Origin of the sequence: Paenibacillus sp. D9, assembly GCF_001188365.1 — a bacterium.
In the GTDB taxonomy this organism is placed as follows: Bacteria; Bacillota; Bacilli; order Paenibacillales; family Paenibacillaceae; genus Paenibacillus_O; species Paenibacillus_O humicus.
This window is the reverse complement of the sequence record NZ_JZEJ01000001.1, coordinates 49,738-94,303: the sequence shown is the minus strand read 5'-3', so window position 1 is coordinate 94,303 and position 44,566 is coordinate 49,738. Positions and strand designations below refer to the sequence as shown.

The 44,566-nt window shown below is 58.4% G+C and carries 38 protein-coding genes, 1 tRNA gene and 2 pseudogenes; 21 read left to right on the top strand and 20 right to left on the bottom strand.

Annotated elements, in window-relative coordinates:
* From VE23_RS27190 to VE23_RS00375, 10 genes and pseudogenes are all read left to right on the top strand, one after another.
* The coding region (locus tag VE23_RS27190) for an MFS transporter (protein WP_232316742.1) at positions 1–792 on the top strand (792 nt) is incomplete at its 5' end.
* Between the two features lie 259 nt (positions 793–1,051).
* Positions 1,052–1,261: pseudogene (locus tag VE23_RS27795) on the top strand (TetR/AcrR family transcriptional regulator); the annotation flags it as partial.
* A gap of 6 nt (positions 1,262–1,267) precedes the next feature.
* Positions 1,268–1,681, top strand: a complete 414-nt coding sequence (locus VE23_RS00410) for a hypothetical protein (RefSeq protein ID WP_048748162.1) — start codon at positions 1,268–1,270, stop codon at positions 1,679–1,681.
* 38 nt (positions 1,682–1,719) lie between these two features.
* The gene (locus VE23_RS00405; RefSeq protein ID WP_232317041.1) at positions 1,720–2,709 is read left to right on the top strand and encodes an aldo/keto reductase; all 990 of its coding nucleotides are present in this window, start codon (positions 1,720–1,722) and stop codon (positions 2,707–2,709) included.
* 177 nt (positions 2,710–2,886) lie between these two features.
* Entirely contained in the window at positions 2,887–3,189 is a 303-nt protein-coding gene (locus VE23_RS00400) for an ArsR/SmtB family transcription factor (RefSeq protein WP_048748163.1), read from the top strand.
* A 29-nt stretch (positions 3,190–3,218) separates the two neighbouring features.
* Positions 3,219–4,610, top strand: a complete 1,392-nt coding sequence (locus VE23_RS00395; protein WP_049867050.1) for an aldehyde dehydrogenase — start codon at positions 3,219–3,221, stop codon at positions 4,608–4,610.
* Between the two features lie 255 nt (positions 4,611–4,865).
* Positions 4,866–5,564 (top strand): response regulator transcription factor, encoded by a 699-nt coding sequence (locus VE23_RS00390; RefSeq protein ID WP_049867049.1) that lies wholly within the window; start codon positions 4,866–4,868, stop codon positions 5,562–5,564.
* A 22-nt stretch (positions 5,565–5,586) separates the two neighbouring features.
* Positions 5,587–7,014: a sensor histidine kinase gene (locus VE23_RS00385; RefSeq protein ID WP_049867048.1), complete on the top strand. Its 1,428-nt coding sequence runs from the start codon at positions 5,587–5,589 to the stop codon at positions 7,012–7,014.
* A gap of 94 nt (positions 7,015–7,108) precedes the next feature.
* Entirely contained in the window at positions 7,109–7,867 is a 759-nt protein-coding gene (locus VE23_RS00380) for an ABC transporter ATP-binding protein (RefSeq protein WP_021879301.1), read from the top strand.
* 5 nt (positions 7,868–7,872) lie between these two features.
* Positions 7,873–10,281: an ABC transporter permease gene (locus tag VE23_RS00375; protein ID WP_049867047.1), complete on the top strand. Its 2,409-nt coding sequence runs from the start codon at positions 7,873–7,875 to the stop codon at positions 10,279–10,281.
* Positions 10,282–10,481: 200 nt separating this feature from the next.
* Here VE23_RS00375 and VE23_RS00370 read toward each other — a convergent pair whose 3' ends face one another.
* The 4 genes from VE23_RS00370 to VE23_RS00355 all read right to left on the bottom strand — a co-directional run bounded on the left by VE23_RS00370 (position 10,482) and on the right by VE23_RS00355 (position 14,633).
* Entirely contained in the window at positions 10,482–11,213 is a 732-nt protein-coding gene (locus tag VE23_RS00370) for an SDR family NAD(P)-dependent oxidoreductase (protein WP_048748166.1), read from the bottom strand.
* A gap of 223 nt (positions 11,214–11,436) precedes the next feature.
* Entirely contained in the window at positions 11,437–12,261 is an 825-nt protein-coding gene (locus tag VE23_RS00365) for a carbohydrate ABC transporter permease (RefSeq protein WP_373864518.1), read from the bottom strand.
* A 23-nt stretch (positions 12,262–12,284) separates the two neighbouring features.
* On the bottom strand, positions 12,285–13,175 hold the full coding sequence (locus VE23_RS00360; protein ID WP_021879304.1) for a carbohydrate ABC transporter permease: 891 nt from the start codon (positions 13,173–13,175) through the stop codon (positions 12,285–12,287).
* A 108-nt stretch (positions 13,176–13,283) separates the two neighbouring features.
* Entirely contained in the window at positions 13,284–14,633 is a 1,350-nt protein-coding gene (locus tag VE23_RS00355; protein ID WP_373864519.1) for an ABC transporter substrate-binding protein, read from the bottom strand.
* A gap of 281 nt (positions 14,634–14,914) precedes the next feature.
* Between VE23_RS00355 and VE23_RS00350 the strand changes: the two genes are divergently transcribed.
* The 4 genes from VE23_RS00350 to VE23_RS00335 are packed head-to-tail and all read left to right on the top strand — an operon-like array spanning position 14,915 to position 20,439.
* Positions 14,915–15,604 carry an ABC transporter ATP-binding protein gene (locus tag VE23_RS00350; protein WP_049867045.1) on the top strand — a complete coding sequence of 230 codons (690 nt, stop codon included), beginning with the start codon at positions 14,915–14,917 and terminating at the stop codon, positions 15,602–15,604.
* Entirely contained in the window at positions 15,588–16,607 is a 1,020-nt protein-coding gene (locus VE23_RS00345) for an efflux RND transporter periplasmic adaptor subunit (protein WP_048748169.1), read from the top strand. Before VE23_RS00350 ends, VE23_RS00345 begins: the two co-directional genes overlap by 17 nt.
* A 36-nt stretch (positions 16,608–16,643) precedes the next feature.
* Positions 16,644–19,538, top strand: a complete 2,895-nt coding sequence (locus tag VE23_RS00340; protein WP_049867044.1) for an ABC transporter permease — start codon at positions 16,644–16,646, stop codon at positions 19,536–19,538.
* Positions 19,539–19,542: 4 nt separating this feature from the next.
* Positions 19,543–20,439: an ABC transporter ATP-binding protein gene (locus VE23_RS00335; protein ID WP_049867043.1), complete on the top strand. Its 897-nt coding sequence runs from the start codon at positions 19,543–19,545 to the stop codon at positions 20,437–20,439.
* Positions 20,440–20,788: 349 nt separating this feature from the next.
* On the opposite strand, the gene VE23_RS00330 is transcribed toward VE23_RS00335, so the two are convergent.
* From VE23_RS00330 to VE23_RS00270, 13 genes and pseudogenes are all read right to left on the bottom strand, one after another.
* Entirely contained in the window at positions 20,789–22,027 is a 1,239-nt protein-coding gene (locus VE23_RS00330; protein WP_049867042.1) for an MFS transporter, read from the bottom strand.
* A gap of 218 nt (positions 22,028–22,245) precedes the next feature.
* On the bottom strand, positions 22,246–22,776 hold the full coding sequence (locus tag VE23_RS00325; RefSeq protein ID WP_049867041.1) for a PadR family transcriptional regulator: 531 nt from the start codon (positions 22,774–22,776) through the stop codon (positions 22,246–22,248).
* 81 nt (positions 22,777–22,857) lie between these two features.
* Complete coding sequence (locus tag VE23_RS00320) at positions 22,858–24,015, bottom strand: YhgE/Pip domain-containing protein (RefSeq protein WP_021881267.1); 1,158 nt, start codon at positions 24,013–24,015, stop codon at positions 22,858–22,860.
* A gap of 205 nt (positions 24,016–24,220) precedes the next feature.
* Positions 24,221–25,162: pseudogene (locus tag VE23_RS00315) on the bottom strand (ATP-binding cassette domain-containing protein); the annotation flags it as partial.
* The gene (locus VE23_RS27185) at positions 25,141–25,392 is read right to left on the bottom strand and encodes a hypothetical protein (protein ID WP_049867039.1); all 252 of its coding nucleotides are present in this window, start codon (positions 25,390–25,392) and stop codon (positions 25,141–25,143) included. The pseudogene VE23_RS00315 and the gene VE23_RS27185, both read right to left, overlap by 22 nt.
* Before the next feature lie 24 nt (positions 25,393–25,416).
* The gene (locus tag VE23_RS00305) at positions 25,417–26,316 is read right to left on the bottom strand and encodes a carbohydrate ABC transporter permease (protein ID WP_049867038.1); all 900 of its coding nucleotides are present in this window, start codon (positions 26,314–26,316) and stop codon (positions 25,417–25,419) included.
* On the bottom strand, positions 26,313–28,898 hold the full coding sequence (locus VE23_RS00300) for a DUF5696 domain-containing protein (protein WP_049867037.1): 2,586 nt from the start codon (positions 28,896–28,898) through the stop codon (positions 26,313–26,315). The genes VE23_RS00305 and VE23_RS00300 overlap by 4 nt, the downstream gene beginning before the upstream one ends.
* A 14-nt stretch (positions 28,899–28,912) precedes the next feature.
* Positions 28,913–29,533, bottom strand: coding sequence for a Yip1 family protein (locus tag VE23_RS00295; RefSeq protein ID WP_048745451.1), 621 nt, complete (start codon positions 29,531–29,533; stop codon positions 28,913–28,915).
* Complete coding sequence (locus tag VE23_RS00290; protein WP_049867036.1) at positions 29,514–30,971, bottom strand: gluconolactonase; 1,458 nt, start codon at positions 30,969–30,971, stop codon at positions 29,514–29,516. Before VE23_RS00290 ends, VE23_RS00295 begins: the two co-directional genes overlap by 20 nt.
* Positions 30,972–30,984: 13 nt before the next feature.
* The gene (locus VE23_RS00285) at positions 30,985–31,848 is read right to left on the bottom strand and encodes a carbohydrate ABC transporter permease (protein WP_021880281.1); all 864 of its coding nucleotides are present in this window, start codon (positions 31,846–31,848) and stop codon (positions 30,985–30,987) included.
* Position 31,849: 1 nt separating this feature from the next.
* The gene (locus tag VE23_RS00280) at positions 31,850–32,818 is read right to left on the bottom strand and encodes a carbohydrate ABC transporter permease (protein WP_049867035.1); all 969 of its coding nucleotides are present in this window, start codon (positions 32,816–32,818) and stop codon (positions 31,850–31,852) included.
* A 21-nt stretch (positions 32,819–32,839) separates the two neighbouring features.
* Entirely contained in the window at positions 32,840–35,764 is a 2,925-nt protein-coding gene (locus tag VE23_RS00275) for an extracellular solute-binding protein (protein ID WP_049867034.1), read from the bottom strand.
* Positions 35,765–35,859: 95 nt separating this feature from the next.
* Positions 35,860–37,230: an ABC transporter substrate-binding protein gene (locus VE23_RS00270; protein ID WP_049867033.1), complete on the bottom strand. Its 1,371-nt coding sequence runs from the start codon at positions 37,228–37,230 to the stop codon at positions 35,860–35,862.
* Between the two features lie 430 nt (positions 37,231–37,660).
* Between VE23_RS00270 and VE23_RS00265 the strand changes: the two genes are divergently transcribed.
* The 4 genes from VE23_RS00265 (at position 37,661) to VE23_RS00250 (ending at position 40,662) form a co-directional block, all read left to right on the top strand.
* Entirely contained in the window at positions 37,661–38,701 is a 1,041-nt protein-coding gene (locus tag VE23_RS00265; RefSeq protein ID WP_048745443.1) for a LacI family DNA-binding transcriptional regulator, read from the top strand.
* A gap of 405 nt (positions 38,702–39,106) precedes the next feature.
* Entirely contained in the window at positions 39,107–39,730 is a 624-nt protein-coding gene (locus tag VE23_RS00260; RefSeq protein WP_048745442.1) for a TetR/AcrR family transcriptional regulator, read from the top strand.
* The gene (locus tag VE23_RS00255; RefSeq protein WP_048745464.1) at positions 39,730–40,068 is read left to right on the top strand and encodes a DUF1801 domain-containing protein; all 339 of its coding nucleotides are present in this window, start codon (positions 39,730–39,732) and stop codon (positions 40,066–40,068) included. Before VE23_RS00260 ends, VE23_RS00255 begins: the two co-directional genes overlap by 1 nt.
* A gap of 75 nt (positions 40,069–40,143) precedes the next feature.
* A complete protein-coding gene (locus tag VE23_RS00250) occupies positions 40,144–40,662 on the top strand; it encodes an SRPBCC family protein (RefSeq protein WP_048745441.1) in 519 nt (172 codons plus the stop codon).
* Here VE23_RS00250 and VE23_RS00245 read toward each other — a convergent pair.
* Both VE23_RS00245 and VE23_RS00240 read right to left on the bottom strand, forming a co-directional pair.
* Positions 40,648–41,358 (bottom strand): hypothetical protein, encoded by a 711-nt coding sequence (locus VE23_RS00245; protein WP_021877746.1) that lies wholly within the window; start codon positions 41,356–41,358, stop codon positions 40,648–40,650. The genes VE23_RS00250 and VE23_RS00245 overlap by 15 nt on opposite strands.
* 537 nt (positions 41,359–41,895) lie before the next feature.
* Positions 41,896–41,968, bottom strand: a tRNA-Ala gene (locus tag VE23_RS00240).
* Between the two features lie 234 nt (positions 41,969–42,202).
* Between VE23_RS00240 and VE23_RS00235 the strand changes: the two genes are divergently transcribed.
* Together VE23_RS00235 and VE23_RS00230 are read left to right on the top strand one after the other, a co-directional pair.
* Positions 42,203–42,610: a MarR family winged helix-turn-helix transcriptional regulator gene (locus VE23_RS00235; RefSeq protein WP_049867032.1), complete on the top strand. Its 408-nt coding sequence runs from the start codon at positions 42,203–42,205 to the stop codon at positions 42,608–42,610.
* A gap of 26 nt (positions 42,611–42,636) precedes the next feature.
* Positions 42,637–43,389: an SDR family NAD(P)-dependent oxidoreductase gene (locus tag VE23_RS00230; RefSeq protein ID WP_049867031.1), complete on the top strand. Its 753-nt coding sequence runs from the start codon at positions 42,637–42,639 to the stop codon at positions 43,387–43,389.
* A 136-nt stretch (positions 43,390–43,525) separates the two neighbouring features.
* On the opposite strand, the gene nrdR is transcribed toward VE23_RS00230, so the two are convergent.
* Entirely contained in the window at positions 43,526–43,993 is a 468-nt protein-coding gene (gene nrdR / locus VE23_RS00225; RefSeq protein ID WP_048745439.1) for a transcriptional regulator NrdR, read from the bottom strand.
* Positions 43,994–44,157: 164 nt separating this feature from the next.
* On the opposite strand from nrdR, the gene VE23_RS00220 reads away from it, so the two are divergent.
* Positions 44,158–44,379, top strand: a complete 222-nt coding sequence (locus tag VE23_RS00220) for an alpha/beta-type small acid-soluble spore protein (RefSeq protein WP_021877750.1) — start codon at positions 44,158–44,160, stop codon at positions 44,377–44,379.
* Positions 44,380–44,566 lie beyond the last annotated feature (187 nt).

Sequence of the window (44,566 nt, the reverse complement as noted above, 5' to 3'; positions counted from 1 at the left end):
CCCTCCAGCGGCTTCGACGCGGCTGGAGCGGCTCTCACCGTCATCAACGCGCTGTCGCTGCTGCTCGCAATTACGAGGCTCTCGCCGTGGTGGCTTGCCGTCAGCCTGCTCTCGCTGATCGTCCATGTATGGCATATCCGCCGCAGCCGGTCCCCCTTCCTCAATTCCGGACTGCTGAAAAACCGGAGCTACCGCAAGCTGCTGGCCGTCGGCTGGTGCGTGCTCGTCATGAACCTCGGCAATCTGTTCCTGATGCCGCTCGCCCTGGCCGATCTGTACGGGCGCTCTCCGCTGGCGATCGGCCTCACGATCGCTCCGGGAGCGGTCCTGTCCGCGATTCTCACGCCGTTCGTCGGCCGCTGGATCGACCGCTTCGGCAACCGGCTGTTCCTGCTCATCGGGCATGGCGTGCTGGCCGGGGTGCTGCTTGCCCAGATGCTCGGCGTGTCCCGTTCCGCCGCCTTCATCCTGTGCGGCTATCTGCTGTTCTCGCCGGCCATATCGGCCTCGACCGCATCGCTGAACAACGAGACGTCGCAGCTGCTGCCGAGAGAATCCCTCGGCTCGGGGATGGGCTTCATGCAGCTGATGCAGTTTTTCGGAGGCTCGGTCTCCACCGCCGTATGCGGCCTGCTGCTGCATCATTATTCCGCTCTGCCCGCTGCCGACAGCTATTCCAAGGTTTATGCCGTCCTGCTGGGAGTCAGCCTGATTTCGTCGGCCGTGCTGGCCTGGTACTGCCTTGCGTCCAGGCAGACTCGCGGCGGCGAAGGCACAGCCGGAGCCGTATGACGAATTCGATGGACAAGAAACAAGCCCGGGAGCAATCCCGGGCTTGTTCAGCATGCCGATGAAGGCGCATCGGAAAACCGGGCTTCGAACTGGCGTGCTCCACGCTTGCGCGGCTGGGGTGTATTCCATTAACTTGACCAATAGTCATTTATCCGCATACAATGGAACCATTCGTTCCGCTCGATTGCAACGAATCGATTTTTTTAAAAAAAGATGCTGTATGTAGAGCGACATTTAAACCGTGTACTTTGGGTCATAAATCAATACAGTCCACTTTCGGCCGAATTTACGTTGTCTGGAGCTGGTTCCGATCAACCGAGAAGAGAAGAAAAAAGCGACCCGAGACGCCATCGTCCGCTGCGCGCTGGAGCTGTTCGCCCGGCATGGATACGCGGAGACGACAGTCAACCAGATTACCGATCATGCCGGCGTAGCCAAAGGAACCTTTTTCAATTATTTTGAAAGCAAGGAAGAGGTGCTCTGCGACATTCAGCTGACGTTCGCTGCCGAGGAGCTGTCGAAGCTGGCGGAGCATCCCGGTCCGATCATTCCGCTCGTCCGCGAGTTCCTGATGGATATGTGCCGCAAGCTTCCGCCGGACCGTCCGCTCATACTCGCATTGAACCAATCGACGCTGACCAACCGGAAGCTGCTGGAGCTGGAAAAAACCAAAAACGAGCCCTTCAAGGAGATGCTCGCCGGGATTATCGCCTCCGCCCAGCTCAGAGGAGAGATCAACGCTTCCATCCCTGCCCGGATGATCGCGGATCTGGCCGTACAGACGTATGACGGCGTTCTGCTTTACTGGGGCAAGGGACTGGGAGACGATCGGCTGTCCAACCAGATGGCGATCAGCTTCGAGCTGTTTTTCAAAGGCATCGCGCCTTGAACGTGAATTCAAAACGAGAGGAACGTGATGGGATGAATATGGAGACATCGGCTCCGCGCCGCAAGCTGGGGAACTCGGATTTGATGCTTTCGCCGCTCGGGCTTGGCTGCTGGCAGTTCAGCGGGGGCAAAGGCTTGATCGGCAAGTTTTGGCCCGCGCTGCCGAAGCCGGATATCGTCGAGATCGTCCAGACGAGCCTTGCGGGAGGCATCAACTGGTTCGATACCGCCGAGGTTTACGGTGGCGGGAAATCCGAGCAGATGCTGGCGGAGGCGCTCAAGGAAACGAACAGCCCTCTGGCGGAGGAAGCCCATATTGCGACAAAATGGTGGCCGGCGTTCCGAACGGCCCGCAGCATCGGCGCGACGATCGGGGTCCGGCTGCAAATGCTCGATCACCGCACGATTCATCTTCATCAGGTGCATCAGCCGTTCTCCTTCTCGTCGGCAAGAAGCGAAATGAACGAAATGGCGAAACTGGTGAAGCAGGGCAAAATCGAATATGTCGGCGTCAGCAACTTCTCCGCGGCCAAAATGCGCGAAGCGGACCGGGCGCTCAAGGAGCATGGACTTCGCCTCGTCTCCAACCAGGTCAAATACAGCCTGCTGGACCGCAGAATCGAGCAGAATGACAGCCTGGATACGGCCAAGGAGCTTGGCGTTGCGATTATCGCTTATTCGCCGCTGGAGCAAGGGCTGCTGAGCGGCAAATTCCATCGCAGCGAAGCGCTGGTTCGGGCCGTCAAGGGGCCGAGAAGGTGGAGCTCCGGCTTCCGGGCTGCCGGCCTGAAAAAATCGCTCCCGCTCATCGAGCTGCTGGAGCATACCGCCGCCAAGCATGACGCGACGCCGACCCAGGTCGCTTTGAGCTGGATGATTCATTTCCATGGCCAGACGGTGTTCGCCATTCCGGGAGCGACAAAGGTCAAGCATGCGGAGGAGAACGTCAGCGCGATGAAGCTCTCCTTGACACGGAGCGAGATCGAAGCCATCAGCGCCGCTTCGTGGGATGTGCTCAAGAAGAAATAGGCGGAAGCAAGCCCGGGAGCGATCTCGGCATGTTTGGATCGGACGCCGAAATCGCTGCCCGGACCGGCTTCTCGGCGCCAGCCGCAGGTTTGGAGAACCGGGGGCACTCATGATATGATTTCATCGACCGTTCAAGTTTTTAAACCTTTGGACTATAGATAGAAGGAGGAGATTCCCATGGGCAAGCTGGCGCTTCAGCATCTGCGGGAATGCCTTCCTGTCTTTCAGACGCTGGGAGATTCCAACCGTCAGGAAATTCTGATGCTGCTGCATGAGCATGGAACCTTGACCGTGAACGAGCTGACCGACAAGCTCCGCCTCTCGAGGCCCGCCGTCTCCCACCATCTGAAGCTGCTCCTGCAGGCCGGACTCGTCGCCTGCGAGCAGCAGGGCACGCAGCGCCATTACTCCATCACCCTGGGGGCTTCCGCCGCGTTGTTGAAGAAGCTTCTCGCCGCACTGGAAGAAGACTGCCTGTAAGCCATCCTTATTGTCGAGGAGGAAGCTGGATGAATACCGTTAGCCCCCCTGATGCCGAAGCCGTTCTTCAAGAGCATCGCCGCTTCTTCGCCACCGGCGCCACTCTTCCGATCGCCTTCCGCATCGGGCAGCTTAACCGGCTTGGCGAGGCGATACGCCGGTATGAGCAGCGCCTTAGCGAGGCTCTCTACCAGGATCTGCACAAAAGCGAAACCGAAGCCTATATGTCCGAGATCGGGTACACGCTCAGCAGCCTGCGCCTGATGACGCGCAAGCTCAAGCGCTGGGCGAAGCCCGAACGGACCGGCACCCCGATATTCCAAATGCCGGCCAGCAGCCGCATCCTTCGGGAGCCGTACGGCACCGTGCTCATCATCGGCCCGTTCAACTATCCGTTCCAGCTGCTGATCGAGCCGCTGCTCGGGGCGATCGCCGCCGGCAACTGCGCCGTGCTCAAGCCTTCCGAGAATACGCCCCATGTGTCGGCTGTCATCGCGGAGCTCATCCGGGACACGTTCGACCCTTCCTATATCCGCCTGATCGAAGGCGAGAAGGAAACGACCGCAGCTCTGACGGCGGCTCCGTTCGATTACATCTTCTTCACCGGCAGCGTGCCCGTCGGCCGCATCGTCATGGAGGCCGCGGCGAAAAATCTCGTTCCCGTCACGCTGGAGCTTGGCGGCAAAAGCCCCGTCATCGTCGAGCGTACGGCCGACCTGAAAACAGCCTCGCAGCGGATTGCCTGGGGCAAGCTGATGAACGCCGGCCAGACCTGCATCGCTCCGGACTACCTGCTCGTGGACAAATCGGTCAAGCAGGAGCTGACAGCCCGGCTGAAGGAAGCCTTCACCCGCTTTTATGGAGAAGATGCCTCCGTCAGCCCGGACTTCGGCCGGATCGTGAACGCCCGCCAGTTCGACCGGCTCGCGGACGTGCTGGAGCAGGACAAGGAAACCATTCTTCACGGAGGCAAAAGAGACCGGGACTCTCTCTATATCGAGCCGACGCTGCTGGAGGCCGACTTCCACCGCTCGGCTTCCATGCGGGAGGAGCTGTTCGGCCCCCTGCTTCCCATCCTCGAGTACGAAAGCCTGGATGAAGCGATCCGTCTCATCAACAGCCGTCCCAAGCCGCTGGCTCTCTATCTGTTCACCTCCAGCAAGGAGGTGGAAGAGGAGGTGCTGGCCCGCGTGCCGTTCGGCGGAGGCAGCGTCAATGACACGATCTCCCATATCGTCAATCCCGAGCTTCCGTTCGGAGGCGTCGGCAGTTCCGGCATCGGCGCTTACCACGGGCGCCACAGCTACGAGCTGTTCTCCCACAAGAAGAGCGTCATGAAGCGCAGCACGAAGTTCAACTCCAGCTTCCTGTACCCGCCATACGGAGACAAGCTGAAGTGGATCAGGAAGATTTTGAAGTAGCGCCGCTTCGCAGGAGCCTGTGTTCTTCCCGTAAAGACGCAGGCTGCCCGTTTTCCTCGAGCTTCTCCGCTCCGGCAGGAGAGCAGGCCCGGAAAAACAGCCGATGGAGAATTTTTTAAACCTGTCCATGTCCATGAGGCAGGTTTTTTTGCTGCGCGCAGATGGCTGTCCAACCGGGCGCCGCATCGGCTACAATAAGGATATCGAGGAAAAAATTATGATCGGAATCATGCGCATGCTGAAAAGGATGGTCACATGAATAGACTTAAAAAAATTGTTATCATCGAGGATGAAAAGGATATTTCCCGCATCCTGCGGGATTATTTGACCCGCAACAGCTATGAAGCCGCCGTGGCCGGAAACGGCCGGGACGGCTTGAAGATCATCGAGCTGCTTCAGCCGGATTATGTCATTCTCGATCTCATGCTTCCCGATATGGAGGGCATCGAGCTGTGCCGCGAGATCCGGGAACGGAGCGAGGTGCCTATTCTCATTCTGAGCGCCCGCACCAGCGATACGGACAAGGTGCTCGGGCTTGGCTTCGGCGCCGATGACTATATGACAAAGCCGTTCTCGCTAAGCGAGCTTCTGGCACGCATCAACGCTTACTTCCGCCGGCATGACCGCCTGGCCGCGCCGGCCCATGATCCGGATTGGCTGCGCTTCGGAGGACTGGAGCTGGACCGCAAAGCCTATAAAGCTATGGCAGACGGGCAAGAGATCGCCTTGTCCGCCAAGGAATTCGAGCTTCTGTTCCATATGGCCAGCCACAAAAACCAGGTGTTCTCAAGAGCCCAGCTGCTGGACGCGCTGTGGGGACATGCCGCCTATGGCGATGAGAATTCAGTCACCGTCTATATCCGAAGGCTGCGGGAAAAGCTTGAGGCCGACCCTTCCAATCCCGTCTATCTCAAAACGGTATGGGGCGTCGGCTATAAATTCAGCGTCGACTAACAAATGCGTCTGGGGATGAAAAATGTCATTTCGCAACGGGTTCAAACGATGGATGGCAGCTGTCCTGCTGCTGCTTCTCCTGCTTGCCGGAAGCACCGCCTATATGGCGGCGAAGGATTTCTCCGCAGAACGGGAGCCTTCTCCCGCCCATGTCATGAATCAGGTTCGGCTGGCGGTCAATCCGCTTATGCTCTATCTCGAGCAAAACCACGAAAGAAGCGGCACCGAAGAGGCGCAGGCCGAGCTGAAGAGGCTGGCGGCCGCGAGCAAGGTGGACCTGGCCTACGCCCGATTGGACGGGACGGTTTCCTTCCGCTCGTCCGACTCCCTTCTTCCAGGAGTGGACAACGCCAACCGCGAGCTTCACTACGACCTGTATTCGGCCAAGCGGGAGTTCAAGATCGCTTTTCCGGTCTTGGACGAAATTTCGCAAAAGCAGGTCGGAAACGCCATTTACTTCCTGGCGAAGGACAGGCTCGTCCAGCCGGAATCCGCCCTTCGCCCCGCCCTTCTGCTGCTTGTCCTTGCGGTTTCTTTCCTCTCCATCGCCAGCCTGCTCTTCTACATGAGATGGAGCATAGACCGCCGCCTCCTATCTCCTCTCGTCCGGCTCAAGCGCCATGCGGAAGAAATCCGGAAAGGAAACTACGGGGAGACGGCCGCCTATCCGGAAGCGGGCGAGATGGGAGATCTCTATGCGATGTTTGACGGGATGCGGATGGAGCTCCTGCATTCGAGCATCCGGAAGAACAAGCAGGATCAGGCGCAAAAGGAACTCATCGCCAACATTTCCCATGAGATCAAAACGCCGATTACGACGATAAAAGCCTATGCGGATGCCATTCTCGAAGATGTCTGCACGGATAAGGAGACGATGCTCGACTATGTCGGCGTCATGCGGTCCCATATCGATAAGATGGGCCGGCTGACGGAGGATCTCCTCCTTCATGCCCTGCGCGATCTGGGACGGATCGCTGTGGAGCCCAGGGAGCAATACAGCCGGGACGTATTCCGCCGGATGCTGACGCCTATCGGCCATTATGTGCGGACAAGCGGCCTGTCCTATGTAGAGCCGGAGAATATGCCCAATGTGCTGATCGGGATCGATGCCGTCCGCATCGAGCAGGTCATTTCCAATCTTGTCTTCAATTCCATCAAGAACTCCTCTCCCGGCGACACGATTCAAGTGGATGCAGGACTGGAGGCAGGCAAGCTGAAAATCACCGTGTCCGACACGGGCAGAGGCATTCTGCCCCAGGACATGCCCTTTATCCTGGAGCGTTATTACCGGGGTCAACCCCCTTCAGACAGCGGTATGATTCCCCAAACAGGGACCGGAATCGGCCTTTCCATCTGCAAGACGATTGTCGAGGCCCACGGCGGCTCCCTCTCCTTCGCCAGCAAGCAGGGCCAAGGAACGGCCTTTTCCTTCACTTTGCCCTTGTCGTGATCGGCTCTGTAATATTTCCGCAATAAGTTGATAAGCTTTCTAAAAGATCCGGGAGGTACACTCCTTATCATAGACAATCCGGGAGTGATGCTTCGTGGCCAAAAGAACGATCCTGCGCGCCAAAAACCTCAGCAAAACCTATCAAACCGGCAAGGAGCCCTATCATGCCATCCGCAATGTGGATCTGGACATCTATGAAGGGGATTTCACCGTCATCATGGGCAATTCGGGCTCAGGAAAGTCCACCTTGCTCTATCTGCTCAGCGGACTCGACCAGGTGTCGGCAGGCGAGGTGCATTTCCGCGACCGGCGCATCGACCATTACAGCGAGAAGGAGCTTTCCGAGTTCCGGGCGGCAACGATCGGTTATGTCTATCAGGGCATCAACCTGGTTCCCGATCTATCCATCCGGGACAATATCGCTCTGCCCGGCTATATCGCGGGCCGCAAGAAAAGCGCCGTAAAAGCAAAAGCGGCCGAGCTGATGCAGGCGATGGAAATCGACGGACAGAACAGCCGGCTTCCCTCGCAAACATCCGGCGGCCAGCAGCAGCGCGCAGCGATAGCGCGGGCATTGATCAATTCGCCGGACATCATCTTCGCGGATGAGCCGACCGGCAGCCTGAACATCGAGCAGGGCACCGCCGTGCTTGATATTCTGACCCGCATCAACCAGGCCGGACAATCGGTAGTCATGGTCACGCATGATATCAAGGCTGCCTGCAGGGCGGACCGCCTGATTTTGATCCGGGATGGAAAAGTCGGCGGCATTCTCGAATTCGACAAATATGACGGCAGCGACACCGGGGACAAGGAATCCATCCTCTTTGCCTTCGTTACCGGGAAGGAGTGATCTCCATGGCTGCAATCTGGCTGCTGTGCCGCTCCCGCCTCAAGAACAGCAAAACGCAAAACCTGTTCGTCGCCCTGCTCATCCTGCTGTCCACCCTGCTGGTCGCGACGGCGGCGATCGTCATGGCCAACACAGGCCGCTCGTTCACCGACATGCACGACAAGACCCATGGATCGCATCAGCTCCTATTGCTGGAGAAAGGACTGCATGATCCGCAGTTCGTCCATCAATGGTGGGAGGCGCAGCAAGGCGTCGAAACCTCCCGGCTGCTGCGCTTCCGGGCCCTATCCGGAATTACCTACAACGGCCATGACGCCCCCAATCTCTATCTGTACATGATGAATACGCCCGAACCGCCCCTGCTCGTGGACACTCTTGTTTTCGCGCAGGGCGTCCAAAGCGATGCTCCGGAGAGGGGAACGGTATGGATTCCAACCTCGATGGCCAATTCGTACGGAATTTCGGTCGGAGACAAGATTTCCTTCCACACCGGATCGGGGCAGCTGCAGCAGCGGGTTTCCGCCGTCGTGATCGACGTCCCTTTCGGAGCGCCGTTCACCAATACGGCCCGCATATGGATGAACAGCGACGATTACCGGGACTCGATGACGCCTCTCCCAGGCACAGACAGCAGCATGATCGGGCTTCGGTTCGATGATTACAGCAGCCAAGCCGGTTATTGGGACCGCTTTGCGCGGGAGCTTGGCGGACCTTTCCTCGAAACAAAAATGGAGTTCGAGGCCATCTCCTCCTTTTACCTGATCATCAATCAGATCATCGGCTTCATCATGATTGTCCTCGGGCTCGTCATGATGCTGATCGCGCTGATTACGATCGGCTTCACCCTATCCGACGCCATTCTCGCCCACTACCGAACGATAGGCGTGATCAAGTCGCTCGGCCTGACCTCCCGCGGCACGGTCCTCGCCTATGTATGCCAATACGGCCTGCTGGCCTGCCTGGGCATCCTTCCGGGGCTTGCCCTCAGCATCCTGCTGTCCAAAGCGATTCTGAACCTGTCCGTGTCCTCCTTGAAGACGAAAAACGAGGAGCTGGCTGTTCATGGAATCGGCACGGCCATGTTCGTCGGACTGTTTGTCTTCGTCCTGGTTGTCCTGTTCGCGGCCTGGCAGGCCGGCAGGACCCGCTCCATCCAGCCTGCCCAGGCGATTCGGTACGGCATGTCCGAAACGGAAAGCAGACGGGCCGCAGCGTTGAACGAGGCTGCCGCGAGCCGGCTTGAATTCGGGAGGCTGCCTGTGTTCGCGGTCATCGGCTTGAGAAACCTGATCAAGAACCGAAAAGTCTCCGCTCTCATGCTGGCGCTCACGATGGCGGCCTCCTCCGTGCTCGTGCTCGGTTATGTCCTGCTGAACAGCATCATCCACATTCAGCAGACGACAGCGAAATGGGGCTACGACTCCGCCAATGTCGCGGCGATTGTCGTCAATAAAACCACGTTCTCCCGCAGCGATTTCGAGCGCGCCTTATCTGCCGACCCCCGCATCAAAAATGCGAGCTGGCAGGGAAACCGGACCGCGGTCGTGAATCCGGAGCCCTCTGGCCGCGGCAAAGCGGCCGGCAGACAGCCTTTGAGCCTTTATTTGAGCGTCCTGGACGGCAGCTACGAGCAGATGGGCTTCGGAACCTTGAGCGGGCGCAATCCCCGCCAGAACAATGAAATCGCCTTGGGCGTCAACGTGGCCAAAACGTTGGACAAGGAGCCGGGCGACTTCGTGGACATCTACATCGAGGGCAAAAAGCAATCGCTGCTCATCACCGGCGTCTATCAGTCGATCGCCAACGCCTCGTATTCGGCGCGGGTGACGATCGAGGCCGTCCGGGCGGCAAGTCCGTCCTTCAACGATATGGACGTGTCTCTGATCAACGTCAAGGACATCGAGGCGGCTGAAGCCGTCGCGAGCGGCCTCGACGCCGCCTTCAAGGGCTCCGCCTCCGTCGTGACGCAGAAAACGCTGCTGGATTCCGTCTTCAAGGAAGCCGCCGACATCCTTGTCTATCCCATAAGCCTGCTCGGAGCGCTGTTCGTCCTCGTGGCCTTCATCATTATTTACAGCAGCTGCCGCATCAATATGCGAAGAGAGAGCAAAACCTACGGCATCTATAAATCCATCGGAATGACCTCAACACGGATCCGGATGTCCGTCGCGCTTGGCATAACGGCTCTTGCGCTTCTGGGATCCATGCTCGGCATCCTCGTCGGCGTTTATGCGCTGCCCCTCCTGCTGGAGAATGTTCTCGCCGGCTACGGCATCGTCGAGCTGCCGGTCATACTCCACTGGGCCGGAATTCCGGCCTTTGCATCCATTCCTGTCGCCGCCGCCTTCGCGGGCTCGTGGGCATCGTCCAAAGCCATACGGACGACCTCCCCGCGCATTCTGACGGCAGAATAGCGGCCTGCCCCTCCATATTTCCATAAAAACACCCCCCTCGGGAGTGGATCGGAACGTTCCGATTTCCATTCCAAGGGGGGTATTTCAGCAAAGCGCCTGTGCCAGCCCAATCCGGGCATTATCCCGGAGGCTTGAGCGAAGCTCGGCTTACTGGCCGTGGCGCCGCCTTCGATGACGAACTCGCCTCTCCTCTTCTTCCGTCAAACAGCCGTGTAGCCGCCGTCGACGAGCAGGCTTGCTCCCGTGACGAAGGAAGCGTCGTCGCTGGCGAGAAACAGGACGGCAGCGGCGACTTCCTCCGGCTTGCCGAGCCTTCCCATCGGGTGCAGGCCGACGAGATGATCGGTGACCGCCTCGCTGCGGCCTCCGATCAGCGGAGTGTCGATATATCCCGGGCAGACCGCGTTCACGCGGATGCCTTTGCCGGCGTAGTCGGCGGCCATCGACTGGGTTAGCAGCTTGACGCCGCCTTTGGCTGCGGCATAAGCGGTCACTCCCGCTTTGCCGACATGGCTGTGGATGGAGCCGCAGTTGACGATGGCGCCGCCTCCGCCCTGCTTCAGCATTTGCTGCAGAGCGTATTTGCCGCATAGAAAGACGCCCGACAGGTTGATGTCGATCGTTTTTTGCCAGGCGTCGGAAGCCAGCTTGTCCGCAGGCGCGTCATGGGCGATGCCGGCGTTGGCGAACAAGATGTCGAGGCGGCCGAACTTGGCGACCGTCTGCTCCACCATCGCCTGCACCTGATCTTCCCTGGTCACGTCGGTGCGGACGAACAGTCCCGCTTCGAGGCTGTCCGCCACGGCTTGTCCGTGTTCCGAGAAATCCGCGATGACCACCGAGGCACCTTCCGCGGCGAATCTGCGCGCGGTCGCTTCTCCGATTCCGCTCGCCCCGCCCGTTACGACAACGACCTTATCCTTGAATCTCATGCTGTCTTCCTCCTCGTATGCTGGTCTTTTCTGTCTTGCCTCTCCTGTCCTGTCATTACCCTTTGCCGCCCTTATTAATTCAGTACTAAAGGATATTTCCGAACCGGCTTCCTAGTTTGGTTTATCCTGCCAGATCTCATGCAAAAAAAGGACGGCATCCCGCAGGCTGCCGCCCCTTTTTCGTCTTTTCCGCTCTCCCTCCGCATCATCCGATTGCAACCTCCTACCCCTTCGTCCCGCCCTGCAGCCCGAACCCTTTGGACATGAAGCGCTGGGACAGCACGTACAGCACGATGGACGGCATGGCGTACATGACCGAGAAGGCGGCCAGCTTGCCGTAATCCGCCATTCCATACTGGCCGAAAAACTGGTACAGCTTGAGCGAGGCCGGGAAGTTGCCCGGCGACTGCAGCAGGATGTAAGGCACGAAGAAATTTCCCCAGCTGCCGGAGAAGGTGAAGATCGCGACGGTGCAAATGCCCGGCACCATGAGCGGAGCCACGACCTTGCGGATTCCGGCGAATACGGACGCGCCGTCTACCCAAGCCGCCTCTTCGAGATCGGCCGGAACGGCATCGAGGAAGTTCTTGAGCATCCAGATTCCGTAGGGCATCGAAGAGGCGACGTAGAACAGGACGACGCCGAATACGTTGTCGTAGAGCTTGAGGCTCAGGAACAACTGATACACGGGCACCATGACCGCCGTAATCGGCAGCGAGGTCATGAACAGCACCGTCAGCATGAACGGCTTCTTGTATTTGAGCTGATACCGGGAGAGCGGATACGCCGCCAGCAAAGCCAGCAGCACGACGAGCACGGCCTGGCCGAGCGACATCAGCAGTCCGATCGCGAACGCGCGCTGGTTGCCGCTGTCCGACAGCACGGACGCGTAATTCCCTCCGGTCAGGCGGCTTGGCATCTTCAGCGTCTGCATCGCATTGGGGTCCACGGACGCGACCAGCACCCACAAAAGGGGCAGAACAAAGCAAAGGCCGATGGCGGCCAGGATGGCATAGGGAACCATCCGGACCGCATGCTTGCGTTTCATCCTCTTCATAGGGCGGATTCTCCTTAAGACTTCATCGAACGGATGTAGAACAGGCTCAGCACGATTCCGATCAGCAGGAGCAGCAGCGAGATGGCGGTTCCGTATCCGAGCTGATAATTGACGAAGGCCTGATTGTACATGAAGATCGGCAGCGTCGTCGTCGCCGTGCCGGGCCCGCCTCCTGTCATCGCGTAGATGAGGCCGAACACTCCCAGCGTCTGCAGCGTCACGAGCATCATATTGGTCGTGATGGAATCCTTGATGTACGGAATCGTAATCCGGATCAGAATCTGCCATCTCGAAGCGCCGTCCACGACGGCAGCCTCCTCGATCTCGCTCGGCACATCGTCCAGCGCTGCCTGGAACACAAGCATGGAGAAGGCGGTGCCATGCCAGATGTTCGCCAGAATGACCGTGAACATGGGCATCGTGTACAGCCAGGCGATTCCTTTCGCTCCGACAAATCCGAGGATGGCGTTGAGCGTGCCTTCGTCTCCGAAAAAGCTGTACAGGCATAACGCGCATACGATCTCCGGCGTCACCCATCCCGCCAGCACGACCGTGCCGATGATGCGACGGAACGTCTTGTTCTTGCGCTTCATGAGCAGCGCGATCAGAAAGCCCAGCACCTGCTGGCCGATGACCGCCGATCCCAACAGGAAGACGATCGTGTTCCAGATGCCCGTCCGCACCGTCGGATCCTTGAACATATGCGTGTAATTGTCGATGCCGATGAACTTCAATTCCTTCGCGGATTCCCCGGTCAGCGCCAGATTCGTGAAGGAGTAGAAGAAGGTCAGCAGAATCGGATAGACGAAGAAGAGCAGCATGATGGCGACGGACGGAAGCAAAAAGTAGATCCACGTCCGGTTCTTGCGCGTCCTGCCCGGCACGGCGGCCGCTATGGAGCTCATGGTCGTTCCCTCCTATCGGATATTCCGCTGCGCGGACGTCCCGCCGCCGGCTTCGCCCGGATGCCGATGCCCCGGACCTTCTTGCGATCCGAGGCCGCGGCAGGCATGTTATTTCTCCATCGTATGGTCGGCTCCCACGATTCTCGATACGTCCTGCGCGTACTTGCTGGCCGCATCCGCCGGCGATGTGCCGGTCGCGACCGATTCCACCATCGCCTGGATCTGGGTGGACACCTCCGGATATTTATCCTGCGCAGGGCGGAACTCCGCATTTTTCAGGTAATCGGTAGCGATTTCGTTGAACGGCATCTTCGTGTAGGCCGGGTCCTTGGACACGTCGGCGCGAACCGTAATATTGCCGGAGGCGATGACCAGCTTGGCGGTGTTCTCCTTGTTCAGAGCGTACTGGATGAATGCCCATGCCGCGTCCTTATGCTTGGCGTTGCTCGGGATCGAGAGCGCCCAGCCGCCGGCCAGCGTGATGGAGCCCGGCGCCTGCCCCTTGCTCGTCGGCATCGGGGCGAAGCCGAGCACATCCTTGTATTCCGGCCACGGGGCGGCTCCGCCGTCGAGGTAATTGCCCGGTATCCACGAGCCGTCGAGCGAGATGGCGAGCTTGCCCTTCGGCAAGTACTCCCGCGACGCCGTATTGCCCGCTTGCCCATTCAGCACCTTGGAGAGCGGGGGACCCAGCTTTTCCTTGTTGACCGTTTCGATGAAGGACAGGGCATCGGTGATTCCCTGGCTCTTTGTGACCCATTTGCCGCTGGCGTCGTCGTAGAGCCTCTCCCCGGTTCCATAGAGCAGCATCTCGTACGTCTGCATTGAGGTCGCCTCGCCCGTCGCCTTGCCCATGTTCATCCAGATCGGCACGACATCCGGCACCTTGGCCTTGATCGCTCTGGCGGCGTCCAGCACCTCATCCCAGGTTTTCGGCTTCCAGTCCTCCGGCAATCCCGCTTTCTTGAACAGATCCTTGTTGTACCAGAGTCCCCTGGAATCCGTGTTGTAGGGAACTCCGTACACCTTGCCGTCGCTGGCCGTCACGCCCTTTTTCATCGCCTCGATGAAGGAGCCGTTGCTCCAGTCCTTCCAGCCCTTCAGCCTCTCGTCCAGCGGCTCCAGGTAACCCGCCGCGGCGTCGGAGTTGAGGATGAACGTATCCTCGGTCACGATGTCGGGAGCGGTGTCCTTGGACTTCAGAGCGAGCGCGATTTTGGCGAAATAATCGCCCTCCGACGCCTGGATCGGAGTCGGCTTGATCTCGATGCTTTTGTCCGGGAACGTGGAGGCGACCTCCTTGATCCACTTGTACAGAACGCCCTTCTCTCCGATTCCGTCATCCCTGTACGTAATGGTTACCGTCGTCTTGCCGGAGCTGGTCTTGCCGCCGTCTCCGGACTGGCTGCTGCAGCCTATCGCCATCACCGTGCACATGACGACTGCGCCCGCAGCCATCAGCCTCCGATTGCCTGGCCTCATGGAATCCCCTCCCGATATCCGCTTCACGATGCAAACGCTTACGAAATGCCAATACCAACATACGGCCGGACTTGGCCCTTTAGTACGTTCAGGCCCATGTTGTCGCGATTTCGCACCTCCGGCCGCCCGGGATGTCGCGAACCAGCAGCCCAAGATCATAAGATCCGACATAACCGGGATGGATTCTGACCTTGCAACCGTTCCCAGATGAAGTAAATTAAGGGTAAAGGAATGGAACCTTGGGAGGTGAACGATCCATGCCCGCAGATTCCCCGCTTATTCTCCAGGCTTCCGGCATCACGCGCACCTTCGGCCGGGGCAAGAGCTCCGTCACCGTGCTGAAGGGAATCGATCTCTCCCTTCCGGCAGGCAGGCTGATTGCCCTCAAGGGAAGATCGGGATCCGGCAAAACAACTCTGATCAACCTGCTCGGCGCTCTCGATACGCCGACCGAAGGCAGCATCGAGCTAGGCGGCCGCGATCTCACGAAGCTGACCGGGCGCCAGCGGGATGAGCTCCGGCGCACCGAAATCGGCCTCATCTTCCAGTCGTTCGCTCTCGTGCCGCTCATGACCGCCTACGAGAACGTCGAATTCATGCTTCGGGTGGCGGGAGTGCCCGCCAAGGAACGCCAGGCTGCCGCAATCGCAGCCCTACAGCAGGTCGGACTCGCGGAACGCATGCATCACCGGCCGTTCGAGCTGTCCGGAGGCGAGCAGCAGCGCACCGCCATCGCCAGGGCGATCGCCCGCAAGCCGAGGCTCGTCCTTGCCGACGAACCGACGGCCGAGCTCGACAGCCGGACCGGCCTGACGATCATGAAAGCCTTTCGCGAGCTTGTCCAGCAAGGCCTGACCGTCGTACTCGCCACCCACGACCCCGCCGTCATGGAGATTGTCGATCTCGTATTCGAATTGGAGGATGGCCACATTGCCGAAGTCCGTTAATAGATCCGCTGCAGCCGCGCTTCTCGTCCTGTCCCTGGCCGTATCCGGCTGTTCCCTTCTTCCGCGCGAGGAAGCGGAGCTGAAGCCGCCCCTCGTCAAGCCCGCGACGGAAAACTACCGGACGGCCGAAGTTGCCGAAGGAACGGTCCGGAAAGAAGTCGGCGGCACCGGAGCTTTTGAATCCCTGCGCACCGACCGCGCCCAATTATCGGGTCAGGCAGGCAGGCTGGAGAAGATCGAAGTCCAGGCCGGCGACAGCGTCCAGGCCGGAGACGTGCTGGCCCGGCTGCTTGTGGACGGGCTGGACCTGCAGGTGAAGGAACAGGAGCTGGCTGCGGAGCGCGCTGCTTATGCCTTGAAGCAGTTGCCCTCATCCGACAAGGAAGGGCGCCGGCTGGCGGGCCTGCAGCTGGATATCGAGCAGCTCAAATACGAGAGGCTGAAGGAGCAGCTGGACCATACCGTCATCCGCGCCAAGCTCAGCGGCGTCGTCACGTTCGCGGACTCGCTTCAGGAAGGAGATCTCGTCGCGCCCTACCAGACGCTCGCCGTCGTCTCGGATCCATCCAAGCTGCGGCTGGCGATGGGAATCGATTCCGGAGCGGATCTCGGCGGCGTCAAGCTCGGCTCGCCGGCCGAAGTGAAGATCGAGGACAAGACCTATGCGGCCAAAGTGGTGCAGACGCCGGATTCGGCTCCGCAGACGCCGAACAAGGCGCTGGCGGACAAATACGCCTCCACCCTGTACCTGAGCGTCCAGGGACTGCCGGAGAGTGCAGGGATCGGCACGCAGGCAAGCGTCCTCATCATCACCGAGCAGCGCAGCCATACGCTCGTCATTCCGAAGAGCGGCCTGCGGACGTACCAGGGACGGACGTTCGTCCGGCTGCTGGAGGACGGCAAGCGGCTGCGGGAAGCCGATGTCGAGGCCGGCATCTCCAGCTCCACCGAGGTGGAGATTTTGAAAGGCTTGAAGGAGGGACAGGTCATTGTCCTCCAATAGCCGCTCTCTTATCCCGTTCTTAGAGGAGGCCCGGCCATGGCCCTGCTGACGATGATTCTCCGCAAGATGGCGAACAACAAATGGCTGGCCGCCAGCCTGCTTCTCGGCATGGCGCTGACGACCGGCCTCGTCAGCACCATGCCCGTCTACTCCGACGCCATCCTCTCCCGTATGCTCGTGAAGGATCTTGAAAGGCAGCAGCTGGATTCGGGGGTGCACTCCGGCACTTATTTCTCCAAAATCACCTTGATGGACATGAAGCCGGATAAGAAGCTTCAGGCCGTCTCCAGTCTCGACCGGTTCATGAAGGACGAGGCTATCCCCGGCTTCGGACTGCCGCTCAAGCAGGCTGCGGCCGAGCTGCAGACCGAGCAGCTGGTGCTGGAGGTGGAAGGCTCCGCCGCCGATCCCAAGCAGCTCAAGCCTACCGGAGCCGTCCGCTCCGTCAGCGGCATCCAGAATCATATCCGTCTGATCGACGGCCGGCTGCCGTCGCCGCGGCCGGATGCCGACGGCGCTTATGAAGTCATGGTCAACCAGCGGACGCTGCGGGAGCTCGACTTCGTGCTGGGACGGATCGTCAAGCTCGACGACGACAGCCTCGACCTGCATCTGCGCTTGAAGCCCGTCGGCATTTTCGGCGCCAAGCAGGAAGGCGATCTCTTCTTCCGCGACCCGTCGCTGGATGATTACAACCGCGTCTTCGTCATGGATGAAGGCTTGTTCGCCCAGGAGATGCTGACAGCCCGCAAGGCCCCCCTATTTTCCGCCAGCTGGTATTTCGTGCTGGACTATACGAAGATGACGCTGCGCGATATACAGCCTTTCCAGAACACCGATCACGCTATCCGAAGCGCGGCAGCGAAGCTCGTTCCGGTCAGCCAAACCAAGTTCGACGTCCCGGCCGCCGCGGCGATCGGCGGCTACGAGGAACGGTCGCAGCGCCTCGCCACGCTGATGTGGTCCCTCAATATCCCGGTGCTGATCATGCTCGCTTTCTATATGTACATGGTTTCCGATCTCATCGCCGGCAGACAGAAGAACGAGATCGCCGTCCTTCGCAGCCGCGGCGCATCGAGGCTGCAGATCATCTCTGCGTTCGCCGCCGAAGGGCTCCTGATATCCGGAGCGGCCTTCGCGGCTGGACCGTACCTCGCATCCGGATTGACGGAGCTGCTCGGCGCATCGAGCGGCTTCCTGCAATTCGTCCAGCGCTCCAGCCTTCCCGTCCATGTCGGCGCCGAGGCGTTCGCTTACTCGGGAGCGGCGGCCGCCATCGCCTTCGCCATGACGCTGCTGCCCGTCATCACCGCCACACGCGTCACGATCGTCGGCCACAAGCAGTCACTGGCAAGAGCCGGCCAGACGCCTTTATGGCGCAAAGCTTTCGTGGACATCATCCTGCTCGGCATCTCCTTCTACGGTCTCTATACGTTCCGGGAACGGCTGAACAGCCTGAAGACGCTCGGCCTCGGCTCGGATGACCTGCGGATCGATCCGCTTCAGTTCGTCATGCCCGCGCTGTTCATGATCGGAGCCGGCCTGCTGCTGCTGCGCCTCTACCCGCTGCTGCTCGCCGCCGTCTACAGGCTTGGACGCCGCTGGTGGCCGCCGGCCTGGTACGCTTCCCTGATCCAGGTGAGCCGCTCTCTCGTCCAGTATCAATTCCTTATGCTCTTCCTCATCCTGACGATCGCCTCCGGCGTGTTCAGCGCGGGGGCAGCCAGGACGATCAACAACAACCGCGAGGAACAGATCCGGTACCGCAACGGAGCGGATTTCGTCCTCTCCGGCCCGTGGCAGACCGATGTGCCGGCGGACGCTTCGGCTTATTCGCCTGGCGGCGGAGAAGCCAAGGCGGCCGGGACCGACGCCCCTGTCGTTCATTATACGGAGCCTCCCTTCGACGCCTACCCGGCTCTGCCCGGAGTCGAACACGCGGCGAAAGTGTTCATCAAGAAGGAGGCCGCCTTCACCGCAGGCGGAAGCGGCGGCACCGCCGAGCTCATGGGCATCGATACGGACGATTTCGGAGAGACGGCCTGGTTCGGCGACTACATCCTCCGTTATCCGCTGGCCGATTATCTCAATCTGATCGCCCCGGATCCGCGCGCGGTTCTGATCTCCCAGACGCTGGCCGAAGACAAGAAGGTGAAGCCCGGCGACACGATCTGGGCCGGCTGGGACAAGATCGATCCGCAGCCGTTCGTCGTATACGGCATCCTGCCTTTCTTTCCATCCTTCAATCCGAATCCGGGAGCGGCGGACGGCCTGCAGGCTTCTCAAGGCTCCGCCTCCGGCAGCGCGCCGATGCTCATCGTCGGCCATCTGTCGCGCATTCAGTTCCAGCTCGCGCTAGAGCCCTATCAGGTTTGGCTGAAGATGAAGCCCGGCGCCTCCACGGCGCGGCTCTACGAGGGCATTTCCCATGCCGGCCTGAACTTGACCAGCATCGCGAATACGAGAGATGAGCTCGCGCGAGCCAAAAACGATCCGTTTTTCATGGCGCTCAACGGCATCCTGACGCTGGGCTTCCTGATCTCGATTCTCGTCGCCTTCTCCGGGTTCATGCTGTACTGGATACTGACCTTGAAAGGGCGTACGCTTCAAAACGGCATTTTGCGGGCCGTCGGCCTGTCGCTGCGGCAGCTGATCGGCATGCTCGCCCTGGAGCAGCTTCTCACATCGGGGACGGCCGTCCTGATCGGCATGGCCGCAGGCTATTCGGCGAGCCGCCTGTTCGTCCCCAATTTTCAGCTTGCATTCGATCCGGCAGCTCTCGTCCCACCATTCCGGGTCGTCCTTGCCGCCGGCGATTTCGCCAAGCTGTACGGGATGGTCGGCATGACGCTGCTGATCGGCTTGACCGTGCTCGGGATCATGCTGTCCAGAAGCCGGATCCATCAAGCGCTCAAGCTCGGGGAGGATTGATGGAATGATTCAATGCGAAGGGCTCGTCAAAATCTATAAGGCTGCCGAGCTGAAGGTATTCGCCCTGCAGGGACTCGATCTCGAGGTCGAGTCCGGCGAGCTGATGGCCATCATCGGCAACAGCGGCAGCGGAAAGTCGACGCTTCTCAATATGCTGGGAGGACTTGACCGTCCCTCAGCCGGCAAGCTGGTCGTGAACGGGCGCGACATGCTCAAGATGAGCGAGCGGGATCTCGTCGAGTACAAGCGCAGCAGTGTCGGCTTCGTCTGGCAGAACAACGCGCGCAACCTCATTCCTTACCTGACCGCTCAGGAAAATGTCGAGCTGCCTCTCCTGCTCGGCGGGAAGCCGCGCCGTGATCGAGCGCAGGAGCTGCTGGAGGCGGTCGGCCTCGGCCATCGCCGCGGCAGCAGACTGCACCAGCTGTCCGGCGGCGAGCAGCAGCGGGTCGCCATCGCGATCGCGCTGGCAGGCGGACCGAGGCTGCTGCTCGCGGATGAGCCGACGGGGTCGCTCGACTCCCGGATGTCGGACCAGATTCTCGATCTGTTCCGCGACCTGAACCGGACGACGGGAATCACGATCGTCATCGTCACCCACGATCCGCTGCTCGCCCGGAAGGTGGAGCGGGTCGTCGCCATCCGCGACGGCAAGACCTCCTCCGAAATGATCCGCCGCAAGTCCTATGCCCAGGAGCTGCTGGAGCTTGAGCAAGGCATCGCTTCCGGCGCGCAGGACGAAGCGGATTCGCATGTCGAATACGCCGTCCTCGACAAAGCCGGACGGCTGCAGGTTCCGGCGTCCTACCTGGAGTCCATCGGCGCCAAGGACCGCAACAAGGTCAAGCTGGAGCTGGCGGATGGAGCGATCCGGCTGACGGCTCCGGATGAAAGGAAGTAGCCTTCGGATAAAGCGGCATTCACCGAACGGCTTTCCTGCATCTTCATCATCATGGCATGTCAGACCTCCGCGGCTGCGTATCGCAAAGCTGGGGAAAGAAGCGGAAACCAAAAAGGGCTCCTCCGGATGGAGGAGCCCTTGATGAGTACATCTGTCGATGATTGGCAAGCAGACACTTGTGGATGAAAGCTATAAAACATTTTTTGTCGGATTATTCGCAGTACCCAAAACGGTTGAAAGCTGTTTATCAACTCTCCAGATTTTGCTGAAAGCCCGTTGAGCGAGAGGTTATCAGCTTCTCAACGGACTTTCCGGGGGTCCCTCCAACGGTATCCTCTTCCTTTTCGATTCACTGACGCTCCTTCACCAGTCCCAGCAGCGTGAACTGCAGCGCCGCCATGCCGAACAGCACCGCCGCCATGAACGACGGCTGCATGTCGGCCGCCCACAGGAGCAGCAGCGCGATCGATGCGACACGGCCGGCGTTGAGGAACAGCTCCCTCATGATGACGGACTCCACGCGCAGCTGCCCCTTGAGCGGCAGCTGGCCGATCAGCCGGTAATAATACGAGGTCAGCGTGTTGACCGCGAGCGGGTTGAACACCGAGAACAGAATCATGAAGGCGGCGACGGACCACAGCTTCACGTCCAGCAGCAGGAGCGCCGACCCGAGCGTAACTCCGATCGAGGAGATCAGCAGGTAGATGCGCACATGCTCCTGCTGGGCGGAGCGGGAAATGACATACCCGGTAGCGACCGTCAAGGCGGAGAACAGCACGCCGAGATAGCCGACCCAGTCCTCGCGGCCGACGGTGCGGAACAGCAGAATATTGGGAAGGAACAGCATGATGCCCTGGAACAGGCCGAAGACGAAGAAGCTGTACAACGCCCTGCGCCACCGTCTGTGCTTGGACATCAGCAAGCCCATCAGGTTCAGATAATAGGTTCGGTGGCGCACGGTCTGCATCGGGATCCGAAAGCTGATCGCGGCCGCGGCTGCGAACATGACAAAGGCCAAGGAGAAAATAAAGATATACCCTTGCAGCCCTTCGCTGCTGCGGATAATCAGCCCGGCCAGCGCCGGACCGGCAAGGCCGGCGGAATTGAAGGCGATCATGTTGATCGCCAGATAGCGGATCCGGTTCGTCTCCGTGGACACGTCGTATTGAAGCACGAGGTAGCCGACCCAATAGAAGCCGGACGATATTCCGTTCAACAGCGCGAACAGGACATAATATTCCGCCACCCGCTCCTGAGCGATGACGACGAGCAGGTAGAAGACGGCGATCATGACGATGCCAAGCCTGTAGGCCGCCATCCGGTCCTTGCGCTTGGCGAGCCAGCCGCCCGCGGCGAACGCCGCCGGAGTCATGGCAAAGCAGATGATGTTGTACAGCCCGTTGATCGCGAGGTCCTCGGTCAGCCTCCACAAGTACAGGTTAAGAAACAAGCCCGACATCGATGCCCCGAACTGGAAGCAGCTATGGATGATCAGCGAGGTGACCGCATCCCGGCTCAGCTTCCTTTCCGGCGGAACGGCCGTCCCCCGTCCTATCTTCCCTTTTGCCCATTGAAGCACTGAATCCATTCCCCTCTGCGGCTGGCCATGTTGGAATGAACTCTATTATACGTCAATTCTCAGGAAATGGAATGCAAGACGGCGCCAAGTTGAAATGGCGTCGGCCGGGATGCTGGAAGGGAGGAATGGTTTGATTCGAACCGAACAAAACCCAGGCGGGCTCCGAAGGACCGGTCTGGGTCTATCCCCTATCTATGCCGTTGGATCAGCGGTCTGCCCTGTCGCGGTCAAGACTCATTCAGCTGCTCCAGCACCTTGCGCAGCCAGCGGATGTCGTTGCGGATGGACTCATCGGCATGGTCGATGATCAGCCGAACGGCGGTCCGCTTCGCATCGGGTATGCTCCCGAGCTCGGGATCGGACTCCTCGATCTGGCGGATGCGGCTCTCGAGCCTGGCGACCGCCTCCCGGATCAGATAGGACAGCTTCTGCTTGTCCACTTTGTCCAGGAACATGAGGGAGGAATACAGCGAGGCTGCCGAGGTGAATTTCTGGAAGGCGGCATAGATTTCCTCCTCCAGCGCCCTCCGGCCTTTTTCAGTAATGCCGTAGGTCGTTTTTTCCGGGCGGTTGTCGGTTTGGACGACCTCTATTTTACGGATCAGCCCTTTTTTGGCCAGCACCTCGAATTGATAATAGAGCGTTCCGTCGTTGATCGTCACATTGCCGTCCAGCGGCTTCATAACCTGCTTCTTGATATCGTACGGATGTCGATCCCCTTCGCTGAGCGTTCCGAGGATGAAGATTTGAAGCGACATCGGCAAGCCTCCTTAACGTCGATCATGAACCGAATAGAGGCCGACCGGGCGGATGGCCCGTCAGCCCCTTTGATATTCAGTTTACATGAAAACCGGCTGTCCTGCAGTCTCGGCATTGTCCAGAGGTTTCCTGACCGCCTTGAACTGATGGATGACGCTGTTGACGATCAGAGCGCCAAGCCCGACAAGGCCGAGGCCAAGCAGATATTCGGCCGTCCGGCCGCCGCCGAACAGGACGTTGTAGTCCAGATGGACCGTATAGTACATCGGTGAAATGTAGCTGAACCACTCGAAGTAAGCCGGCATCATCTCGCGCGGCACGACGGCTCCGTTCGCGATCGTCTGCGTCAGCAGTATCGGCAGGTTCACGATCATGCCGGCCTGGCCGAGCAGGAGGCAGAACAGGCTCGTGAACGTAATGGCGACGAACATTTCCAGCGCGTGGACCATCCACATCTGCAGGAAGGCTTCGGCCCCGTAGCCATGGACGGAGAAGTAGACCGCAAGCCCGACCAGCGGAGCGATCAGCGAGAGCAGCGCGTTCACTCCCTGCAAAGCTCCGAACGCGCGCCATTTGCCCATGCGTCCCTTGAGCTGATTGAGCGTTCCGATGCTCATCATGGAGTAGATCATCGCTCCGACGTACGATGCCATCGTCAGGAACATCGGCGCCATCTGATTATGCGTGCCCGCAGGCTGCGGGTTGGTGGACACGATATTCGTCTCGACCTTGCCCATGATGCTTTCCACGGTCTGCTTCGACTGGTCGGCAGGCATCTTCATGCCCTGCAGCAGCCCTTCGAAGCTCTGGGACTGAATCTGAGCGATGATGCTGGACGAAACCTGGTTCGCCACACTGTGCATGCTGCTCGTGACCGTAGCGGGATTGGATTCATTGATGAAAAAGTCCAGCTTGGCCTGCTCCCCTTGCGCAGACAGCTTGCCTGTAAAATCAGCCGGAATATGCATGATGAACGGAATCTCCCTGTCCTCAAGCTGCTGCTTGGCCTGATCGAGGCTGGCATCCGTCACGACATGGAAGGGAAGCTGCTCCTTCAGCTGCTCGACGAACTTGGCTCCGGACTGCGGATCCTCGTTGACGATGGCCACCGTCAAATCCGGAAGATTTTTAGGAACCGCGCTGTATCCCGACATGAAGATGCCGATCATGATGATCTGGTAAAAAACGATCATGAATACGCCGCTCATAATCATCTTGTTTTTCAGAAATGCTTTCATGCTTCCACTCCATCTCTTTACTTTATATTGAGTACTCTATTTAGAGTAATCTAACTAAAGTGATGAAGTCAATGCAAGACGGCATGCGTTTCTTTTCGATGGCAGGCAATCCGTGTCGATATCATGAACGCCCGCGCAGGCATTGCCGCCCCGGAGAGGAGGAAAAGACGCAGCCGGACGGCTGCGCCTTCATTATAGGAATGGCTTACTCTCCGGCCAGCTCCAGCCAACGGTCCATCATACCGGCCAGCTGCCGCTCGTCCATCTCCCGCTCCTTCCATCGCTGCTCCAGCGCCTCCGGGCTGCCGCTCACGGCAAGCTGCTCAAGCTCGGAGCCGGCTGCCGCGACCCTCGCTTCCAGAAGAGCAATCTCCTTTTCGAGCCGCTCCTTTTGCTTTTCGAGCTTCGCCTTTTGCTTTTCCTGGTACTCCTTTTGCTTTTCATGATGCGCCGGCTGCTTCCGGTTCGCCTTGCTGCCGCTCTCGGCTTCCTTCCTCTCGCTGGAGAAGGCGGCCTCAAGCGGAGGAGCCGCAGCGTTTTGGCTCCAGACACGCTCCGAATTGCGCTCTCCTGTGAACCGGCTTTCCGCTGCCGGCCGCTTGGCCTGCTCCGCCTTATAGGCGTCATAGTTTCCGTTCCAGGAAGCAATGCGGCCTCCGGTGAGCTCCCAGACGCGCCCGGCAATGCGGTTGATGAAATACCGGTCATGGGACACGGCCAGAATCGTGCCCGGGAATTCCTCGAGCGCCTCCTCCAAAGCTTCTCTCGAGGCGGTGTCGAGATGGTTCGTCGGCTCGTCGAGCAGCAGCAGATTGGGCCGCTTCCTCACCAGCAGGGCGAGCCGCAGCCGGGACCATTCTCCGCCGGACAGAGCCTTGAGCGGACGAAACACGGCGGATCCGTAAAACTGGTACCGCGCCAGCAGATGGCGCGCCTCGCCTTCTTCCATGCCCGCTTCCGTCCGGAAGTAGTCCAGCACGGACTTTTCCGGCTCGGCGGCAGGCTCCTGCTGGGCCAGATAGCCGATCTCCAGCCGGGTTCCGAGCTTCAGCTCGCCTTCATCCGCGGATTCCCGGCCTAGGAGCATCTCCAGCAGCGTCGTTTTGCCGCTGCCGTTGTCCCCGATCAGGACCGCCTTTTCCCCATAAAGATCGTCGGATCGTACAGATCGATTTTGTCCTTGAAGGCGACGGAAATCTTGAGCAGGATCGGATAAAGAATGATGAACGAAATGCCGACGACAAGCGCGTACCTGAAAACCGCGTATAAGATGTCGGCTGCCTTGCCGCCTGCTTTCTTGAGCCGGATAGAGCGCTCCTCGCCTGACCGCAGCTTGCCGATGCCGGAAGGAATCGAACGGGACGGATCGACTGCCATGCCCCTGCACCCCCTATGAGTTCATTAATTGTAGTGAATGCGGCGCGACAGCACCCAGCCGATGACGATCAGCAGGATGCCCACGACGAGCGTGTACAGCCAGGCCATCGCCGAGCTGAGGCCGAAGTTCTGCGTCTTGAATGCAGTCTCGTAGATGATTTTGGTCACGGGGCTGCCGGCAAAGGAATCAATGATCGTATAGATCACGTTCGTCAGAATCAGCGGGTTGACCATCGGGAACGTAATCTTCCAGAAGGACTCGTAGGCGGTGGCTCCTTCGATCCTGGCTACCTCATACATGGAGCCCGGCACCGACTGCAGCGCGGCGAGGAAGATCAGAATCTGCACGCCGGAGCTGCTGATGATATCATAGATCCGCAAAATCGCTTCCACGATATAATCCGTGAATGCGGCCGGAATGCCGACATCCGAAAGCATGCGCACCATGGACAAAATATTGTAGGATACCCCCGCTCCGCTCGAGGCCTCGATGGCGTTCGCGTCTCCCATCAGGTTGATGAGTCCGGCGGACTCCGCCGCGGCTACCGCGCTTGATGCCAGGATGACAGGCAAGAAGAAGACCGACCGGGCAAGAGCCCGTCCGCGGAACTTCTGGTTCAGCAGCGTCGCCGTGAACAGGCTGAAGAACAGGATCATCGGCACGTTGAGAGCCATCTGGGCGATGGAATCCACCAGCACCCGGTTGAAGCTCGCGTGGACGAACAGCGACTCCTTGAAGTTCGCCCAGCCGACCGGTTCAAGTCCATAGCCGCCCGGCGCGATGCTCAGCTTGCTGAAGCTGAAGCGCAAGGACTGGATCAACGGCGCCGCGAACAGAAGCAGGAAGCCGATCAGCCAAGGCGAGATGAAGGCAAGACCAAGCAGCGTCCGGCGCGTGCGGAAAGACATTCCGACCGTCTTCATGTCGCCGTCCCTCCCGTCGCGTAGCTTTCCGGCTCTATCGACACGCCGTTCACCTCGGCGGATTGCTTCGTGTAATTGACGGCAACCCAAGCCCCGTTCTCATAGCTGACCAGAACGAGCCCTTCCTGGATGATTTCATGACTGCTCATTCTCACTCCTCGGAGAGGACCTAGAACTTTGTCCGCCTCCCTGTACAGTTCCGCCGCATCAGCCAGCCAAGCCTCGTATCCGGTAGAGTAAAGCTGCTCGAAGTCGGTCGACTTGAGCTCCGAGGAGGGCAGCCAGCTCCATTCGAAGCGCGGAGCCGCTCCGAGCTCGAGGCTTTTCAGGAGCTGCAGCCGCAGATCGGAGTCGCCGGAGCGGTTCATCGGCTCGCCCGCGTAATCGGCGTAGCCGTGAAGCACCATTTGATAGAAGGGGATGGCTTCATCCGTCAGCGTAAAGCCGCTGGAGCCGGACGGAATGCCGATCAGCCGGCTGCTGAATGGAAGCGCGTATGCATTCGGAGACTGGATCAGCAGCTGCGGATAGGCCATTTTCAGCTTGCCGAGCTGCTCCTTGGCGATGGCTTTGGCCGTCTCGCGGAACACGGGCCGGCTGTCCCTGTAGTCTGCTGCCAGCTCGCCGCCAAGATCGCGCAGCGACAGCGATCCGAGCCCTAGCTTGCCGTAATCGGAGCTGAACTCGCCGACATAATAAGGAAGCTTGGCCGGGGACAGCAGGTAATAGGCCGGCTTCATGCTGTCCATGCGGCTCAGCGCCGGATTGTACGGATTCAGCTTCGCCTGCTCCTTGGTGACGAATCTGGCCGCATCGGAGGTCGGGGTGAAGCCCCGGTCATTGTTGTAAATCGTCTGGAAAGCGACATCAGGGAACAGCATGCCTCCGCCGTCATCGAGCTGTGCCGCCAGCGACTTCAACCCGGCAGCGCTGCCCGCCTCGGAGTCGATCTTGACCGAAGAAGGCGAATGATGGCTGATGCCGCCGCCGAACCAGCCGAGGTAGCGCATCTGCACGGCCTGGACGCCGTTGTCCCGCAGCAAGCTGCCGATCTTGCCGGCTTGCTTGAAGGTCGTGAGCGCCACCGTCTCGCGGTAAGGGACGCCGGCCAGCGACGCCCGCTTGTCTACCGTTCCGATCACGTCCAGGAAAAATGGAAGAGGCCCGTCGGCATCCAGCCGCCTCAGCGCGCCCCGCTCCTCCAGCTGCCGCCGGTATAGACGGGCCATGCCGGAATAGCTGGCTTCCGCTCCGCCGAGGAAGCTGTAGCGGATCTCGACGTCTCCCCGGTACCGCTCCTCGGTGAGCAGCTGTATCTCCTGCATCTTCTGGCCGGTGTACATCTCCAGCTCATCCTCGCCGCGAATCGCGAAGCTGCCGTACACATGGTTGTAGCTGCTCTGCTTGCCGCCGATGTCGGCGGCGATGCTTGCAATCGCATCGCCCTTCTCGATGACGGCGAACCAGCCCCCGTCTCCGCTCTTCATGCCGAAAACAGGCAGCTTGGCATCCTCGCTCACCTGCCCGCGGGTCCGGCTGTTGTCGTTGCGGTCGGAGCCGTATACCCGCTGGACATACTGCTCCTGGGTTATTTTTCCATTGTTCAGGTTGATCAGGCTGCCCGAGCCGTCGGGAACGAGCATGTATCCTTCCGCCTTGCCGTCCGCCGCCCCGAAGTAGGACAGCAGATCGAGGCTGCGGAGCCGGAAAGGTCCGCTTTCCTGCAGCTGGCCGAGCGGCACGGTGACGAGCAGGCTGCCGCGGTCGAGCCGGTATTCCACCGGAATCGTGAAGCTCGGCTTGTCGCTGCCCCCCGCCTCCCCGATTCCGTTCTCGGCATTATCCGCCGCGAGATCGTCGGCGGTATACCCCGCCTTCTCGAAGGCATCGACCATTTTGTCGAGGACGAGCTTCTTGGAAATCTGGCCGTCAAGCCGCTCCAGCACGTCCGGGTTCGACTTGGAAGCATAATAGCGCGCCGATACGTACTTGGCGAGCGCAGGCTCCAGCCTGGAGACGACCTTCTCCTCCAGCCGCTTCTTGGAGATGAGCCTGGGGAGAGCGTTGATGCCGAGAGAAGTGTCTCCGATCGTATACTCGATGCGGATGCCGCCTTCGATTGAAGCCGCCTTGAACTGGCCGCCGCTGATGCTGCGGGCAAAGTTGGTATAGATCTGGTTCGTGCCGACCGAATCGCGGAACTGGACGCTCAGCTGCGAGGCGAGCGATTCCTTCTCGTAGCCGGAGGCCAGGCCGTCCTGCTCGCGCTGCGGCGGGTTGCTGTACCAGAGCCGGCCGCTGCCGTCCCGGACGGCGATTTCTGTCGTCTTCTCGTTGTAGTACAAGGACATGCCGCCGTCCTTGGCGACCAGACCCATTCCTTCCACAGTATCCGCATCCCCGTCCAGATACGCCAGCGTGCCCGCCTCGGCCGTCGCAGAGGCGGCTGCACGGGACGGCTCCGCATAAGCGGACAAGTCCGCAGCCGGGACTCCCCGGCTGCCGAGCAGCAGCGCCGCCAGGGCGATGGCTGCAACGCCTGTGCAGGCAAGCGCCGTGCAGGTTTTTTGCCGTTTGTTCACGGCTGCCGCCTCCTTTACGTGCGATAGATAAGCTCACGGTACATATTGACGAAAAAGTCGGCCAGTTGCTGCAGCATGCTGAGTACGAGCGCGCCGAGAAAGACGATGATTCCCATGACGACGACCGACAGGGCCATGGTCGCGACGGTTTTGACGACCGAGTACTGATGGACCGTCATATTTCCGATGAACAGCAGCAGCAGGAACCAGGCGACGGCAATGGAGTTGAAGAGGTAATAAAAGGACGTCTCTTCCTGAACCATGAACCGGCTTGCGGCAATCATGGGCAGGTAGATGAGGAAGATCGGAACGAGCGAGTAGCCGCTCGCCAGGATGATCTCCTTGAACTTGCCCTCCCCTTCCATCAGCGTCGTGACGGCCCAGTTGGCGACGCACCAGAGGAAGAAAGGAGCGACGACGGCAAGGATGTCCATCAGGCTGTTCATATACCTCGGATCGAAATTGTTGACCAGAAAACCAGCGTACTGCTTCTGCAGCACCATCGCCAGCGCCGTCAGCGCCAGCGCCGAGAAAGCGACGCCAAGCCGTCCCCTGTTGTCGGCTTTGAGATCCCAGAAGGCGTCGAACGGATGGAAGATCAGATGCAGCGGGAATTTAATGTAGGTTTGCTTCACGATCCCGTCCTCTCCTTCCTCTCCAGGTTGCCGCGAGCTTCAGCGCTGCCAGCAGCGCCGCGGCGGATGCGGCTGCCGTAAGCACGGTGCCGAAATGCTCCTTCATCATTTCCCTTCGGTAGCGCTTGTACGCCACCGAATAGCTCTTTTTGTCCGAGCCCAGCTTGAAATAGTCCAGAGCCGCCTTGTTGTTCTTTTCCATCAGATAAGCCTTGCCGATCCCGATGTAGGCGAGGTCGAAGTTCGAGTTGAGCTGCAGCACCTTGCGCCACAAGCCCAGCGCCTCGGCATCCTCCCCCCGGTAATGGAGCGCCGCGGCTTCGTTGATCGCCGCCCCGTAGAAAGTCGGCTTGTAGACGACCAGACTCGCTCTGCCCCGGTCGAGCACGAGGCGGTCGCCTCCCAGCTTCTCGACCGCCACCGGCGTCTTCAGCGTGCCGAGCTGATTCCCCTTGCCGCCGAACACGTACAGCAGATGGCCTTCGTCGTCATAGGTGAACACCCGGTTCTGGGTCGCATCCAGCGCGCTGTACATGCCGTCGCCGATGAATTTGATGTCGATCATTTTGGAAGGTCCGACGGAGGTCCGATAGATCAGGTCGCCTCTTACGTCGTTGTAGCCGAAGCGCTTCAGCACATCCTCGCCGGACGGATTCAGCCGCTTGATCGGAACCGTAGAGTTCGGATCGATATTGGTGGCATACAGGAAGCCCTTGTAATCGGCATCCGCATTCGAGAACTCGGTCGGCACGAACAGCACGCCCTGAGCCCGCTGGGCATCCGTGGAGAACAGCCGCCAGATGTACTCGCGGTAATCCCGCCTGACCTTGTTCGTACCGATATAGCCGATGAAGCGGCCCTGCTCGTCGAACTGCATCAAGCCCTCGAATACGCCTTGGGCGACCGTATAGATGCGGCCCGCGCGGTCGGCCGTCACCTTGAGCGGGAGAAACTGGAAGCCCGAGGCCAGAATATCCGACTGCGGGTTGTCGACGATCCGCTGCAATTGCCCCTCTGCGTTCAGGACGACGATCCGCTTGCCTGCCGTATCCGCGACATAGACGAGTCCTTCCCCGTCGACGTATATTCCGGACGGCCCCTGAAAGCCGTCCTTTGTCCCGTTGTTGTCGAAGCTCTCCAGCACACGCCTGAGCCGGTACTCCCTATCCAGCACGACGATGCGCTTGTTGCCGCTGTCAAGGATGTATACCTCTCCGGCCGGAGAGACGGCGACATCGGACGGCTCGGCGAAGCTGCCGATGCCCAGATCGCAGCCCGTGACGGCCTTGTCCGGCAAGTACGCATCCGGCGCTGGCACCGCATCGCCCCAATAGTTGTACAGATAGCTCTCATACGGGGCGCCTGCGGCGGCGGGCAGCGCTCCGCCCAGCAGCAGCGCGGCGCCAAGGAGCAGAAGCAAGCTTTTTTTGACGGCCATGTCTTCTCTCCCCCTAATCCTTCATGCCCGAGCTCGCCATCGTTTCGATGATGCGGCTCTGCGAGAATACGAACAGCGTGATCGGCACGCTCATCAGAATGAGAGCGACGGCGGCTCCGGCTCCGGCGCGGGCAATGCCGCCCTGGACGATCTGCCCGGCGGCGTAGTGCAGCGTCTTGAGCTGCTCGCTGTAGATATAGCCGTTGCCGTCGCTGCCCCACAGCATCTGGAAGAGCAGGATGATCAGCGTCAGCCAGGCCGGCTTGACGTTGGGCATGACGATCGTCCACCAGATGCGGTACTCGCTGGCGCCGTCGATCTTGGCCGCCTCCAGCAGCGCGTCGGGAATCTGCTCCATGAACTGCTTCATGAGATAGAGCCCCAGCGAATAGGCGAAAGCAGGAATGATTACGGCCCAGTAGGTGTCGATCCATCCGAGCCAGGACAGGATCATATAGTTCGGAATCGCCGTCACGGCTGGCGTGAACATGAGCGACAGGACGACGATCTGGAACAGGAAGCCCTTGCCCGGAAAGACATGCTTCGCCAGCGGATAGGCTGCCGCCGAAGCGAGCAGCACATGGCCGACGATGCCGAGGCCGGTAATGAAGATCGTATTGAACGCATACCGGGTGAACGGCACCCAGGTGTTGCCGAGCAGATTCATCAGATCGGTGAAGTTGCTGAACGTCGGATTTTTGACGAACAGCGTAGGCGGAAACGTAAAGATTTCATCCAGCGGCTTGAACGCGTTGTTGACGGCATAGATGAGAGGCAGCACCATGAACGCTCCGAACAGCAGCAGCAGGAGGAAGAGAGAAACGCTGCCGGAGAGCGATCGATTGACACGCTTGCGCGGCGCAAGGATGGCAGCCATGTCATTCCCCTACCCTTCTCAGCAGTTTTTGGACGAGCAGATTGGTGCCGACCATCAGGAGGAAAAGCACGGTCGCGATCGCCGAAGCGTATCCCATCTCGAACCGGTTCGTGCCGAAGTCGATCAGATGCGTGACGACGGTCTCTGCGGCATAGTTGACGCTTGGGAAGCCGGCCAGGGCGATCGAGACGTCCGCCACCGCAAACGAGGCTGTCAGCTGGATGACCGCGCCGAACATCAGCTGCGGACGCATCGAGGGCAGCGTAATATACCAGAGCTCCTGCCAGCGGTTGCGGATGCCGTCGACGGCGCCGGCCTCGTACAGCGTGCGGTCTACCGTCTGCAGGCCCGCGATGAAGGCCAGGAAGCCGGTGCCGAGGCTGAGCCACAGCTGGACGAGAATGATGATCGGCATGACGTAGGCTTCCGTCTTGAGCCAGAGGATCGGCTCCAGAATGACGCCGAGCTTGATCAGCACCCCGTTCGCAATGCCGTAGCGGTCTCCGGAGAAGATCATCAGCCAGATGAAATACACGTTGCCCGATATGGACGGAGCGTAGAAGACAAGGGTCATGAATGCCCTCAGCTTGGGCGGAAGCTCGTTGATGATCCAGGCGAAGACGAAGCAGGCGATATAGCTGATCGGTCCCGTTATAATCGCGAACAGGATCGTATTCTTGATGGCGATCAGGAAGACGTCGTCCTCCAGGAACAGACGAGCATAGTTCTGCCACCCGATGAATTTCGGAAATTCCAGCATGTTGAAATAGGTGAAGCTGAGCAGAATCGAGATGACGACAGGCACGACGGTGAACAGGAAGAACAGCGCCATATAGGGCGCCATGAGAAAATAGCTGTGCCGTGCGGCCTTGATCTGCTGCCACAGCAGGCTCAGCCGAGCCCCAAGCCGGGAGCGGGCCGGAGCTTGGGCGACGGCAGCCTGTTCGTTGCGAACCGATGATTGCGGCATGGTTAGTCCTCCCCCCAAGCTTTACGGCAGCCCGAATTCCTTGCGCTTGGTGCGAATTTCGTCCTGAATGTATTCCGTGTAATCCATCATGGACTCTCTGGCCTCCACGCCGCCGACGACGGTCTGATAGAAGGCGTTGAACAAATGCCTGCCGGTAAAGTAGCCTCCCGGCACCTCGGGAACGCCTCTGACCTCCGCGAACTGCTCCTTCAGGCTGGCGTAATCCTGTGCCGGCCAAGGAAGGGAATCCAGCGCGGCGATGTTGGCCGTCGGATAGCGTGCGGCCGCCCCCATCAGCCCTTCCATCTCGCGGCCGAATTCGGCCTGGATGCCGGCGCTGGTCCACCACTTCATGAACTGCCAGGCGGCATCCTTGTCGCGCGCTTCCCGCAGCATCATGACGCCGCTTCCGGAAGCCGGCGTATCCCGGCGGATGGAGCCGTCCTGCTGCAGCGTTCCGGGAACCGGAACGAAGCCCCATTGCCCCCGGATCTCCGGAGCGAAGACGGAGAGCTGGTTGTACATCGTATAATCGGTGATCCCGATCGGCATCTGGCCCGTCCGGAACCGGTTGGCGAAGTCGTATTCGCGCTCAAGCTTGTAGTCCGTATAGAATTCCGTCCATTGCTTGAAGGTCTCGATGCCCACGCGCGAATCCAGATCCGACTGCCGCCCTCCGTCCCGATAGAAGGAGCCGCCGTTTTGCAGCAGCAAAGTGGAATATTGGGAGTTCGGAGGGATATTGACGCCCTGCATGTTCGCCTGGGCGACGACCGGCAGCCCGAATTCCATATGGTTCTTGCTCAGGATGGACAGCAGATCCTGGACGTCGTCCCACGTCTGAGGCACCTCCAGCCCAAGCTCCTGCAGGACGTCCTTGCGGTAGAAAAGCATGTTGAACGTCTGCGTCTCCGGCAAGGCGTATACGCCGGACTCATAGCGATAGGGCACGATGGCGCTGTCGCGAAACTCCTTGGCCGCAGCCTCGAAGTCCGGGAAGCCGGTCAGGTCGACCGCGGAGCGCCGCATGGCGAAGTTGACGGGAAGATCGTTGCCGATCTGCATCGCCACATCGGGACCTTCTCCGGACAGCGTCGCCGGCAGAAGCGTCCCCATGTTCACGAGCTTCAGATTGACGCTGATGCCGCTGTCCGGAGTGAAGCTCTCGTCGATCATCGCCTTCATCGTATTCGCCTGGTCGCGTCCGCTGCCGATCCACACCGTGACCGTGCGGTTCTGCTTGCCGTCGGAAACGTTGCCGATATTGTTGTAGTCCGTGAAGAAGGAGCTCATGAAGGTGCCCGCTTCATGCTTCAGCTGCGGCCAGAAGCCACTTCCCGTGTCCGGAATCCTCCTGCCGGGGGAAGCGACGTACAGCGCATCGATCTCCAGCGGCTGCTCCCTGGCCTGCTGCACCCAGGTGCCGAGACCGCCCGTGTTCGTCTTGTAGGCGTTCAAACGGCGCGGAATCGTCTCCGGGCTCGCGATCATCTCGTCGAGCTGGCGGGACATCGTGTTCAGCAGCGCTTCCTGGTCGCTCGACTGGCCGGACAGCTTGCGCAGCTCCGAGGCGATGCCTTTCAGGCGCTTGCTCTCCGCGCCGAATACGTCCAGCAGGTTCGGAATCTGGCGTTCGATCCGGTAGTCCCGGAACTCGTCCGGCTTCGTCCCTGTAATCATCAGAATCTGACGGTACATCGCATTCAAATTGTAGAGGCTGTCCTCGACGCTCTGGATCAGCGGCGCAAAATCCCCCAGCACCGCCTGCAGCCGGATGACATGCTTTCCTTGTTCAAGCCGGAACAGATAGGGATCCTCTCCACCCATCACATCCAGGCGGTACCCGCTCTTGTAGCGGAACGGCACGGTTTCCATCTCGGCAAAAGGAACTTTCCCGTCGATCGTGAGCTTGCGGGTCGCATAGATTCCTTTGACGAAATTCTGCTGGCTCTTGAAGGCGATCTGGTAAAGTCCCGTTTCCGGCACCTCAACTTCCCATTCGATCCATTCGCCGGGCAGCCGCCAGTTGTAGCCGCCGATCGTATTCACCCGGATCTTGGAGGCGCTGTAAGGCTTGACCGCGGGACTCGATCTTTCCGTCATCGGGTAGAGCGTCGGGGAAGACTTGCCTGCGGCGGACTCTCCTTCCACTCGCAGCAGCACATCCGCCGGCTGGCCGGCTCCCTCTCCCTCTCTGTAGGCCGCCTTCGCCTCCTCGTAAGAGGGCGGTTTCGGCGCCTGATACAGCTTCAGGGAGCGGATCGCCATCGGCTCGCGTCCGGATGTGAGCGAGAGCTTATGGACTCCTTTGGAAAAGTAGAACCGGTAAGGCTCCTGCTCGTAGCCGCTCGGATCCTCGAAAGGCTGCTCCATCCAGCGCGGCTGCTCCTTCTGCCGGGGACGGAGATCGTTATCCTGATTGTCCCTCTCCACCTCATCCTTCTCGTTGGCCCATACCCGGTCGAACTGCAGGTATTGCGCTTCGGAGAAAGGAAGGCTGCCGTCGATCCTCAGCTCTCTTTCGATCGCCGAGCTTTTTCCTTCCGTCGGAAAATAGGTGAGCGCCAGCTGGTACAAGCCTTCCTCGGGAATGTCGACCGTCCATTGGACCGTGCCGCTTTCTCCCGTAAGCAGGGAAGCGCCGCTCATCCCTTCCAGGTTGTCCTTGATGGCAAAATCGCCGCCGATGGCGGAGGAATACGACGACGCTTCGATGACGATCTCATGCTCCGGCATGGGAGCGTTGGAATGCGGCTCTATGTAGGCTGCGTAGCTGTTCGCCTTGATCGCCGTCTGCCGGGCCCATCCGCTCGCCGCCGGCCCGGCAGCCTTGGCCTTGCTGTCTGAAGCGCCTATGACTCCTGCCGCCGGAGCCAGCAGCAGCGATACGCTCAGCAGAGCGGCTCCCGCCCTGGCCCATCCCTTATGTAGGCTCAATCCAGCCATGCCTCATATCCTCCCCTAGCAGTTCGGTAGCCGACGACGAGCGGGCAGCGGACGGCTCCCAGGAGGGTCACCGCTTCGCTGCCCTTGCCGGTCCTTTACTTCAGCTTGTCGATGGAAGCCTGGGCTTGGGCTTTGTACTTCTCTGCCGTAGCCGCAACGGAAGCGTTGTTCTTGATGATATCCGACACGAACGCCCCGGTCGGATATTCCGGATACGCGTCATCCAGCGTGATTTTGCCGGTTCCGGCGATATGCTCGCGCATCATCTTGATATCCGCTTCGTCGGTATACAGGCTTTCGAGGTAATCCTGGCCCGGATACTCTTCGATCTGCGGAATGTCGAAGGTCTCTTCGTAAATTTGGTAGACGAGCTTGGGATCCTTGACGCCCTTCGGAATGAATTTGCCGGATTGGGCCGTATTCGCATACGTGATCTCCTTGCTTCCCTGTGGACCGTTCGGAATCGGCACAAGGCCAACCTCGAATTTGAGATCCGGAAGCTGCCATTCCGCCGCAGTGAACAGCGCGACATCCCCGTCCTTGAATGTATTGCTCTCTTCCCAGTTCGTTTTGTCGCCCGTCTTGACCTTGACGACGTTCTCCACGTTGTAGAGGCGCTTCACGAACTCGGCCGCTTCGATCGTTTTCGGATCGCTCAGCCCTTCCTTGCCGTCCCGGTCGTCCACGACGGAGCCGCCGTTGGCCGCGGTGAAATGCTTGAACGCATCGTTCGCCCAGCCCGAGAAGCCGAATACGTCGATCTTGCCGTCATTGTCCGTATCCTTCGTCGCTTTTTTCGCCAGGTCGAGGAAAGTGTCCCAGCTCCATTCGCCCTTCGCGTACAGCTCCTGCGGATCCGGCAGCGACAGCTTCTTGAAGATGTCGCGGTTGTAGTGAAGGCCCAAGCCGATGCTGGTCGGATTGTCGAAGGCATACTCGCCGCCGGCGATCGCCGGATATTTGGCAATGAGATTGGCTTCCTTGTTGATGTTGTTGTCGGGAGTCGTGAACTCGGAGATCGGCAGCAGCTGGCCTTTCTTGATGGCAGGAAGAGCCGACTTATACTCCATCTGCATGATATCCGCGAACGGCTCTCCTGCGAGCACGGTAGTCGTGAACTTATCCATGTAGTTCTCGAACGGGACGTTGACGAATTCGAACTTGACGTTGTATTTCTTCTCCACCTCGGCGATCTTGTCCAGACGAGCCTTGTCGGAGGCGGTCGTGCCTGCCGGCTTCAGATCCCACCAGGCCGATACCTTGATGATGCGGCCTCCGAGATCAGGCACCTCGGCAGGAGCAGGGCTCGGTGAAGGGCTCGGCGAAGGGGATGCGCTTTCATTTGCCGGCGATGCCGTAGGGGCGGACGAGGTTTCAGGGCTTCCGCCGTTGTTGGAGCTGCATCCTGCTGCCAGCAGCAATCCGCTGAGGGTAAGGACGGACAATGCTTTCCATTTGCTTGTCATCGATAAGACCTCCCGGGAATGGTAAATGAGTTCAGCGTTCTCGACACATAACAATTTTTAGTTTTTAATTATTTTTGTTAGGTATCAAGTTATTTCAATCACAAAAAGAACGGTACCACATATCCAATGTAAGCGTCAACAAAAATAATTTTGGTCGTTTTGGAGGAGACAGGTTGTTTCTGAATTCATCGATTAACCCCCGTATATAGGTCTTTATTCTCTTTTTTCAGACCCGGAAATAAGTTTAGGTTAAAGTTGAAAATATGTTATTTATGACATAACATATTATGCAATATCTATTTCACAGCTATCATCAAGACTAACGGATCCTTTTCGGTATGCTTCCAGGGAAGATTAGTAGAGCTGAGCGGCTTGTTGTATACTGGAACGAGGTAGAGAAACAGGAAAATTGGAGCTTAAGGATGATCGTATGAAGACTAAAGTCACCATTCAGGAAATTGCCGATTTCACCGGTTTGTCCAAATTCGCCGTATCGCGAGCGCTGTCAGGCAAATCCGGCGTGAGCGAGCAGACGCGGGACTTGATCTTGAGAGCTGCCGGACGGCTCGGATACTTCAAGGACAATCCGGCAGCAGCGCCTGCGGAGTCCTTCTCCAAATCAGAGCTGCCTGTGATCGATGATGGCGCCTTTGGCGGAACCGTCGTCATTCTATTCCCCAACATTCGTTACCAGAATCCGGAGTCCATCTATTGGGGGCCTTTGTTCAACGGAGTCACCTCCCGCCTCAATGCCCGGGGGATCCATATTCTCACCTTGACGGAGCCGTCCGTCGACCAGCTGTTCACCCTGCTCAATCCGCAAGCGATCCGGGGCATCATCACTCTCGGCAGCATTTCGACCTCGATTCTGCTCGAGATCAAACGTCTCCGCATCCCTGTCGTCATGGTCGACCATCTGGATCCCGCCTTTCACTGCGACAGCATCTTTACGGACAACCTGGCCGGCATGCAGGAAATCATGCTGTACTTGCTCCGCAAGGGCTTCCGGAGCTTTCAGTTCGTCGGCGATATCACGGACGCGCACAGCTACTATGAGAGATGGCTAGGCTTTCGGTTTGCGCTGGATGAGCATCAGGTCCCGCATCAACAGATCTCCGAGCTGACCGGCAAGAGCATCGGGAACCAATTTCACGAGACGTTTGTCCGGCATGTGCAGCCGGATAAGCTTCCCGAGGTTTTTGTATGCGCGAACGATTTCTGGGCCAAGATCACCATCGAGGCGCTTGCGGGGATGGGAGTAGCCGTGCCGGAGCATTGTTTTGTGACGGGATTCGACAATACGTACAGCGAGGATCCGATTCTGGCCACCGTCCACGTCGATACGGAGCAGCTCGGCGTCCGCGCCGTCGATCAGATGCTGTGGCGCATCTCCAACCCCGAGAGCTGCCGCGAACGCAAGATGCTCCATGCCGACGTGATCGTCCGCGAGGATATCGCTTCGCGCCGTTAGGCAGCTCTTGGTTTGAACGAAAACCGGGGCTTTCCCAAAAAAGCTCCTATCCTGTAAAATCCGGCAGATATTATGCCGAAGCCGGAAAACGGGACGAAGCCGAGGATCATTCGGCTTCGTCCCGTTTTCGCTTTTTCCTCACCTGTATCCGGTTCAATCATGGGACGACGGAAAGCCGGCAGCCTTTATCATCCGCTCTCTCTCTAAAGGGGGAACAACCAAAGCCAGATGAAAGAATTTTTTCCGGTCGTCCCATGAATGGTTGGAACCCCGCCGAATACGTTTTCCCCACAGTGCTGGGAGCTATGCGAGGCGCAGGCGTCTTGACGGTAGAATAAATTTGAAATACATTAATGTCAGTCACCACTGACAGACACTTCTTAATCTACAGAAAGGGAGTTGATCATGCGTCAAATTAAGCAGGGGAGCGCGGAGAAATTGCTAAGGGCTGCAATCGACTTAATATCAGAGAGAGGCTACCACGGCGTCACGACACAGGAAATAGCCTCATCTGCCGAATTAAGCGAAAAGACGCTTTTTCGACATTTCGGAAGCAAACAAAATTTGCTGGAAACCGCTCTTGAGCGTTTTCAGTATGCCGAAGAAATGCGAGTTCTCTTCGACGAGCAGATTGTGTGGGAGTTGGAAATCGACCTACTAGCCATCAGCAAAAAATACCATGCCATCATGAACCGAGACCGAAAGCTGATTATGATCGCCCTAAAAGATGAGGTCCATATCCCTGGCTTTAAAGAACGTCGACTGCAGCATCCCCGCCAACTATTGACGTTTCTGACAGATTACTTCATTGCAATGAGCGAAAAAGGAAAAATTGCTTGCCCGAACCCCATCATGCAAGCATTTACATTCATGATGGCTCAATATGGCGCGTTCATGAACGATTTGGAAGCTGGAACCAATTATTCTGGCATCAGTCTCGATGAGTTCATACAAGAGAACGTGAAAATCTTCGTTAGATCTTTAACTCTTCCTGCTACACCGTGTGAAAAGGAGCTGCAAACGAGATGATGAACGAGGAAGTTTCCGCATTTATCGAGAACCTTAGTCAACCATGGCAAACCGAGGTCAGCAACCAGCTGCGCCAGATGGTACATCAGGTTATTCCAGAAGCCGAGGAACGCATTCAGTACAAAAAGCCCCACTTTCTGAAACATGGACATTATGCAGCGGTTATTTCACCATCGAAAGATGCCATTGTATTCATGATCATGAATGCTACCGGCCTTACGTTTCCCAAAGGATTTGAAGGACCGGAAGAGAGAAAATGGATAAAAATCCGTAAAGAGGATACACCCGATTACTCCCTCCTGGCCAATCTGCTGGTTCAGGCTTCAAGCACTCTGTAGCATGGACTGATTGTCGGAACTTTCACATTTATCTTGCAGGGCATAGGTTCCCTGCAAAATACAAGGAGGATTCTCATGAACAACAATAAGAATCAATCGTTTGAGATTGCATTTACACGTGTATTTGATGCTTCTCGCGAAATCGTATTTCAAGCGTGGACAGAGCCGGAACATTTCGCGAAATGGTGGGGACCAAAGGGGTTTAGCCTCGAAGTCGTCAAAATGGACGCTCGATCAGGTGGCGAATTTTTAGGTTATCAGACGTCTCCTGACGGACACCACGTCATGTGGGGAAAATTTGCCTACCAAGATGTTGTTGAACCCGAAAAAGTGGCCTTTATCCAATCCTTTTCCGATGAACAAGGCAATACGATCCGAGCGCCTTTCAGCACGAGCTGGCCTCTTGAAGTGATGAATATCATCACGCTAGAAGATAACGAAGGGAAAACTGCCTTAACACTGAAAGGCGGCCCTGTGAACGCATCCGAAGACGAGCTAGAAGCCTACAAGGGTATGGCTCCAATGCTTCAACAAGGTCTTGAAGGCACTTTCGATCAACTTGCCGATTATCTCGACTCCCTATCCCTGAAGTAAATAGCGATATCCGCTGGCCAAACAAAATATAAGCGACCAACCGGCCGCCGCCGTATTGCCTCTCACCATGTAGGCAATCTGCGGCTCCAAATGCTTCGGCTGATTTTGCAGGAACAGCTTGAGCATTTTATCGTAGAGCTTGCCGACAGCGGGCGCATACAAGTCGGACAAATCCGGCATTGCCTTGTTCAGCCGATCCATCGTTTGCGGAGAGTCCATCCAGACCGCATTGAACTTGTACCCTTTCTCCGTCTTGCGGATGTAGCCCTTCTCCAGCAGAAACGAATATAACTCGCGGTTTTCTTCGTTGTCGGGCAGTTCGCCTTGCCGGAACGCATGGCACACCTCGACATCCCGGTAATCCAGATGACGCCAATCCTTGCGGTCGCTCCAGTGCGTATTGAATTGCCACAAGTATAAGGGGCTGTCTTCGACGTAGCGAAGCATCGGACCTAAGGTGACGTAACGATTCAGATCAAACCCCGGATCGGCATGGCGGCTCCGGTTCAACGCTGCATAGGCGACATACTGACCCCCGTCCTTTCGCATCGGCGCGACCGCATTGAAGTTTTCGCCCGCCGGCATGCACGGCCAGGATCGCTCCCCGACGTTCTTGGGCAGCAAGGTCCAGAGCAGAAAGTTATAGTCGCCGTCCGAAATATACACTCCGGCTTCGGCCGCTTCTTTCCGTTCCACCCGATCGAATCCATCATTCGCCTCCGCAATTGCCTCTGTAATTCCTAACAATCAAATAGTGTGCCTAGCGGAATAAAGGCTGGGATATTTCCAAAAAAATTTGGACGTCCTACCGATTCACTCATACATGTAAAATTTCAAAAATCGCGGATAGGTCATCTGAATGGTTTAAGAGACGGTATGAACTTTTTGTTGAGTATAATGGAACAAGAATTAAACAAGCCGAAGTTTAAGGTTCTCACTTTCAGTATATAAAGATACTTTTTTCCGACTAACTGAACAATATCGCTGCAGTCTACTACATTGGACCTGTACAGCCACCTTCTCCCGAATAAGCAGAAAGAGATGGCGGAAAAATTGGTGCTATGCTTTTCGGCACCAGCTCATAAGTAAGTTGTTGTCCAAAACGGTACCAAAAAAGGAATGGGACCAAAATGGCAGCAAATCGACTTCTGGGCAAAAAGAAAAGGCCTCTGCCAAGGCCCTAAAAAGCAGAAAACCCTTGATATACAAGGGTTTTCGAGGTGTTTCTTAATATGGAGCCTAGGGGGATCGAACCCCTGACCTCATCGCTGCCAGCGATGCGCTCTCCCAGCTGAGCTAAGGCCCCGTATGCTCGGTCTCGACTATGTATTTGTTCTTGAATCTCTCAAACAAATCAGCACCGCGACAAGAAAGATCATACCATGGACATATAATTAGTGTCAACTGTTAATTTTAAAAAGTTGACCCCGCCTTTTAATCGGAACTATACTGAAATAGTTAAAAGGTGTTAACCATTAAATGATTTTAACCAATATGCCCGAGGTGATGCCCGCTGGAACAGCAGGACCGACTATCCCAGTTGATCAGTCTCCATATGCAGACCATTGTCGACAGCTACGCCAAGCTGCAGGATGCCAACATGACGGCCCCTCAATACTCCATCCTGCAGACGCTCGCTCACGAGGGCAGCAGAACCTCCTCCGAGCTGGCGGCCAAGCTGGGCGTGACCCCGTCGGCCGTGACGAACCTGAGCGGGAAGCTCGTGGACAAAGGGTACATCGAGCGGGTCGTCAGCGAAGAGGATCGGCGGCATGTGCATCTTCGCATCACGGAATCCGGGCGCGCCGCCGAGCAAAGGCTGGTAGAACGATTTTTGCAGCTGACCGACGGTCTGTGGACGGAGTTTTCGGCAGAGGAGCTGGATCTGCTGATCCATTCCTACGAGAAAATGATCGCCCACCTGCAAAAGCGAATTCAAGAAACCTAAGACCTAATACACAGGAGGAAATAATTATGAACAGACTTAATGGCAAAGTGGCGATCATTACAGGCGCGGCAGGCGGCATGGGCAAAGCGGACGCGCTTCTGTTCGCCGAAGAAGGCGCGAAGGTCGTCATCACCGACCTCCAGGAAGAGAAAATCCAAGAAGTCGTGAAGGAAATCGAAGCGCTCGGCGGAGAAGCGATTGGCCTCAAGCATAATGTTGCCTCCGAAGAGGACTGGGTATCCGTCGTCGACGCGGCGATCGCCAAGTTCGGACAGATTAATATTCTCGTCAACAATGCCGGCATCTCCGACGCCGTTCCATTCCTGGATCAGACCGTCGAGCGCTGGGAGCGCACGATGACGGTCAATGTGACGAGCATCTTCCTCGGTCAAAAATACGTCATCCCGCATATGATCGAAGCCGGCGGCGGATCCATTGTGAACATCTCCTCCATCGCCGGCCTGACAGGCGGCAGCGGCGCCGGCCCTTACACCGCCAGCAAAGGCGCCGTGCGCATGCTGACGAAAGCGACAGCCGTCGATTACGCGAAGCACAACATTCGCGCCAACTCCATTCACCCGGGCTACATTGAAACGCCGATGACCGTCGATCTAATGAAGGACGAGCAGATGGTTCAATGGTTCCTGATGCAGACTCCGCTGCCGCGCCTCGGCAAGCCGGAGGACATCGCTCAAGGCGTCCTGTTTCTCGCTTCCGACGAATCCTCGTACATTACCGGCGTCGAGCTCCCGATCGACGGCGGCTACTACGCAAAATAAGAACCGCCATGAAAAAAGCACCCTTCGAGGGTGCTTTTCTGCTGCTGCCAAACGCGCAGACTTGAGCCGCAATTGCAGCGGACGGATGTGAATACTGAAGCTCTACAGGCTTCGGTCATTCCATTTTGCCGGCAGATCAAGCATCCGCCGGATTTTTGGACAGCAGGCTGGACAGCTCCTTCATGAACATGTCGATGTCCTTGAACTGCCGGTATACCGAGGCAAAGCGCACATAGGCGACCTCGTCGACCGGATACAGCTGCTGCATGAGAATCTCGCCGATATCGCGGCTCTCGACTTCCGCCTGCGCGGTCGTGCGGATTTCCTTCTCGACCTCGGAGACGATCTCCTCCAGCCTCTCGGCAGGAACGGGGCGCTTCTCGCAGGCGCGGATGAGCCCGCGCAGGATTTTGTCCCGGCTGAACTCCTCCCGGCTTCCATCCTTCTTGATGACGATCAGAGGAGTCTCCTCGATCATCTCGAAGGTCGTGAACCTGCGGCTGCAGCGCTCGCATTCGCGCCTTCTGCGGATGGACTTGTCCCCGTTGGCGGGACGGGAATCCAGCACCTTCGTTCCGGAATGCTCGCAATATGGGCATTTCATGGGGATTCCCTCCCTTGATTCGGTGTGATGGCTTTTGTTTTTCGTCTGATATCCGCGCGGCTGCGGGATTTGTGGACTGTCGGACAAATTATTGCCGAGCTCGCCGTATGATCCGGCAAATTCCGCACATAATACTTTTACCAACAGCGAGGAGGTGAACAACAATGGCTAACAACAACAGCGGCAGCAACCAACTGGTCGTGCCAAACGCAAGCGCGGCACTGGATCAAATGAAATTCGAAGTTGCTCAAGAACTGGGTATCGCCATCCCGCAGGACGGCTACTACGGCAACTTCACGACGTATGACGCAGGTTCCCTTGGTGGTTACATCACGAAACGCCTGGTAACGATCGGCGAGCAATCCCTGGCAGGTCAATACAAATAATTTGGCCTGATATCGGAAAGCCCGGCAACGTCCCCCCGCAACGGGAGGCGTTCCGGGTTTTTTTGCATTCAGCTGAGCCGGCCTGAAGCGCCTGACGCGCTGGCCATGTCGGGATACAAATCCCTATACTTATTATAATAATAATCGACACGTTGTACATAGTGGCGGGGCTCTCCCTACGGAAAGC

Bases quoted from the DNA above. Each gene is read 5' to 3' on its own strand.
- VE23_RS00405 (WP_232317041.1), top strand. From the start codon at position 1,720: ATGGAGACATCGGCTCCGCGCCGCAAGCTGGGGAACTCGGATTTGATG.
- VE23_RS00400 (WP_048748163.1), top strand. From the start codon at position 2,887: ATGGGCAAGCTGGCGCTTCAGCATCTGCGGGAATGCCTTCCTGTCTTT.
- VE23_RS00395 (WP_049867050.1), top strand. From the start codon at position 3,219: ATGAATACCGTTAGCCCCCCTGATGCCGAAGCCGTTCTTCAAGAGCAT.
- VE23_RS00390 (WP_049867049.1), top strand. From the start codon at position 4,866: ATGAATAGACTTAAAAAAATTGTTATCATCGAGGATGAAAAGGATATT.
- VE23_RS00385 (WP_049867048.1), top strand. From the start codon at position 5,587: ATGTCATTTCGCAACGGGTTCAAACGATGGATGGCAGCTGTCCTGCTG.
- VE23_RS00375 (WP_049867047.1), top strand. From the start codon at position 7,873: ATGGCTGCAATCTGGCTGCTGTGCCGCTCCCGCCTCAAGAACAGCAAA.
- VE23_RS00370 (WP_048748166.1), bottom strand. From the start codon at position 11,213: ATGAGATTCAAGGATAAGGTCGTTGTCGTAACGGGCGGGGCGAGCGGA.
- VE23_RS00365 (WP_373864518.1), bottom strand. From the start codon at position 12,261: ATGAAACGCAAGCATGCGGTCCGGATGGTTCCCTATGCCATCCTGGCC.
- VE23_RS00360 (WP_021879304.1), bottom strand. From the start codon at position 13,175: ATGAGCTCCATAGCGGCCGCCGTGCCGGGCAGGACGCGCAAGAACCGG.
- VE23_RS00355 (WP_373864519.1), bottom strand. From the start codon at position 14,633: ATGGCTGCGGGCGCAGTCGTCATGTGCACGGTGATGGCGATAGGCTGC.
- VE23_RS00350 (WP_049867045.1), top strand. From the start codon at position 14,915: ATGCCCGCAGATTCCCCGCTTATTCTCCAGGCTTCCGGCATCACGCGC.
- VE23_RS00340 (WP_049867044.1), top strand. From the start codon at position 16,644: ATGGCCCTGCTGACGATGATTCTCCGCAAGATGGCGAACAACAAATGG.
- VE23_RS00335 (WP_049867043.1), top strand. From the start codon at position 19,543: ATGATTCAATGCGAAGGGCTCGTCAAAATCTATAAGGCTGCCGAGCTG.
- VE23_RS00330 (WP_049867042.1), bottom strand. From the start codon at position 22,027: ATGGATTCAGTGCTTCAATGGGCAAAAGGGAAGATAGGACGGGGGACG.
- VE23_RS00325 (WP_049867041.1), bottom strand. From the start codon at position 22,776: ATGTCGCTTCAAATCTTCATCCTCGGAACGCTCAGCGAAGGGGATCGA.
- VE23_RS00320 (WP_021881267.1), bottom strand. From the start codon at position 24,015: ATGAAAGCATTTCTGAAAAACAAGATGATTATGAGCGGCGTATTCATG.
- VE23_RS27185 (WP_049867039.1), bottom strand. From the start codon at position 25,392: ATGGCAGTCGATCCGTCCCGTTCGATTCCTTCCGGCATCGGCAAGCTG.
- VE23_RS00305 (WP_049867038.1), bottom strand. From the start codon at position 26,316: ATGAAGACGGTCGGAATGTCTTTCCGCACGCGCCGGACGCTGCTTGGT.
- VE23_RS00290 (WP_049867036.1), bottom strand. From the start codon at position 30,971: ATGGCCGTCAAAAAAAGCTTGCTTCTGCTCCTTGGCGCCGCGCTGCTG.
- VE23_RS00285 (WP_021880281.1), bottom strand. From the start codon at position 31,848: ATGGCTGCCATCCTTGCGCCGCGCAAGCGTGTCAATCGATCGCTCTCC.
- VE23_RS00280 (WP_049867035.1), bottom strand. From the start codon at position 32,818: ATGCCGCAATCATCGGTTCGCAACGAACAGGCTGCCGTCGCCCAAGCT.
- VE23_RS00275 (WP_049867034.1), bottom strand. From the start codon at position 35,764: ATGGCTGGATTGAGCCTACATAAGGGATGGGCCAGGGCGGGAGCCGCT.
- VE23_RS00270 (WP_049867033.1), bottom strand. From the start codon at position 37,230: ATGACAAGCAAATGGAAAGCATTGTCCGTCCTTACCCTCAGCGGATTG.
- VE23_RS00265 (WP_048745443.1), top strand. From the start codon at position 37,661: ATGAAGACTAAAGTCACCATTCAGGAAATTGCCGATTTCACCGGTTTG.
- VE23_RS00260 (WP_048745442.1), top strand. From the start codon at position 39,107: ATGCGTCAAATTAAGCAGGGGAGCGCGGAGAAATTGCTAAGGGCTGCA.
- VE23_RS00255 (WP_048745464.1), top strand. From the start codon at position 39,730: ATGAACGAGGAAGTTTCCGCATTTATCGAGAACCTTAGTCAACCATGG.
- VE23_RS00250 (WP_048745441.1), top strand. From the start codon at position 40,144: ATGAACAACAATAAGAATCAATCGTTTGAGATTGCATTTACACGTGTA.
- VE23_RS00230 (WP_049867031.1), top strand. From the start codon at position 42,637: ATGAACAGACTTAATGGCAAAGTGGCGATCATTACAGGCGCGGCAGGC.
- nrdR (WP_048745439.1), bottom strand. From the start codon at position 43,993: ATGAAATGCCCATATTGCGAGCATTCCGGAACGAAGGTGCTGGATTCC.
- VE23_RS00220 (WP_021877750.1), top strand. From the start codon at position 44,158: ATGGCTAACAACAACAGCGGCAGCAACCAACTGGTCGTGCCAAACGCA.